This is a genomic window from Octadecabacter sp. SW4 (assembly GCF_008065155.1).
Classification (GTDB): domain Bacteria; phylum Pseudomonadota; class Alphaproteobacteria; order Rhodobacterales; family Rhodobacteraceae; genus SW4.
Genome location: NZ_CP042819.1, coordinates 2,768,526 through 2,825,689, shown reverse-complemented (window position 1 = coordinate 2,825,689; position 57,164 = coordinate 2,768,526). Strand labels below are relative to the sequence as shown.

Genomic DNA, 57,164 nt, shown 5'->3' with positions numbered 1-57,164 from the left:
TGTAAAGTGCGGCGGGAATGTTGCGCACACGAAACACAAAGCTGGTCATCATCACATGTTTGCCGCGCTTTTTGTAATCGGGTTCGCGTGACATGATCAGGAAACGGGTGGTGTTACGATCGTGATCTTCGATGTTGCGCGCCAGAATCTTGAGCCCGTAAATATCGGCGGCCAGTTCCGAGGCCAGCGCCGCAACCGTGCGGTCATCGCCTGATGCCACGTCACGCGCTGCACGGGCATTATCGGAACTGACCTGACCGCGGATGCCGTGTTCGCGCAAATAGCCCGCGCACTGTGGTAGAATCACCACATGCCCAAGGGCCGTCTTGATATCATCAACCCGCGCATCGGGCAGGCCCAGCAGGTTGATATGCACCCGCACGAAGGCTTCGTCGACGATATGCAACCCGCTTTCGGGCAAAAGCGAATGCACATCGGCCACGCGTCCGTAGGTCGAGTTTTCGACAGCGATCATCCCGAGGTCCGCTTCACCTTTGCGCACGGCCTCGATGGCGTCATCAAAAGTGGCGCAGGGCAGGGGGTCATAATTGGGTCGGGCTTCGGCGCAGGCCTGATGGCCATAGGCACCCAGTTCCCCCTGAAAGGCGATTTTTGCGGTCATTTTGGTGTCCTTCCCCCCTTGGACTCGAAAAATGGGCATTTCGTCGCGGTGCTACACCTTGCAAGATGGGCATGGAAGCGGATACACGTCTGCCAACCTTTGATCGAAACGGAACGCGACATGTTCGACACAATGACGACGACGAAAATTGTAGGTGCTTTGTGCGGCACTCTTTTGGTATTCCTGTTGGCCGGCTGGGCTTCAGAAACGATTTACAAAACCAGCAGCGGCAGTGAACACAACAAGACCCAAGCCTATGAGATCGCAGTCGAAGGCGAGGAGGGCACTGAAGTGGTTGTTGATGAAGGCCCGGCCTTTGCAGAGGTCTACGCGACGGCTGATGTCAGCGCAGGCGAAGGGCTGTGGCGCACCTGCCGCGCCTGTCACGCGCTTGAGGCTGGCGAAAATGGCACCGGTCCCTATCTTATCGGTGTTGTCGGCCGTGACGTGGGCGCCGCCGAGGGCTATGGCTATTCCGGCGCGCTGACAGCGGTCGCCGATGTGTGGACACCGGAAAACCTGAACCTCTTTCTGGAAAACCCCAAGGGTTACGCCCCCGGCACCGCGATGAGCTATAACGGGATGCGCAAGATCGAAGACCGCGCGAACCTGATTGCCTATCTTGATAGCCTTGATGACTAAATCGGCTGCCACTGCCGTAGGTTCGGGCCGCTCCTTCCGGGGGCGGCCTTTTTCGTTGTGAAAGGCTTTGATCACTCGCTGATCACGCAATCTCAACTTGAATGTTGGCGGCCTGCACCTTTAGCGTTGTTTCACTGCTTAGGCCCAAAGGAGAATTTGATGCATCGTCCCGCCCAACGCCTGCCTCGCACCCGTGTTGCATTTCCTGCCAAGGACCGCACGCGTCTTTGGTTTACAGGCACGGCAATCATGATTGGCGGGGTGCTTTGGGCGCATCAGGCGCTGGCTGACAGTCACGAGACCATCATTACCAGCCACGGATTCTCCAACTTTGGCGAGCTGGCCTATCCCGCGGATTTCACGCAGCTGGACTATGTGAACCCAGACGCGCCCAAGGGCGGTGAAATTGCGATTTGGGCGCAGGGCACCTTTGACAGCATGAACCCCTTTGCGACCCAGCGCGGAACGCCGGGCCGCCTGTCAAGCATCCCTTATGAAAGGGTCATGACCCCAACGGCAGACGAGGTTGGATCGGCCTATTGCCTGCTGTGCGAAACCATCGAATATCCTGAAAGCCAGGATTGGGTCATCTTCAACATGCGCCGTGATGTGATTTTTTCGGACGGGACGCCGATGACGGCTCAGGACATGGTCTTCAGCCACGAACTGTTGCGCGACGAGGGCACGCCGTCTTACGGATCATATGTGAAACAGGTGATTGCCTCGGTCGAGGCGCTGGATGACTACACAGTCAAGTTTGTGTTCGCCGAAGGTATCCCGCGCAAGGGACTGATTTCGCTGGTGGGCAGCACGCCGGTGTGGAGCGAGGCCTGGTACGAGGAAACCGGTGCCAAGCTGGATGAAAGCCGCTTTGAAATCTCGCCCGGCACTGGCCCCTATATGCTGGACAGCTATGATGCGGGCCGCCGGATCGTCTATCGCCGCAATCCCGATTATTGGGGCGCGGACCATCCGCTGAGTGTTGGTCACTACAATTTCGACACGATCCGGGTGGAATACTTTGCCGATACCACGACTGCGTTCGAGGCGTTCAAATCGGGTGAATACACCTTTCGGCAGGAAAACAGCAGCCTGACCTGGGCAACGGGTTATGATTTTCCCGCGCTGACCAATGAATGGGTCGTGCAGGATGTTGTGCCGGTCGGCACCGTGCCGAATGCGACGGGGTTCTTGCTGAACCTGCGTAATCCCAAATTCGATGATGTCCGCGTCCGCGAGGCACTGGGCCTGATGTATAACTTCACCTGGACCAATGACACGCTGCAATATGGCCTGTTCCAGCAACGCGAGAGTTTCTGGCAAGGCAGCGCGCTGGCCGCGACCGGCGTGCCCGAGGGCCGCGAGCTTGAACTGCTGCAAACCGTGGCCGACTTGATTGATCCATCCTTGCTGACCGATCCGGCCGTCACGCCGCACACCTCTGGCGAACGCCAGCTTGATCGCGGCAATCTGCGTGCGGCCCTTGCCCTGATGGAGGACGCCGGCTGGGTTGCCGGCGATGATGGGATGCTGCGTAATGCGGCCGGAGAGGCATTCACGCTTGAGTTCCTGAGTGTCAGCCCATCGTTTGACCGGATCATCATGCCCTACATCGATAATCTGAAACGTCTTGGCGTGGATGCTGTCTATAACCGCGTGGACCCCGCGCAATACCAACTGCGCAGCCAGACCTTTGATTACGAGATGATCTATGACGGCTATACCTCGGGCCTCGAGGAAGGCAGCGGCCTTGGACAGAAATATGGCTCCGAAGATGTGGATGATGTGTTCAACCCAGCGGGCTTTTCGCATCCGGCCGTGGATGCATTGATCGACTTTGTTGAAGGGGCGGAATCCTATGATGAAATGGCCGCGGGGGTGCGGGCGATTGACCGGATCATGCGGGCCGAAAGGTTTATCACGCCCGCGTGGTATCTGGGCAACCGCTGGCTGGCCTATTACGACATGTTTGAACGCCCCGAAGAATTGCCACCCTATGCCATAGGCGAACTGGATTTCTGGTGGTATAACGCCGAAAAGGCCGATGAACTGCGCGCCGTGGGCGCGCTGCGATAACAAGGCCGGACAACGGGCAGGTATATGGGCGCTTACATCCTTCGACGGCTGTTGCTGATCATTCCCACATTGCTGGGAATCATGATCATCAACTTCACACTGGTGCAATTCGTGCCGGGCGGCCCGATCGAGCAAATCATTGCGCGTATGGAAGGCGGCGGCGACGTTTTTGAAGGGATCGCGGGCGGCGGCGGTGACGTCGATTTTGGCACCGAAGCCAATAGCGAATACGCGGGTGCACGCGGCTTGTCGCCCGAGTTCATTGCCGATCTGGAACGCCAGTTCGGGTTCGACAAACCCCCGCTCGAACGCTTTTTCAACATGATGTGGGACTATATGCGCTTTGATTTCGGAGAAAGCTATTTCCGATCCATCAGCGTGTTCGACCTTGTTGTGGAAAAGATGCCCGTGTCGATCACGCTGGGCCTTTGGTCAACGCTGATCGCATATATCATCTCGATCCCGCTGGGGATCAAAAAGGCGGTGCGTGATGGGTCGCGCTTTGACACATGGACAAGCGGGGCGATCATCGTTGGCTACGCGATCCCGGGATTTCTTTTTGCAATCATTCTGTTGGTCTTGTTCGCGGGGGGTAACTGTTTCCGGTTCCCGTTCGGAATATCCGAGGTCATTCGCGATAATGCCCGCTGGTTTTACGATCTGAACCCGACCTGCAAGCAGACATTCCCGCTGCGTGGTTTGACCAGCGATAATTTTGACCAACTTAGCTGGTTCGGCAAGGTCAAGGATTACCTGTGGCACATCGCCCTGCCGGTTGCCGCCAGCACGATCAGCGCATTCGCGACCCTGACCTTGCTGACGAAAAACAGCTTTCTGGACGAGATCAAAAAGCAATACGTGATGACGGCCAAGGCCAAGGGGCTGACGGAACGCCGCGTGCTATATGGCCATGTGTTTCGCAACGCGATGCTGATCGTGATTTCCGGCTTTCCGGCGCTGTTCATCGGGGTGTTCTTTGGTGGGTCACTGATCATCGAAACAATCTTTTCGCTTGATGGGCTGGGCCGATTGGGCTTTGAGGCCGCGATTGCCCGCGATTATCCGGTGATCTTTGGCACGCTGTTCACCTTTTCGCTGATCGGACTGATCGTCGGTATCCTGACTGACCTGACCTATGTGTTCGTTGACCCGCGCATTGACTTCGAGAGGCGGGGCTGATGGCGCTGTCACCACTGAACCAACGCCGCTGGCGCAATTTCAGGCGTAACCGTCGCGCGGTCTGGTCGCTTTGGATATTCCTGTTCCTGTTCGGTCTGAGCCTGATGGCCGAATTTCTGGCCAACGACAAACCGATCATGGTCAGCTATCGCGGCGAAATCCGCATGCCGGTGTTTACCTTCTATTCGGAACGCGACTATGGCGGCGATTTTCCGACGGCGGCGAATTACGGCGATGTCGAGGTGCAGTGCCTGATCATCAGCGGCGGGCTTGACGATTGCTTTGACGACCCCGAGGGCGTGATCGACGCCGCCGATACCGGCAATCTGGTGAATGACGGGTTTGCCAAGGGCTGGATCCTGTGGCCGCCAGTGCCTTATTCCTATGACACCATTGTCGATGTGCCCGGCGTGGCCCCGTCACCGCCCGATCAAAACAACTGGCTTGGCACGGATGACACCAAGCGCGATGTGGTCGCGCGGGTGATCTACGGCTTCCGCCTGTCGATCGTGTTCACGATCATCGTCACGACGTTCGCATCCCTGATCGGAATCGCGGCAGGGGCCATTCAAGGGTATTTCGGCGGCTGGACCGATCTGATTTTCCAGCGCGTGATTGAAATCTGGGGCGGCACGCCGTCTCTTTATGTCATTATCATTCTGTTCGCGATCCTGGGGCGCAGTTTCTGGCTCCTTGTGGTGTTGACAGTGCTGTTCGGCTGGCCCGCGCTGGTGGGTGTGGTGCGGGCAGAATTCCTGCGCGCGCGCAATTTCGAGTATGTGCGCGCCGCCAAGGCGCTGGGCGTATCGGACCGCAAGATCATGTTCCGTCATATGCTGCCCAACGCGATGGTGGCGACGGTGACGATGCTGCCCTTCATCATCACCGGCACGATTGCCACGCTTGCCAGCCTTGATTTTCTGGGCTTCGGATTGCCGTCATCCGCGCCATCCCTGGGCGAAATGACCCTGCAAGCCAAACAGAACCTGCAAGCGCCGTGGCTGGCCTTTACGGCCTTCACCACATTCGCGGTCATGTTGTCGTTGCTGGTGTTCATCTTCGAGGGCGTGCGCGATGCCTTTGATCCGCGAAAGACCTTCTCATGAAGACTGTGTTGGACGTGCAGAACCTGAGCGTTGATTTCCGCCAGGACGGCGAGGTGACCCATGCTGTGCGCGGCGTGTCGTTCAAGGTCGGCAAGGGTGAAACCGTCGCGCTGGTGGGTGAAAGCGGGTCGGGCAAGTCGGTTACGGCCTTGTCCACAGTGCAATTGCTGGGCGATAGTGCCACCGTCAACGGATCGATCATTTACAACGGCACGCAGATGATTGGCGCGCCCGAGGCCGATTTGCGCCGCGTGCGCGGCAATGACATCAGCTTTATCTTTCAGGAACCGATGACCAGCCTGAACCCGCTGCACACACTGGAAAAGCAGTTGGCGGAAAGCATCGAATTGCATCAGGGGTTGCGTGGCGGTGCCGTGCGCCAGCGGATCATTGATTTGCTGACAAAGGTCGGTATCCGCGATCCGGAAACGCGTCTTGGGGCCTATCCGCACCAGCTTTCGGGCGGGCAGCGCCAACGGGTCATGATCGCGATGGCTTTGGCCAACGGGCCCGAATTGCTGATCGCTGACGAACCCACAACGGCGCTCGATGTGACCATTCAGGCGCAAATCCTTGATCTCTTGGCTGACCTCAAGGATCGCGAAAGGATGAGCCTGCTGTTCATCACGCACGACCTGACCATCGTGCGCAAGATCGCGGATCGTGTCTGTGTGATGAAAGACGGCGAAATCGTCGAGCAAGGCATCACCGAGGAGGTGTTTGCCAATCCGCGCCACCCCTACACGCGGATGCTGCTGGCCGCGGAATCCACCGGTCTGCCCCTGCCAGTGCCCGCAGGGGCCGAGGTGGTCGCGCAGACCGAAAACCTCAAGATATGGTTCCCGATCCATAAGGGCCTGCTGAAGCGCACCGCGGGCTATGTGAAGGCCGTGAATGACGCGACCCTTACCGTGCGTGCGGGTGAAACCGTCGGAATCGTGGGCGAAAGCGGGTCAGGCAAGACCACGCTTGCGTTGGCGATGATGCGATTGATCCGCTCCGAGGGGCGGATCGTGTTTTTGGGCAAAGACATCCAGGGTTATCGTGATGGCCAGATGCGCCCGCTGCGGTCGGGCATGCAGATTGTGTTCCAGGATCCTTATGGCAGCCTGAGCCCGCGCATGACAATCGAACAGATCATCGCCGAGGGGCTGGGCGTGCACGGGGTCGATCCGGGCCGTGACAAACGCGAAATGGTCGCGGACATCATGCGCGAAGTGGGGTTGGACCCCGCCTTGATGGACCGTTACCCGCACGAGTTTTCCGGGGGACAACGCCAGCGGATCGCCATTGCCCGCGCGATGATCCTGCGTCCGCGGCTGCTGGTTCTGGACGAACCCACCAGCGCGCTGGACATGACCGTGCAGGTGCAGATTGTGGACCTGCTGCGCGATCTTCAGGCGCGGCACGGGCTGGCCTATCTGTTTATCAGTCACGACCTCAAGGTTGTGCGCGCCTTGTCCCACAAGGTCATGGTCATGAAGCAGGGCGACGTGGTCGAGGCAGGCGATGCCGCCGCGATCTTTGATGCGCCGCAAACCGACTATACCCGCGCCCTGATGAAGGCCGCCTTTGAAGGCGAAGTCGCCTAGGGGGCGATTGTCACGCTGGCGGGGGACAGCCCCGCAATGTCAACCACACAGGTCTGCCCCTTGGGTATCGGCCCCACGCCTGCGGGCGTTCCCGTCATGATCACATCACCCGCTTGCAGGGTCACAAGGCCGGACAGACAGGCGATGACATCGGCCACGGGCCAGATCATATCGGCAGTGCTGGCATCCTGTCGCAGCGCACCATTGACGGTGCAGGTGATGCGGGCGTTTTCCAAATGGCCGACCTCGGCGACGGGGTGAATATCGCCAAGGATCGCCGAATTGTCGAACCCTTTGCCCATATCCCACGGGCGGCGGGCCGCCTTGGCCGCAGCTTGTAGATCACGGCGGGTCAGGTCGTTTCCGGTTGCATAGCCCCACACGTATGAAAGCGCCGCATCAGGCGGGATATCGGCCCCTTCGCGCCCGATCAAGACGCACAACTCGGCCTCGTGATGCAAGTCCCGGGTCGCGGGCGGATAGGGGATTGTGCGGCCCGACCGCACGACAGCACTGGCGGGTTTCATGAAAAAGAAGGGCGGATCGGACGGGTCGTTGCCCATTTCGCTTGCGTGGTCCCCATAGTTGCGCCCGACACAAAAGATGCGGTGCAATTCAACGTATGAGCCAGCGGTGCTGGTCGGATGCGCCATGACAGTGGGTGCGCGCAGTTCGAGAATCGCCATCGTTTTTCCTTTCGCTCACCGTGCCAATAGGGAAGCGGAGGGCATGAAAGGCAAGCCGCTTAGGAGGCCGGGCCGATCATAAAGCAGGTGGTGCCACGCGCCTGAAGGCGACGACAGGCCAGATCGGCGGTTTCACGGGTCAGCCCCATGAAGTTTGCGTCAAACCCGCGCGGCGATTGGTTCACGCGGCGCAACGACCCGTCAAGCGTGCTCATCTCGTTCAGGGCGACACGCAGCAGGACGCTTTCGGCCTGATAACGTGAATTGTAGCGTCCGACATTGATGCCCCAAAGACGCCCGCCCGATGTGGAAATGCGTGTGATGACTTCGGGCTGGGTCGGCGCGGCAGCTGCGGGGGCGGCTGGCGGATCGGCCGAGGCCATTACAAGATCAGAGGGGCGCGCTGGCGGCGCGATTGTGGTCTCGGGGGCGGTCGTCTCGGCGATTTCTTCAGCCTGCGCTTCGATGACGCCGGCCACGGCATCCTGAATGACGTCGGCATTGGCCAAAAGCAGTTCCTGCGCGGGCTCGGCCGCGGGGAGGCGGCGGGCGTTGGGACGTAGACTGCGCGTTACCAGCCCGTTGACGCGGATCGTGCGCCCGGCAGAGCCCGGCGCTGCGGGTTGTGGTGCCGCGGATGCAATCGCGCCGTAGCTTGGCGCGCTTGGTGCGGCAAGTGGTGCACGTGATGGCGCGCGGGCAAAGCCCATATCCAACAGTTCCGCCACCCGCGCATTGCGCGCAGCGGTTGATGAACCACCAAACATCGTGGCGATAATGCGTTCATTGCCCCGTTCCGCCGAGGCGACGAGGTTGAAGCCCGCCGCGCGGGTATACCCAGTCTTGATCCCGTCTGCGCCGCGATAGGCGTCAAGAAAGCGACGATTTGTGTGGCTGACGGTAGCAATGCCTGCGTCGGCGGTGCGGCGTGAAAACAGGTTATAATACTGCGGAAAATCATAGATGACGTGGCGGCCAAGGATCGTCATGTCGCGCGCGGTTGACAGGTGTCCGGCTTCGGTCAGCCCATGAGCGTTGCGAAACGTTGTGCGGGTCATGCCCATCGCCGCTGCGGCGCGGTTCATGCGACGGGCGAATGCGGCCTCGCTCCCCTCGAGCGCGATCCCGATTGCGGTGGCGGCATCATTGGCGGATTTCACGGCCGCGGCACGGATCAGGTAACGCAGGCGGATCGTCTGCCCCGCGCGTAGGCCCAGTTTGGAAGGCGGTTCATTGGCGGCAAGCGGGGTAATGGTGACTTCGGTATCAAGGCTGATCTCGCCGTTCTCGATGGCTTGGAACGCGAGATAAAGAGTCATCATTTTTGTCAATGACGCGGGATGCAGCCGGGTATCGGCGTTTCGTGAATGCAGCACCTCTCCGGTGCGGGCATCCATGACCATCGCCGCGTAGGGCGCGGCGCGGCTGGCCAAGGGGGCCAAAGCCGCCATCACCATGACAAACATAAGTAATATCCCGGTCAAAACCGGGTGTCCCAAACGTCGTTTCACGACACTGCCTCGTTCTACTGCCTCGTGGTGCCAATTTTTTGCGGCACCTTTGATTTGTAAATACCCTAGCACGAGATCGCGTTTCAGAAAATACCCTATTTTCAAAGACTTTGGCAGCGCCCTTAAACCGCCTATGGCACATCTTGGGGCAGGCTGGATTGGGCCCGCAAGATGGGCGAATGTGGCGGAATTGGGGCAGGCCGTCCGAATTGATTTTTGCGTAGCATATTCGCGGTGAAGCCGGCCGTATCACCCTTCCGTTACCTCCCCGAAAACGGCCCCTTTTCATGTGGGGGATCACGGTTATATAAAGCCCAGCGATGATTGATCTCGGGAACCCCATGCGCGCTGACGTTTTGAAGATGGCCAAGAACGATGATGACGGTGATGGCGACATCGGCGTCAAACTTGAAACGCGTCAAAAGACCAAACGTCCCCCGATGTATAAGGTCATGATCCTGAACGACGACTATACGCCGATGGAATTCGTCGTGCATGTGCTTGAACGGTTCTTTGGCATGTCGCACGCGCAGTCGTTTGAATTGATGCTCACGGTTCATAAAAAGGGGCTGGCCGTGGTGGGCGTCTATAGCCACGAGATCGCCGAGACGAAGGTTGCGCTGGTGATGGATTTTGCCGCGCGCCATGAACATCCGCTGCAATGCACGATGGAAAAGGAATAGGCCCGCGGGCCGTTTCGCATGTCTGTCTCCCGCCTGAATACAGCCCTTGAAGGCGGTTTGATCCTGCCTGATGAAGGCCAGATTGCCGTGCTGCGCCCGCCTGCCGGCTATGACCTTGGGGAGTTGCCGCGCGATCGCGTGCAGGTGTCACAAGGGTTTCGCCCCGATCTTGATTATTGGACCGCGGCGGGGCTTCCTGTTTCGGCTGACCTGCCTGCCGGGGCCGCAGCGACTATCATCGTTGTGCCACGTGCCAAGGCGCTGGCCCGCGACATGGTTGCACGTGCCTGTGCGCTGTCGCCGGGCGGGTTGATTGTCGTGGACGGGAACAAGACTGACGGCGTCGATAGCCTGTTCAAGGAGGCGCGCAAACGGCTTGGCGATGTGGCCAGCGTCACCAAGGCGCATGGCCGCTGTTTCTGGTTCCCTGCCAGTGATGCATTCGCCGATTGGGCGGCCCCCGCGCCCGCGCGTGGCGCACATGGGTTTGTCACCACGGCGGGCGTTTTCTCGGATGGGACGGTCGATCGCGGATCAGCACTTTTGGTCGAAAACCTGCCACCAAAGATGAAAGGGCGCGTTTGTGATCTTGGGGCGGGCTGGGGCTATCTTTCGGCGCAGGTGCTGGACCGTGCGGGTATCACCGCGCTTGAGCTGATCGAGGCCGAAGTGCTTGCGTTGGAGTGTGCCCGCCAAAATGTGAAAGACCCGCGCGCGGTGTTTCATTGGGCCGATGCCACCACGTTCCGGCCCGCCACGCCGTTTGATCATGTGATCTGCAATCCGCCGTTTCACGCGGGCCGCGCGGCGGACCCTGCGCTGGGCAAAGCGTTTATTGCGGCGGCTGCAGACATGCTGACCCCGCGCGGCGATTTGTGGTTGGTCGCCAACCGGCAACTGCCCTATGAAGCGCCCCTGCGTGCTGCATTTCGCGAGGTCGTGCAGATCGCGCAGGATGGCGCGTTCAAGGTTTTTCATGCCTCTCGCCCCGCGCGATAAAATCAACTAGCGTTTCCTTTCGGGAATCAGGAGAACCTCATGCCATTTTCCATCGCCGGCAAGACAGCCATCGTCACAGGTGCGGCAAATGGTGTCGGGCTTGCCATCGGGCGGCATTTTCTGGCCGAAGGTGCGAATGTCATCTTTGCCGATATGGACGAAGACACCTTGGTCAAGGAAGTGGGCGAGGGTGAGGACGGCAGTGCATTTCGGATTTTCGCAGGCGATCTGCGCGAAAAGCTGACGATTGCGAACCTGCTTTCGGCGACGATTGATGCCTTTGAACGGGTTGATATTCTGGTCAATGCCTCGCGGCAGATGGTCGTCGGGGATGCGCTTGATCCCGACGAAGACGGGGTGGATATGCTGTTGCAGCAAAATCTGATGACATCCTTGCGCCTTAGTCAGGCGATTGCCAAGCGGATGATCAAACAGGCCGAGGACCAAGATGAAGGCCCGGCCGGATCAATCATCAACCTGTCGTCAATTGCGGCGCGGCGCACCCATCCGAAATTGCTGGCTTATTCAGTCAGCACGGCGGCGCTTGATCAGATGACTCGCTCGCTTGCGGTGGCGCTTGCGCCTGAACGGATCCGCGTGAATGCGGTTGCCTTTGGATCAGTGATGAGCGGCAGCCTGAAGGACTGTCTGCGCGACAACGACAGCTTTCGCGATGATATCATCGGCCACACACCCCTGCAGCGGATCGCCGGCCCGGGTGAAGTGTCGGATGCGGTGCAATATCTGGCCTCGGATGCGTCAAGTTTTGTCACCGGACAGATTGTGACGGTGGATGGCGGGCGCACGCTGATTGACCCGGTTGTCGCGCCCGCGCACTAGCTATTCGGGATATTGCGCGATGCACTGCCGCGTGGCCGTCTGGGCGCGGCGTTGTTCAAGCGCCAGACGGTCTTGCAGGGACTCCAGCTTGGCCTGTTCGGCGTTCAGATCAATCGCGACAGGGACATTCCGGGTAAAGGTCTCGGTTTCCTCACAGGGGAAGCGAAAGGTCGATCCGTCAGCATTTGTGCCCTCGCACGACCGGCGCAAGACGCGAACTTCTTGTTGTTCGGCAAGGGCATAGCCGCGGGTCAGGTTGCCTTGGGTTTGTGTGATCAGGCTGTTGATCACGCGAACTTCGCTGTTGGCCTGATTGACACATCGTTCGCGCGGCGTTGCACAAGCCGTGAGGGCAAGAAGGGGCAAAAGCATTACTGAAGCGCGCATGGGCTGGTCCTTGTTCGACTGTGGTCGTTCACGATAAGGGATGATATCCGCAGGTGTTATGCAATAGCAGGGGGCAAAGGCCATGGTTGAAGAGGCAATGGAATCGCAAAAGGCGCAGGCCGCTGAATGGTTCAAGACCCTGCGCGACGAGATTGTCGCGGCGTTTGAAACCCTTGAGGACAGCCAGACGACTGGCCCGTTCGCCGGTGCGCCCGCCGGCCGCTTTGATGTCAGTGAAACGAGCCGCGCAAGTGACGATGGCAGCGACGCCGGCGGCGGCCTGATGAGCGTGATGCGCGGGGGGCGTGTGTTCGAAAAGGTCGGGGTCAATATTTCAACTGTGTATGGCACCCTGGGGCCGCGCGCGCAGACCGCAATGGCGGCGCGCAAAGGGTTGGATGGCATGGCTGACGATCCGCGCTTTTGGGCTTCGGGTATTTCGCTTGTGGCGCATATGCAGAACCCGCACACGCCTGCGGTGCATATGAATACGCGAATGTTCTGGACACCGCATGCATGGTGGTTTGGCGGCGGGTCCGACCTGAACCCCTGCATCGAATATGGCGAGGACACGGCGCATTTCCACGCCGTGCAAAAGGCGCATCTCGACCCGCATGGGGACGGGCATTATCCGCGCTTGAAAGCGTGGGCGGACGAGTATTTCTATATCCCCCACCGAGGTCGTGCGCGTGGGGTTGGCGGGATATTCATGGATGATTACTGCACCGGCGATTGGGCCGCGGATTTCGCCCTGACCCAGGATATTGGCCGCGCGTTCCTGCCCGCGTTTGTCCCCCTGGTGGAGCGCCGCCGTGATAAGAAATGGAGCGCGGCCGACAAGGATGCGCAGCTGATCCACCGCGGGCTTTATGCGGAATACAACCTTGTCTATGACCGCGGCACCAAGTTTGGCCTTGAGACGGGCCATGACGCCAACGCGGTGCTGATGAGCCTGCCGCCGATGGCCAAATGGGTTTGATTGGTTAACACCCGACTGCGCCATCCGGCGAATCATGGGTTAATGCCAGTTTTTGCTGGGGTTTGCCCCGTATGGAAAGCGTCTGGAAAGCGTATGGAAACCGTATGGGTCCGGTATGGTAATGGGCGTGGTTAACGCACCGCGCTCTGGGTCATGTTAACGCTTGTTAAGGGTTGGTTTGCAAATGCAGCGAAGGTTGGGTTTGAGCCCGAAGTGACGCCTGCCAAGAGATGCTGGACCGCCCGGAATCAAGGCGAAGCCGCCGGGCGATCGTCGGCCCGTCCCCACGGGTCGGCGATTTTGCTAACCGCACATCATGCCGATCCGAAAGATGTGCTTGGCCGCCATAAAGCGCCAATGCGGCAGTGTCTTATCGCCAACCTACGGGCCGCCGACCGCCCGACTTATTGACCTTTGGCGACGGCTGCTTCGTCCCGCAAAGCGGACGCTGATACTCTCCGCCCCGATGCGGAGATCTACCCACCCCGAACGGTGTCGATCATCAACTGCACGTTTTCGGGATCGGCGTCGGGGGTGATGCCGTGGCCAAGGTTGAAGATATGTGGCCCGTTTGAAAACGCATCGACGATACGGCGGGTTTCGCGGATCAGGTCATCGCCGCCCGTCACCATATGCGCAGATTTCAGGTTGCCCTGCACGCAGCCATCGGGTTGCACGTTGGCGGCGGCCCATGCGGCGCTGACCCCGTCATCAAGCGCGATGCAGTCCGCGCCGATGGCCGCGTGCAGCCCAGCATAGTGTTCGCCTGCCCCGCGCGGAAAAGCGATTACGGGGGTGTCGGGGTGGCGCGCCTTGAGGGCGGCGGTGATGCGTGCGGCGGGTTTCACCGCGTAGGTGGTGAAGTCTTCGCCTTGTAGCGATCCGGCCCAGCTATCGAATAGTTTGACGACTTCGGCGCCGGCTTTGATCTGTTCGGACAGGTAATCGATGGTGCCGACTGTGATCAGGTCAAGCAGGGCGTCGAACACGGCCTTGTTTTCCGCCTTGAGCGCGTGGGCTGGTCCTTGGTCGGGTGTGCCCTGACCTGCGATCATGTAGGTTGCCACCGTCCACGGCGCCCCCGCAAAGCCGATCAGCGTGGTTTCTTGGGGCAGTTCACGTGACAGGATTTTCACGGTTTCATAGATCGGCGACAGGGTGTCGTGAATCGCGGTGGCGGGTTTCAGGGCGCGCAGATCATCGGCAGAGGTGACCGTGGACAGGCGTGGCCCTTCGCCCGTGACGAACCACAGATCCGCCCCCAGCGCCTGCGGCAACAGCAGGATATCGGCGAACAGGATTGCCGCATCAAAGCCGTAGCGGCGAATGGGTTGCAGCGTGACCTCGGCGGCCAGATCGGGGTTGTAGCACAGCGACAGGAAATCGCCCGCTTGCGCGCGGGTTGCCTTATACTCCGGCAAATAGCGCCCTGCCTGCCGCATCATCCAGATTGGCGGGGTGGGCAGGGTTTCACCCGCGAGGGCGCGAAGGAGGGTTTTTTGCGGTGCCATGAGTGCCTCTTGTGGTTTGGATGGTGGTCCCAAGTGACGCGGGGATTGTCAATGCGGTTGTCAGCCACATTGCGCGCGCCTAGAAGGCCATATGACCAATGAATTGCCCAACCCCTCTGCCCCGCTTTGCATCGGCACCCGCGGATCACCGCTTGCTCTTGCGCAGGCCCATGAGACGCGCGCCCGTTTGATGGCAGCCTTTGATTTGCCCGATACCGCGTTCAAGATTGTCGTGATCAAGACCACGGGCGATGATCGCACCCTGATTGATGCGGATCGTCCGTTGAAAGAGATCGGCAACAAGGGGTTGTTCACCAAGGAAATTGAAGAGGCGATGCTGGACGGCTCTATCGATATTGCCGTGCATTCGATGAAGGACATGCCGGTAGAGCAGCCTGAGGGGCTGTTGCTGGATACCTATTTGCCCCGCGAAGACGTGCGCGATGCCTTTGTGTCGGTTGATTTTGCCGCGCTGGCAGATCTGCCCGAGGGTGCGGTTGTCGGCACATCGAGTTTGCGCCGCCGTGCCCAGTTGCTGGCCCGCCGTCCTGATCTGACCGTTGTTGAGTTTCGCGGCAATGTGCAGACCCGGTTGCGTAAGCTGCATGATGGTGTGGCGGCGGCGACGTTTCTGGCAATGGCCGGGTTGAACCGGCTTGGCATGGACGATGTGCCGTGCAGCGCGATTGGTGTTGAGGATATGTTGCCCGCCGTGGCGCAGGGCGCGATCGGGATTGAGCGACGCGCGGATGATCGACGCGCGCGCGACATGCTGGCGGCGATCCACGATGCGCAGACCGGGCAACGGCTGGCAGCTGAACGCGCGTTTCTGGCGGCGCTGGACGGGTCATGCGAGACGCCGATTGGCGCTTTGGCCGAGCTGAACGGCGACAAGCTGCGCCTGCGCGGCGAGATTTTACGCCCTGACGGGACGGCCTGCTATCGCGATGCGGCCGAGGGTGTGATCGCCGAGGGCCCAGAGATCGGTCGCGCGATGGCGGCACGGTTGCTGGCGCAGGCAGGGCCGGATTTCTTTAGCGTTTAGGCAGCACCTTGCCGGGGTTGAGGATGCCCTTGGGATCAAGCGCGGATTTGATCGCGCGCATCACGTCAAGGGCGACGGGGTCTTTGCGCCGCGCCATTGATGACAGTTTCGAGGTGCCGATACCGTGTTCGGCAGAAAAGCTGCCGCGCAGGTCCTGCACCAGGTCTTCGACGGCTTCCATCATCGCATCGTGCAGGGCCGGATCGGATGAGGTGGGATACATCGAAAAGTGGATATTGCCATCGCCGAGGTGGGCGACGGACAGCTCTGCGGCGTCTGGATCAAGGGCTTTGAGGCGCGGTGCGATCAGGTCGAAAAATGTGGCGACCTTGTCCAGTGGCAGGGCGATGTCGGTATCTACAAAGGGTTTCACACCGTGGGAGATTTCTGCGGCGGCTTCGCGGCGCGCCCACATTTCCGCGCGTTGCGTTTCGTTTTGCGCGATCACGGCATCGAGCAGCGTGCCGTTCTCGAGCATCGCGGCAAGGGTGTCTTCCAGCAGGGCGACGACGGGAACGCGCCCGTCATCGGCGGCGGTCGCATCGCGCGGGGACGTGGCGGCGATTTCGATCAGGATGTTGACGTCATGGGGTACATCAAAGGGTTCGCGCGCGCCTGCGATCCGGTCCACATGCCCCTGGATATAGCTGCGGGGCATGTATTCAAACGCTTCGACGGCACCGCCGGTGATGTCTTGCATGGCGTTCAAAAGGGTCAGTGCATCGGCAATTGACGGCACGGCGACCATCGCGGTGGCATAGGCGCGCGGTTTGGGGCGCAGTTTCATCACGGCGGCGGTGATCACGCCCAGTGTCCCTTCGGCCCCGATCAGCAGGTTGCGCAGGTCATAGCCGGAATTGTCTTTGTGCAGCTCGCTCATCAGATCCATGATGCGGCCATCGGCCAGCACCACCTCGACGCCAAGACACAGATCGCGGGTATTGCCATAGCGCAGGACATTGGACCCACCCGCGTTGGTCGAGAGAACGCCGCCGATCATCGCCGACCCGCGCGCGCCAAAGCTGAGCGGAAAGATCAGATCGTGGGTCGCGGCGGCCTCGTGCAGGGTGGACAGGATCACGCCGGACTCGACCACGGCGATGCGGGCATCGGGGCGAATGTCGCGGATCGCGTTCATCCGGTCCAGAGAGAGCATCAATGCCCCCTTGGCCTGTGTGCCGCCCACAAGGCCGGTGTTGCCCGACACAGGCGTCACGGGCGTGCCGCTGGCATGGGCGATCTGCATTACGGCGGCGACCTGGGTTGTATTTGCCGGGCGCAAAACCGCAATCGGATCAAGGTGATAGGCGCCCATCCAGTCGGATTGCCATTTGGCGGTGGCCTCGCCTGTCAGCACATTGTCAGGGCCAATAGCGGCGCGGAGTTGGGTGAGGATATCCATGGGTGGACGGTAATGTGCTTGTTCATCCGGAATCAAGCCGAAGGCGCCCGATGATCGACGGCCCGTCGATCATCCAACCCGTTCTGAATGCATCCGGCATAGCGACCGGGCGCGGCCCGCATTTCGCTGCGCGAATTGCTATACCGCACAGATTCAAAAATCCTTGATATTGTGAATGGTGGTGGCGTGGGGGAGACTTGAACTCCCGCACTCAGGGTGGCTTGCGTAGCAAACGCCCGTAAGTCGGGCTATCGGCGAAAAGCGGCATCGAAATTTGCGGAACGGTGAAGAGTGGTGGCGTGGGGGAGACTTGAACTCCCGCACTCAGGGTGGCTTGCGTAGCAAACGCCCGTAAGTCGGGCTATCGGCGAAAAGCGGCATCGAAATTTGCGGAACGGTGAAGAGTGGTGGCGTGGGGGAGACTTGAACTCCCGCACTCAGGGTGGCTTGCGTAGCAAACGCCCGTAAGTCGGGCTATCGGCGAAAAGCGGCATCGAAATTTGCGGAACGGTGAAGAGTGGTGGCGTGGGGGAGACTTGAACTCCCGACCTATCGATTATGAGTCGATCGCTCTAACCAACTGAGCTACCGCGCCTAACCACTGGGGTGCTTTAGATACTGGTTCCGTCTCTGTCAAACAGGTTTTGGTGGAACGATCAGCTTGCGCGGCCTTTCAACGTGGCAATGCGCGGGCTAGGCTTTGGTTTGACCTGCGAGGGGGCGATTTTGATGCAAAAGAACATCCTGTTCGTGATGTATGACCAGTTGCGGTTTGATTATCTGTCCTGCGCGGGCCACCCGCATTTGCATACCCCGAATTTCGACCGAGTCGCGGCCAAGGGTGTGCGGTTTACCCGCGCCTATGTGCAGTCACCCGTCTGTGGGGCATCGCGGATGTCAACCTATACGGGGCGCTACGTGTCCAGCCACGGGGCGCAATGGAACGGCTTTCCCCTGCGGATCGGCGAGATGACGATGGGCGATCATTTGCGCGCGCTGGGCATGGAGTGTTGGCTGATCGGCAAGACCCATATGAAGGTCGATGCGGAGGGTATGGCGCGCCTTGGGTTGTCACCCGATTCCGTGATCGGTGCCCGGCAGGCCGAGTGCGGCTTTGATGTCTGGTGCCGCGATGATGGGTTGTGGGCCTGGGGGCCGGACGGGTTTTATGACACCAAACGCAGCCCCTATAACGCCTATCTGAAATCGCGCGGCTATGACGGGGAAAACCCTTGGGCTGATTATGCCAATGCAGGCGTCGAGGGCGATGAGATGGCGACGGGTTGGATTGCCGCGAATGCGCGCAAGCCCGCCAATATCCGCGAAGAAGACAGTGAAACCCCGTGGCTGACGCGGCAGGCGATGGCGTTTCTGGATCAGGCCAAGGGGCCGTGGTGCGCGCATGTGAGCTATATCAAACCGCATTGGCCCTATATCGTGCCTGCGCCCTATCATGCGATGTTCGGGCCGCAACATGTGCTGCCCGCCGTGCGCGATGCGGGCGAACTGGAGGACCCCAATCCGGTCTACGCCGCCTTTGCCGAAAGTGATTTTGCCAAGCTATATCAAAAGGATGAGGCGCGCGAGGCCGTGATTCCCGCCTATATGGGGCTGATCAAACAATGCGACGATCAGCTTGGGGCGTTACTGGATCACCTTGCGGCGACAGGGCGCGACAAGGATACAGTTGTCGTGCTGACGTCGGATCATGGGGATTATCTGGGCGATCATTGGCTGGGTGAAAAGGACATGTTTCATGATTCGTCGGTGAAGGTTCCGCTGATTATCTATGACCCAAGTGAATGCACAGGCGGCACGACCTGCGATGCCCTGGTGGAATCGATTGATCTGGCCGCGACCTTTGTGGAAATGGCTGGCGGCACGGTGCCTGACCACATCATCGAGGGGCGGTCATTGGTGCCGTTCCTGCGCGGTGAAACGCCTGACTGGCGCGACTATGCGGTCAGCGAATACGATTATTCCTGTCAGCCGATGCGTGCCAAGCTGGGCGTCAGCCCCCGCGATGCACGCATGTTCATGGTGGTCGATCAGCGTTGGAAATTCATCCATGCCGAAGGGGGTTTCCCGCCGATGCTGTTTGATCTGGCACATGATCCGCAGGAATTGCGCGACGTCGGGCGCAGCGGCTTGCACGATGATGTGTTGGCGTTGATGTATGACCGGCTTGGTGTCTGGGGGCGGCGCATGTCGCAGCGTGTGACCATGTCGGACGGCGATATCATGGCGCGGCAGGGCGGGTCCGAAGGGGTTGGCGTTTTGCACTGGCTTTGGGACGGGAGCGAGGTGTCCGAAGACGCATTGGCGCGCTATCGTGGCCCTGTCCGCCAGCGCCATGTGGATGACTAGGGGGCCGAAAAGCGCCAGCTTGTGATCTGTTCATAGGTCTGAGCGGGGCGCAGGCCGATACTGGGAAAACCCGATCTGTTGGGGGCGTCGGGCCAGTTTTGTGCCTCGAACGCCAACCCTTCATAGGGCGAACGGTTTGGCCGGTTTGTTGTCGCGGCGTCAAACACCTGAATGCCCGGCTGGTTGGTCGCGATCGTCATGGCAACTCCGGATTGGCCGGTGAGGGTAAGCACATCGCGCGGGGTGGTCGGCGCGTCAGAGAGACAGAAATTTGTATCGAAATCAGGGTTTTGCGGGTGAATTTCGCGTTCTGTGCGGAAATCATATGGGGTGCCGGTGACATCGCGGACCTCGCCCGTGGGGAAATTGGCATCATCGGTCGGCGTGTAACGATCCGCAGCGATCCAAAGGCGGTGGCCCGCCCAGGTATCGCGCCCGTCAAGGTTCCAGTAGCTGTGGTTGGCGAAATTGATCAACGTTTGTTTGTCGGTGGTAGCCGTCACCGTCATGGACAGGGTCGTTCCGCTGAGATGGTAGTGAACATGCGCCACGCGGTTACCGGGAAAGCCGCCCTCGCCATTCGGCAATTTGACGGATAATTTGCATGAATTTTGATATATTTCATCAATTTCCCACACTTTTAGCTGGGTTCCCGCCGCGCCGGAATGAAGCGTATGCCGGCCCTGATAGTTCGGCTCGAACCGGTGGGTTTTGCCGTCAATCACGGCCCGCGCGTTGGTCAGACGGTTGACCACCGGCCCCATCAACCCGCCGTAATGATGCATCGCGCCCATGTAATCGGACAGGTCAGCGCTGTTCAGGGTCAGCCCGTATGGCACGCCTGCCAGCCGCACGTCCTGCAGCACCGCGCCCCATGTCAGGATCGTCGCTTGCAGGGTTTCGCTGGCGATCGTGATCGCGTGGACATCGCGGCCGTCAGCCGTCGTGCCAAAGGGCGTCACGGCAGCGGTTCCCAATGCACCCCGGCGGCTGGAATTTTCGTGCCATTCCATTTTTGCGCCTTGGGGGCATAGTTGAAGACAAACCGATGGGTGTCGGTGTCGCGGATGCGCAATCCATCGGGCAGGGCGTGGGTTTCAAGATCGAGCGCATCACAATGGTAGCCGATGATCCGGTCAAAGGTGTCGTCATCGGGCCACCCTGCCAGGTAGCGCAGATTGTCACCACCCATGATCGCTGGCTGCCCCGATTTCGTGAGCAAATGCGCCGTTTCATTGCCCTCAAGATGTTCAAACCAGTGCAGGAAGCAACCGCCACCTTCCAGTTTGATCTGATCATCCGGCGGCATGCTTTCGGTCAGGACCACGGATACATCCAGCCCGTCAATGCGCGGCCCGAGCGGTGTCGGGATGCTGAGGTTTTCAGTCTTGGTATCGGTGCGCGGGCCGATCAGCGCGATCCCATCAAAGGCGGCCAAAGCGGCGCGCAACGGGTCGGACAGGTGCATGATCCCGGGGGCGAGGACAAACTTGTAGGGCGACAGATCTGCGCAGTCGGGCGGCAGGATGTCGATGTTCAGACCCGCACGGCGCAGGGCGCGATAGGCGGCAAAGGCAAGGCGGAACATGTCGAAATCGGCGCCCTGTGGCTGGGCCTCCCAGGCCCATGCGCTTTGGTAGTCAAAGACCAGCGCGACCCGTGCCTTGGCTGTGCCGACGTCGGGTAAGTTATTGATTTCCTTTGCGACTTGCTGTGCTTCGCCCAATGCGGGGGCGGCGGCGCTATCGGGGCGCAACAGGCCAGCATGCATCTGTTCCTGGGCAAAGGGGGCCTGGCGCCAGCGGAAATAACAGACGGTTTCGGCCCCATGAGCGAAAGCCTCCCAGGCCCAAAGGCGGGCCATGCCGGGAAGGGGTGCCGGATTGTAGGGTGCCCAGTTCACGGGGCCGGGTTGCTGTTCCATGATCCACCAGCGACCGCGCCCCACCGCACGGTAAAGGTCATGGTGAAATGCCTGATTGTCGGGGTCGCCCTGGCGCAGGAATTTCAGCTTGTGTTCAGGGGTGCATTCCACCCGATCCGAGAGGAAGCCCAGCGGGTAACTGTCCCATGATGCCACATCAAGATCGGCCCCGACCTTCCAGTGATCGAAGGAGGTTTCGCGGCCCATGTAATTGTGAATGATCGGTGCGTTGGAACATTTACGGATCTCGTCGACCTGCGCCCGGTTGAAGGCCACGACCTGATCACTGGCGTAACGCGCGAAATCAAGAACGTGCGGATGGTTTTGTTCGGTCACGGTCAGGTTGGGCAGGTCAATCTGGGACCAGTCATCGTAATCCATCGACCAGAAGACGTTGCCCCATGCACGATTCAGGGCACCGGGGCTTTGATATTTCTGCGCCAGCCAGTCGCGAAAGCCAGTGCGCGCCGTGTCTGAATAGCTGCGTGTAGTGTTGTGACATGCGTATTCATTATCGATTTGCCATGCTGCGATGTGTTTATTTGATCCATAGCGTTCGGCCATCAGCCGCGCGATGCGGCGTGATTCTGCGCGGTAGCCAAGGTGGCTAAAGCAATAGTGACGGCGCGACCCGAACCTGCGGGGCCGCCCCTGCGCGTCAACGGGCAACATGTCGGGGTGCTTGTCGAGCATCCAGCGCGGTGGCGTGGCGGTGGGGGTGCCAAGGATGATTTTCAGCCCCGCGCCACCCAGCGTCTCAATCGCGCGATCAAGCCAGTCCCAGTGCAATTCGCCGGGACTCGGTTCCATGCGTTGCCAGGCAAATTCGCCGATCCGCACCCATGACAGCCCGGCGTCGACCATGCGCGCCGCGTCCTGCGCCCAGATCTCTTCGGGCCAGTGTTCGGGGTAGTAGCAGACGCCGAGTGTGCGTTTCATATCGGTCCCTTACAGAATGACTTGGTGTTCGGGTTGGCCGGTGTGGGTAACCTGCGTGGCAAAGGTTTTCCCGTCGTGCGCGTTTGGATTGGGCAGGCCGATGGCGGCGGATGTGCAGAACAGGGTTTGCAGGTTTTCGCCGCCAAAAGCCGGGCAGGATGTTTGTGACGCGCCAAAACCGACCGCTTCGATGAAGGCACCGTTCGGGTCGTAGCAGGCCACGCGGTTGGCCCCCCATTGCGCGTTCCAGAGGTTGCCGGCGGCATCGACAACCGCGCCGTCGGGCCGCCAGTCGGTGCCTGTCAGATCAAGCCACAAAGCCGGGTCGCCCTTGGGCCAACCCTGGCTATCAAGCGCGACGCGCATAATTTGTTGCGTCGGCGTGTCGGTGAAATAGGCATGTCCGCCATCGGGGCTGAAACAGATCGCATTGCTGATGGTGATCGGGCTGTAAAGTGCCCGCAATTGCCCGCGGTAATAGCGATAGATCGCCCCTGCGCCGTCTTCGCCGTTGATCCCCATCGTCCCGATCCAGAAGCCGCCGTAAGGGTCGGCGCGCCCGTCATTCGACCGGGTCAGCGGATTGTCGGCTTCGAGCGGGCAAAGCGTTTCGGCCTTGCCTGTGATCAGGTCAAAGTGGTGAAGCGCAGAGGCCGAGGCCAGCACAATGCTGCCTGTGTCGACCCATCCGGCGGCCGAGACATATTCATCAAATCCCCATGACTGGGTTTTCGTATGAAGGGCCTTGCCCAGAATATCGAACCATAACAATTCGTGGCGCGTGGGGTGCCAGAGCGGCCCTTCACCAAGCTGGCAGATGCGATCATCAAAAATCATGGGCGCGCCGCGTCATAGGCCGCGACGATATTGTCTGCGCGGGCGCTGATGTCGGCAAGCGTCATGCCGGGTTTATAGAGGGCCGATCCGATGCCAAAGCCGTCGGCGCTGGCGGCGAACCAATCGCCAAAATTGTCCGGTCCCGCGCCGCCGACCGCGTAAACCTGGGTGCCTGCGGGCAGCACCGCACGGATGGCGCGCAAACCTTCGACGCCAAGCAGGGAGCCGGGAAAGATTTTCAACCCGTCCGCGCCATTCTTGAGCGCGGCGAAACATTCGGTCGGGGTCAGCACACCGGGCCAGCTTTGCATACCGGCGGTCTTGGTGGCGACAATCACGCGCGGGTCGCAGTTGGGCGACACGACAAGCCTGCCCCCGGCCTGTGCAACGCGGCCAACGTCATCGGTGGACAGGACCGTGCCTGCGCCGATCAGGGCATCCTTTGCATGGGCGTCGGCCATTGCCTTGATGCTGTCGAACGGGGCAGGTGAATTGAGCGGCACTTCGATTTTGGTGATGCCCGCGTCGATCAGGGCCGCAGCGGCAGCGGCGGCCTCGGGCGGGGTGATGCCGCGCAGGATGGCGATGATATTGCGGGTCATGAGATGCCTTTCATGCGGCGGTATGCGGCGGTGAGGCCCGCAAGGGTCGCGCGATCGCCATCGGCCTGGATGACCGGCACGCCCTGGGCTGACAGCGCGGCGGTATAGATTTTGACAAGCGGGCCCGCGCCAACGACCGCCACGGATTGCCCCAGCCAATAGGGCCGTGCCGCCGCAAGTTCGGCGCCGATCAATAGGCCCGACAGCCGCGCACGCGCGCTGCCCGGATCCTGCCCGTTGACCAGATCATTGGCCCGCAGGTTGAACAGACGCGCCGCAAGGGATTCGGGCTTGGCGATTGCGTCACTGACGCCCGTTTCAAAGGCCTTGTCATCCCAGCCCGGGCCAATCGAATGGCGCAGGACCGAACGGTCCGCGAGAAGCGCAAACATTTCGCCCGTCATGCAGGTTTGGAAACTGACAACTTCGCCCGCGCTGAGGTGCGCCCATTTCGTATGCGTGCCGGGCAGGCAAATCACCCCATCCCAACCGGGGTTCAGAGACAGGAACCCCATGATCTGCGTTTCCTCGCCGCGCATGACATCGGCGGGGTGCTGTTGCTTGAGGCCCGAGATGATCCGCACATCCATCCTGTCTGACGGGGCATTGGCCAGACCATCGCCCAGGGGCGGGCAGGGTGTTGTGGCATAGGGCACTTCGACCCAGCCCTGTCGGCTTCCGACCATCCCGCAGGCGATCATCGGGCCGGTGCAGCCCCAGCCGCCAACCAGATCATGCAGTGTGTCTTCAAAGGCATCGCGCGCCAGGGCACCCATCCCGCGATCGGATAGGGCGGTTTGCAGCACTGTGCCGCTGCTGGTCATCGCCCAGGCCCGCAGGTGGGTCGTCCCCCAGTCGATTGCAATCCAGTCCGGTGTTGTCACGATGTCTCCTTGTTGGCGACATTGATAGGCAGGCGCGCGGGTCTTCGCAATGCGCTGCACGGCGGGCGACACCCACGTTATCGTTTCCCGTAATACATCCCGACAACATGTTCGGCCTGCGCAAAGAACAGCCAGCGCGACACCGCAACGCCGATCAGGTGGGACAGGACCGCAAGTGCCGCCCAGATAGGCCCGAAAGGAAGCATCAGCAACAGGATCGGCAGGCCGACCATGAGGATCAGCGCGATCAGCCGCAGAATGCTGGCATGTTTGCGCCCGACCACATGCACCATTTCGCGCAGCAGGTAGTTGGTGCCCGTATGGGGAGGTTCAAAGGCGCGCACCTTGCCGATTGCCCCAAGCCCCGTGGCCGTTTCCATCGTCGTGCCGGATGTGCGCAACTGCCCGTCCCCGACGATCCAATAAAGGATCTGCACCGTGCCCGCGATCGCCAGCAAGGGCAGGGCGATTTTCGGTTGACCCGCCAGCAAGGCACCGCCCGTCAGGGACAGCGTGCCAAAGAGCAGCGGCGTTGACCAGTGATGCCACCGCGGCACGGTTTTCAACTGGCCATAGATCATCGACGTGGTCAGCACCGTGCCGATCGACAACAGCGCGCCCAGCCATCCCAGCGCCGTGATTGCCGTGCCCCAGAACACCAGCCCCGCGCCAAAGGCGGCCATTACCAGCAGCGCGATTACGCTGATCCATGCCTCGCGCGAGAGCCAGCTTGTGCGCCACTGGGTGAAGGCCTTGAGTGCGCGTTCGGGGTGGCCAAGGTGGAATGTCGATGCCAGCAGGCCGCCCACGGCCAGCAGGTAGGCGATCGTGAAAAAGACAAAGGCGTTGAGGCCGGTCGCCGCAGGATAGCCAAGGCCAAGCCAGAACAGCAGGCCAAAGCCAAGGCCGCTGAGCGTGGTAAAAATGATCACAGACGGGGCGGGATGCATTACTTTGTCCCTCCGGGCATGGATGACAGCGTCTTATCAAGCCAGCCAAGGAACCCTTTTGGTTCCTGTGCGACGGGGTCAAGCAAAGGCGCAAGGATATCAATGGGCGCATCCTTGGGCCGCGGCGGCAGATATTTGTTGACCGGTTTCGTGCCCAGTTCCGGCATCAGGTCCATCCCGCCGCGTTCAGCGGTCAGGATGCTGACATGGCTTTCGGGATCGGCAAAATCGCCAAAGTGGCGTGCGCCTGCGGGGCAGGTGCGCACGCAGGCCGGTTCGCGGTCTTCCTCGGGCAGGTTTTCGTTATAGATGCGATCAACGCAAAGGGTGCATTTCTTCATCACGCCCGCCGCTGCATCCATTTCGCGCGCGCCATATGGGCAGGCCCAGGCGCATAGCCCGCAGCCGATACAGTCACTTTCATTGACCAGCACGATCCCGTCCTCGACCCGCTTGTAGCTGGCGCCTGTGGGGCAGACCGTCACGCAGGGCGCGTCATCGCAGTGCAGGCAGGATTTCGGGAAATGGATGAGTTGCGCGGCACCGGCATCGGGCTGGACTTCGTAGCTGTGCACACGGTTCAGGAAGGTTCCGGTCGGGGCGGCGCCATAGGGGTCCTGATCCGACAGGGGCGCGCCGTAGTTTTCGGTGTTCCAGCCTTTGCACGAGATCACGCAAGCGTGGCAGCCGACGCAGGTATCAAGGTCGATCACGAGGCCGAGTTTGCGATCCGTAGAGGCGGGGAGCGTGGTCATGTTGTTCCCTTTTCGATGATGTGTGCGCCTGCGGCGGGCGGGCCCTCCGGGGGGAGTTGTATTGGCCAAGATGAAGCGGGGAGCAGGGAGACGGGTTCTTCGGCGTCGGCGTCCCATGTGGCGACGAACCAGATGAAAGAGCCGATCATCAGGGCGAGGAAGGCAAAGATGAGGAGGAGGGTGCGGGTCATTTAGCGGTCTCCGCACTTGTGCGTATCGCTATTGCCGCGGGGGCAGCAATGAGGCCGACACCCGAGCCAATGCCAAGCCATTTCTGCACCGTGGCGCCAAAGGTTGCGACCAGTTTGGCGGCAAAGGCCCCCATCGCCAACAAGATGGCCCCGTCGATGATCAAATAGGTCACCCCGAGGATCGCGACCTGTGGCAGCACCGGGCGGGTCGGGTCAATGAACTGGGGAAAGAGTGCCGCGAAGAAAACCACTGCGTAGGGGTTGGCGGCAGAGGTCATGAAACCGCGCTGGAAGAGGTGACCACGGGACGGGACCGGTTTCAACGTGCGTGGCGTTGTAGCGTCGCGGATCATGCGCAGGCCGATCCAGAGAAGATAGCCCACGCCCGCCCATTTGATTGCGGCAAAGGCATCGGCTGACAAAACGATCAGGCTGGTGAGACCGAAACCGGCGATGACGATCTGGATTGCATTTGCGCCAAGGTCGCCCGCCATGATTGGCAAAGCGCGTCGCAGGCCGTGTTGCATGGACCCGCCGATGAACAAGAGTTGGCTTGGTCCGGGCGGGTGGGCGAAAAACACCAGCACCGTTGCAAGGTAAATGAGAAAGGTATCCAGGGTCATTTTCCGACCTTCCAGGCCAGCGCGTCTGGCCCGCGTGGCACGGGCGCGTTTTGTGCCGGTGTGACGGGTTGGCTTTCGGCGGGCGCGGCGGATTTTTCGATTTTGACCCGCAGGTCGAACCATGCGGCCTGCCCGGTGATCGGGTCGGAATTGGCCCAGCGCATGCCGTCGTCCTTTTCGGGCAGAAGTTCGTGGATCAGGTGGTTGAGCAGGAACCCCTTGGTGGCTTCGGGCGCGTCTTGGTCCAGCGCCCATGCCCCCTTGCGCTTGCCGATCGCGTTCCATGTCCAGACGGTGTTTTCGTTGAGCGCGGCCATATGCGCGACCGGCACGGTGATTTCCCCCGTGGGTGAAGTGACGCGCGCCCAGTCGCCCTCTGCAAAGTCGTGCTGTTCCCAGATTTTCGTCGGCACATAGAGCGGGTTATGCCCGTGGAGTTGCCGCAGCCACGCGTTCTGGCTCCCCCATGAGTGATACATCGCCATTGGCCGTTGCGTCAGCGCGTGCACGTTGAATTCCGCCGGATCGCTGCTGGCGTCGCCCATTGGCGCATACCAGAACGGCAGCGGATCCATCAGCAGTTTCGTGCGTTCGCGCAGGTGTTTGGGCGGCTGGACCGGTCCATGCCCTTCGGCGGCCAGTTGGAACCGGCGCAAAGGTTCGACGTAAAGCTGAAAGATGTAGGGTTGTGGAGAATCGTAAAAACCCATCTGCACGGCCCAGTCCTGATAGGCCTTGGAGAAGGGTTTGTAGAAGGCGGCCTTTTCAGGGAGGTGTTCCATCCAGAAGCCACCGTTGTCGATATAGCTTTGCAATTGTCCTGCGTTGGCGTCGCCGCGTCCGTCTTGCAGCCCCTTGTCGCCCATTCGCCAGCCTGCCAGCGGGCCGATTCCGGGGCGGCGGATATGGTTGGTAATGTAGTCGGCGTAGTCGGCGTATTTCTGGCTGCCATCCTCGTTCACAAACCCCGGCAGATCCAGCCGCGCCCCAAGATCGCAGAGCGCCGATTGGAACCCTTTGACGTCACGGTCGGGTTCCAACACGGGCCAGCGGATCGCGTCGGCCACCGCATCGGCCTCGCAGATCGGGCGATCCAGCAGGCTGATGCAATCGTGGCGTTCAAGGTAGGTTGTATCGGGCAGGATCAGGTCGGCAAAGGCGACCATTTCTGATGAATAGGCATCGGAATAGATGATATGCGGGATTACGTAGTCGCCGTTTGCATCCTTGTCGCGCAGCATGTCCATGACGCCGGATGTGTTCATCGACGAATTCCACGACATATTCGCCATATACATGAACAGCGTGTCGATCTTGTAGGGATCGCCTGCGTGGGCGTTGCTGATCACCATATGCATCAACCCGTGTGCCGACATGGGATTTTCCCATGTAAAGGCCTTGTCGATCCGGCTGGCGGTGCCATCGGGTTGCAGGCAAAGGTCTTCGGGCCCTTGGGGGTAACCAAGGTGCGGGCCGTCGAGCGCCTGACCCGGTTTGAAACCGTGATGCGGTTTGGGGTGGGCCGTCGCCGGCTTTGGGTAGGGTGGTTTGAAACGCATGCCGCCGGGTGTTTCGACAGAGCCAAGGATGATTTGCAGCGAGTGCAGCGCGCGACAGGTCTGAAAGCCATTGGAATGTGCAGAAATCCCGCGCATGGCGTGGAAACTGACGGGGCGCCCCACCATTTTCGGGTGCACCTTGCCGCGGAAATCGGTCCATTCCTGATCCACTTCGATGGCCTCGTCAAAGGCGACGCGCGCCAGATCGGCGGCAATGGCGCGGATCCGGTCGGCGGGGATACCGGTACGCCCTGCGACCTTGTCGGGCGCATAGGTCGGGTCCATGAAACGGTCGATCATCTTGCGCAGGGCGGGCGCGTGGGTCACCCCGGCGTGCCGGTATGTGCCGTTCAGGTCGGGTTCAACCCCTGCGCCATCCCAGGGGGCCAGATGGCCTGTGCGCCTGTCGATGACCTGCGGGTTGCCGTCATCATCGCGCAGGAACAGGCCGAACTGGTCGGATTTCGGATCGCCGTTCAGCAGAACCGAGGCGTTGGTGAAACGCGCGAGGTAATCAAGATCAATCTTGCCTGCGCGGAACAGCTCGTAGATCAGCGCCATGATGAACAGCCCGTCGGTACCCGGCGTGATCCCGACCCAATCATCGGCCACGGCGTTATAGCCGGACCGGATCGGGTTGACGCCGATCATGCGCGCGCCGCGTGCCTTGATCTTGCCGATCCCCATCTTGATCGGGTTGCTGTCATGGTCTTCGGCGACGCCGAACAGCATGAACAGTTTTGTGCGCTCCCAGTCGGGCTGGCCGAATTCCCAGAACGCACCGCCCATCGTGTAGATGCCTGCGGCCGCCATGTTGACCGAACAAAATCCGCCGTGGGCCGCATAGTTGGGGGTGCCGAACCCCTGGGCCCAGAAGGATGTGAAGGATTGCGATTGATCGCGCCCGGTAAAGAACGCCAGTTTTTCGGGCGCGGTTTCGCGCAGGGGGCGCAGCCAGGCTTCGGCGATGTCATAGGCCTCGTCCCATTCGATTTCCTCGAACTTGCCCTCGCCGCGTTCGCCGACCCGTTTCAGGGGTTTGCGCAACCGTGAGGGAGCATTGTGCTGCATGATGCCAGCCGAGCCTTTGGCGCAAAGCACGCCCTGATTGACGGGGTGATCGCGGTTGCCTTCGATATAGGCGACCTTGCCGTCCTTCATATGCACGTTGATCCCGCAGCGGCAGGCGCACATGTAGCAGGTGGTCTTGCGGACCTCGTCGCTGACCTTTGGCGAGGTATCGAGTTCTGGCTGATCCTTTGGCACTGGTTCCGGCCCTCCCTGTTCGTAACGTATATCGATTATCTAATGTATGGCAATCGGCGCGCGCGCCTAACGGTCATTCACGGGGGCATAGGGCCGCATGTCCGGCCCGTTATAAAGCGTCAGCGGGCGGATCAGGATGTTGCTGCGCCGCTGATCAAGGCACTGGATCACCCAGCCGGGCATCCGCCCGATCGCGAAAATCGGCACGTAAAGGTCCATCGGGATTTCGTGCAATTGGTAGATCACGCCGGAATAGAAGTCGACGTTCACATTCAGGCCGTGGCGCGCATAGGGTTGCATCGCGTCGACCACGGCTTGCAGGATTTCATACCATTCGGGCGCGCCCATTTCGTCGCCCAGCTTGCGCACCCCGTCACGCATGTGGCGCGCGCGCGGGTCTTCGGCGCGGTAAACCCGGTGGCCGAAACCGGTGACGGCTTCACGGTTGGCGCGCTTGGCTTTGACATAGGCGGCGGCTTTGTCGGGGGTGCCGATCTCGCGCACCATTTTCATCACGTCCTCGGCGGCACCGCCGTGCGCAGGTCCGGCAAGGGTGGCCAATGCGGTCGTGATTGCGCCGTGGATATTTGCCTCGGTCCCGACGGTCACGCGGGCGCCAAAGCTGGAAGCGTTGCTGCCGTGTTCGGCGTGCAGGATGAAATCGACATCGGCAAGGCGGGCGGCATCCGTTGAAGGCTTTTCACCCTTCAGCATGTAGAGCCAGTTTGCGGCATGGGTCAGTGCGGGGTCGGGCGCGACGGGCGTGCGTCCGTTGCGGATGGCCTGATGGGCGGCGATGATCGTCGGCAGCTGTGCGGTGAGGCGCAGGCCGTTGCGCAGAAAGCCGTCTTCGGTCGCATCTTCGCTTTCGCGGTCAAGCGCGGCGAGGGCGGACACGCAGGTGCGCAACACGTCCATCGGGTGGCCGTCCTTGATCGTGTCGATCAGGGTGTGAAGTGCGGGCGCAATGGCGCGGTTGGCACGCAGGGTTGCGTCGAAATCGGCCAGTTCGGTTGCGGTGGGCAATTCGCCGTGGATCAGCAGATAGGCGGTTTCCTCGAACGTGGAATGCTGGGCAAGATCGTGGATGGAATAGCCTCGATAGCTCAACTCGCCCTTGGCCCCGTCGATATGGCTGACGCTTGATCGCTCGAAATAGACGCCCTTGAGGCCACGGTTGATCTTGACGGTGTCTGTCATATGAAGGCTCCTGAGCGGAAAGTGGAGGGCGCGATGGGCATCTTGGACAATCTGAAAGACGCCGCAAAGGCCAAACAGGCGCGCGTGGTTTTTCCAGAAAGCGATGATACGCGCGTTGCCGCCGCGATGGCGCGGCTGGCGGATGAAGGGTTATGCGTGCCGCTGCCCTTGGGCGATGTTACTGAGGCGCAGGTTGCCGTCTTGGTCAACGGGCGGGGCATCAAGGAGGCATTGGCGCGGCGGATGCTGGGCAAGCCGTTGATCCGCGCGGCCGCGATGGTCGCGGCGGGCGAGGCAGATGTGATGGTCGCCGGAGCTGATGCGCCCACGCGCCGCGTGATCGAGGCGGCGGGGCTGGCGATTGGGCTGGCCGAGGGCGTGACACTGCCATCGTCGTTTTTCCTGATGGTGTTTCCTGATGGCCGGGCGATGATCTGGGCCGATTGCGCGGTCAATGTCGCGCCCGATGCTGACGGGCTGGCGGCGATTGCCAATGCGTCGGCGGCGACCGGCCGCGCGTTGCTTGGGTCGGCAAAGGTGGCGCTGTTGTCATATTCAAGCGGGTCCAGCGGCGCGGGTGACAGCGTGGATGCGGTGCGCGCGGCGGCCGAGGTTACGGGTTTCAGCGGACCATTGCAGGCCGACGCCGCCCTGAACGCGGCGATTGCCGCGACCAAGGGCGTGACGGGCGGTGACGCGAATGTGCTGGTTTTTCCTTCGCTGGACGCGGGCAATATTGCATACAAGCTGGCCCAGGAGTTGGCGGGGGCGCAGGCGCTGGGGCCGATCTTGCAGGGTTTTGCGCGCCCCGTCTGCGATCTGTCGCGCGGGGCAAGCATCGACGATATCGTCGCGGCGACAGCCGTCACGGTGGCGCTGGCATAGGTCATCGCAGGCTGGTCGCGTCGATGGCGATCTGGCGTTCTTCGTCGGCTGGGATGATATGCGCGGGCAGGTCGCCCAGCCATGCCAACCGCGCCATGATCCGGTCACGTATGGGCGCCGAATTTTCGCCGATCCCGCCGGTAAAGGCGATCGCGTCGACGCCTTCCAGTGCGGCGATCAACCCGCCCGTCTGATGCACGACAGAATAGACGAAATGATCAACCGCGAATTGCGCCGCGTCTGACGGGTCGGCCAGCAGGGTGCGCATGTCGGCGCTCGTGCCCGAGAGGCCCAACAACCCGCTTTGCTTGTTCAGCAGGTGGGTAGCGGCATCGAATCCTTCTTCCTGTGCAATCCGCAAGACGGCCATACCATCAATGTCACCGGTGCGGGTGGCCATCGTCGGCCCCGACAGCGGCGAATAGCCCATCGAGGTGGCCAGCGATTTGCCATCCCTGATCGCGCAAAGGCTGACCCCCGCGCCAAGATGCAGTGCCAGCAGGCGGCGCGGCAGAGCATCGCCAAACTGGCGCACCATCCCGGCATAGGACAACCCGTGAAAGCCGTAGCGCCGAATGCCCTTCTCGCGCTGGGCGATGGGCAGGGCATAGGTGGTCGCCAGATCCGGCTGGCAGGCGTGAAAGGCCGTGTCGAAGCTCGCAAATTGCGGCACGTGTGGCAGTTGCGCGGTGACGGCGGCGATCCCCGCGAGGGCGGGCGGATTATGCAATGGCGCAAGCGGGATCATCGCTTTGATCTGGGTGATTGTTTCGTCGGTGATGCGGCACGGCGCGGTCAGGCGGCGCCCGCCGTGCACAACACGGTGGGCCGCGGCGGTGATCTGATCAAGCCGGATGCCGCGTGCCACCAGACCATCCAGCAAGTGGTCAAGCGCGTCGGCGTGATCGGCGCAGGTTACATCTGTCTTGTCACCGCCCAGCGTCATACGCCCCGCTTGGCCAACGCCTGCGATATTGCCCTCGATCACAAGATCCAGTGCTGCATCAAACACCGCGATCTTGATCGAGGACGATCCGGTATTCAGCACCAGCATCATGCGCGCCCACCTGCAGCGATGACGCCAAGCGCGGCCGAGGCGATGCGGGCGGGGGCCTGCTGGCTGCGCGAGGTCAGCAGGATCGGCACCCTGGCCCCCAGAACGATCCCGCCCGCGCAGCAGCCCATGCCAAGGACCATCAGTTTGAACAGCGCGTTGCCGGTGGTGATATTGGGTGTGACCATGATGTCGGCGTCGCCCGCGACGGGGCTGTCATAGCCTTTGACCTGTGCGGCCTGTCTGGACAGGATCAGGTCCATCGCGATGGGGCCGGCGACAATGGCCTGGGGCAGATGATCGCGTGCCCAGGCGGCGATGGCGGCGCTTTCCATCGTGTTCTGCACCGATGGGATCGGGTCTTCGGTCGGGGCGAGAAGGGCCGCCTTGGGCTGTGCGATGCCAAGGGTTTGGGCGAGGTCCACTGCCAGTGACAGGCAGGCCTGACGGGTTTCCACACTGGGATCAACATTGAGCGCGCCATCCGTCAGCAGCAGCGGGCGATCCGAATGCGGTGTCGTGATATGGAACACATGGCCGCAGCGGGTATTTTTGTCACGCAGCCCCGCCTTGGAGGGCAAAAGCCCCTTGAGGAAGGTCGAGGTATGAACCTGACCTTTCATGATCGCTTCGGCCTGTCCGGTTCGGGCGAGTTCCGCAGCTTTCACAGCGGCCTCGGCCTGTGGTGCGTGGATCAGGCGCAACTGGCTGATGTCGTAGTCCAGCTTTTCGGCAGCGGTTCTGATTTTGGTCTCGTCGCCGATTAGGATGGGTTCGGCGAGGCCCACCTCGGCGGCTTCGCGGATGCCGATCAGGGGGTTTTCGGCCCCAGCATTCACCAGTGCGACACGCGGCACAGGCAGGCTGCGCGCCTGATCAAGCAATCGTTGCGGGCAATGTGGCAGGGTGGCGGACAGAAAGGGATAGGGGTCGGGCATCGCGCGTCCTTGTTGTTTGTTTCGCCCTATTCCATCACAGGCAGACGGATGCGACCAGTGGCCCGGTCGCGGCCTCCGGCGGGCGTTATCTTGAACAGAAGAAGCCCGCCGGAGAGATTTTTGGTCACTGGGCGCGCATATCGTCCCTGGAAATTCCCGCAACCGAGACAGGCTTTTTCATCGCGTCGCGGCGGAACGGTTCGCCAAGTTCCTGATTGATCATCGCTTCGATCAGGGTGGTCTTGCCGTGTTTCATCTGGTCCTCGATTGCCTTGTTCAACGCGGCGGTCAATTCGTCCATCGTGCGCGCGACAACCCCCTGCAATCCGCAGGCCTGTGCAATGCCCGCGTAGGACACGGATGTATCCAGTTCGGTGCCGACGAAATTGTCATCGAACCAGAGCGTCGAGTTGCGCTTTTCCGCACCCCATTGGTAGTTGCGGAACACGATCTGCGTGATCGCGGGCCATTCGCCGCGCCCGATAGCGGTCAGTTCGTTGACCGCGATACCGAAAGCACCGTCCCCGGCAAAACCGACGACAGGCACGTTCGGCTGGCCGATTTTCGCGCCAACGATCGCGGGGAGGCCGTAACCGCAGGGGCCGAAAAGCCCGGGGGCGAGGTATTTGCGCCCCTCGTCAAAGTCGGGGTAGGCGTTGCCGATCGCGCAGTTGTTGCCAATGTCGGAGCTGATGATTGCCTCGCGCGGGAGTGCGCTTTGGATCGCGCGCCAGGCCATCCGGGGGCTCATCCAGTCGGGTTTGTCGGCGCGGGCGCGTTCGTTCCATGTGGTGCCGGGATCATCGTCTTCGTGGTCCATGCTGGAAAGCTGTTGTGCCCATGCGGATTTGGCTTTGGCGATGGCTGCCTTGCGCTCGGCGCGCCCGCTGTCGCCTGCGTCATCTGCAAGTTGGCTCAGGATACCGCGCGCCACTTTGGCGGCGTCGCCGACAATGCCGACCGTCACTTTTTTCGTCAGGCCGATCCGGTCGGGATTGATATCGACCTGAATGATTTTCGCATCTGTCGGCCAGTAATCCATCCCGTATCCCGGCAGCGTCGAGAACGGGTTGAGGCGGGTGCCAAGGCAGACGACGACGTCTGCGCCCTTGATCAACTCCATCCCTGCCTTGGACCCGTTGTAGCCCAGGGGACCGGCAAACAGCGGGTGGCTGCCCGGAAAGGCGTCATTGTGCTGGTAGCCAACGCAGACCGGTGCATCCAGCCGTTCGGCCAGCGCCATCGACGCCGCTATCCCGCCCTGCGACAGCACGACACCGGCGCCGTTCAGGATGACGGGGTTTTTCGCGCCCGAGATCAGGTCGGCGGCGGCCTTGATCGAGTTTTCGCCGCCCGGAGAGGTTTCAAATTCAACCGGATCGGGGATTTCAACATCGACCACTTGCGTCCAGAAATCACGCGGGATGTTTAGCTGCGCAGGGCCGGACAGGCGTTTGGCCTTGGCGATCACGCGGGTCAGGACTTCGGCGACGCGGGTCGGGTCGCGCACTTCTTCCTGATAGGCGACCATGTCTTCAAACAGTTTCATCTGTTCGACTTCCTGGAAGCCGCCCTGGCCAATGGTTTTATTGGCCGCTTGCGGCGTGACCAGCAGCAGGGGCGTGTGGTTCCAATAGGCGGTTTTCACGGCGGTCACGAAATTGGTGATGCCGGGGCCGTTCTGCGCGATCATCATCGACATCTTGCCGGTGGCGCGGGTGTAGCCGTCAGACATCATGCCTGCCGAACCTTCGTGGGCGCAATCCCAGAACTGGATGCCGGCCTGCGGGAACAGATCAGAGATCGGCATCATGGCCGACCCGATGATTCCAAAGGCGTGTTCGATACCGTGTTTCTGGAGCGTTTTAACAAAGGCTTCTTCGGTGGTCATTTTCATCTGGAGGATCCTTGGTTGGGATGTCGCGCGAGGTTATGAATTGAGCCGCTGATTCAGTAGGGCCAGTTGATTGGGTCAGGTATGGCCAGTTGTCGCTGTGATGGCAGTGGCGATCCGGGCAATCCCGTCGGGAATGCGGGTGCTGGGGATCGACGAATAGGCGAGCCGGTAATAGTTTTTGGGCGGGTCATTGGCGGCAAAGAAGGGTTGGCCCGGTTCGATCAGGACGCCGCTGCCTGCAAGGGTCGCGGCAAGTTTGGTCGTGTCAACCTGATCAGGCGCGCGCATCCAAAAGGACGAGCCGCCGAAACTGCCCGCGCCAGCAACTGTCAGCCCGTGATCGGCGATGGCGTTATCCATGACGCGGCGGCGGTCGAAATAGGCCTTGCCCATGCGCCGGATCAGCGCGTCGTAGTGGCCCCGCGACAGGAAATAGGTGGTCGTGCGCTGAATATGTCCGGGCGGGTGACGCAACACGCTGGCGCGCAGGGCGCGGGCTTCGCGGATAAAGGGCGCGGGACCGACAAGGTAGCCAAGCCGCAAGCCTGGAAACAGCGATTTCGAGAATGAGCCGACGTAGATCACCCGCCCGTTCCGATCGAGGGATTTCAAGGCAGGCGAGGGGGCCTTGAGGAAGGACATCTCAAATTCGTAGTCATCCTCGACGATCAGAAAATTGTCGCGCTCGGCCCGGTCAAGCAGGGATTGGCGGCGCAGCATCGGCATGGTGGATGTGGTCGGGCATTGGTGGCTGGGTGTGGTGAAAACAACGTCGGTATCGGGCGGCAATGCATCCGGCGGCAGTCCATCGCGATCGACGGGCAGGGCCGTCAGATGGCAGCGCGAATGGGTCAGGATGGCGCGCAACGCGGGGTAGCAGGGGTCTTCGACGACGGCGCGGCGGCGGCTGGTCAGCAATACCTGCGCGGTTAACCATAGTGCGTTCTGCGCGCCAAGCGTCAGCAGGATTTCATCGGGCTTGGCCAGTATGCCGCGCCGCGGCAGGGTTTGGCGGGCGATGAATTCGATCAGCTTGGGATCGTCCTGATCGTTATAATCGGTGGTCAGCGCGTCAAAATCCTTTTTGCCCAAAGCCTCGAGTGCGCAAAGCCGCCAATTGGCGCTGTCAAACAGGGTTGGGTCCGCCTGCCCATAAATGAAAGGATAGCGAAAACTGGCCCAATCGCGGGGTTTGGAATGGGGTTCGCTGCCGGTAAAGCGTTGGCCGATCGCGCGGGTCCAGTCGACGCTGCCAACCCCGGCGGCCTGCGCGGGAAAGCTGGGCGGTTCGGGCGCATTGTCGGACACGAAATAGCCCGAGCGCCCGCGCGCGGCGATGTAATCGTCGGCCAGCAGGTCGGTATAGGCAAGCGTCACGGTGATTCGGCTGATCCCTAGGTGCTGCGCCAGCTTGCGCGAACTGGGCAGTTTTTCGCCACGGCGGAACCGGCCGGACAAAATCCCTTCGGCGACCATTGTCTGAATCTGGCTTTGCAGCGTGCCCTGCGCCTGCGGGTCCAGAAAGAAGGTTTCTTCGGAAATCGCCATCGTGCCGATCTGGATATAAATTGCGGTTCAATCTGGATGTAAAGGAATCCGCTGCCTAAGGCTAGCGTTCTGCAATCTTAATCCTTTACCGGAGGTCGCCGTCATGGCTCTCGACGCTAAAAACAACTCTCTCGAGGAGTTCTGGATGCCCTTCACGGACAACCGTGGCTTCAAGAAGGATCCCCGCTTAATCACTGAAGCAAAAGGCGTTTACATGACGAACCACAAGGGTGGCACGGTCATTGACGGGTCATCGGGTCTGTTTTGTTCGCCTGCGGGTCATTGCCATCCGAAAATCATCGAATCGGTCCACAAGGCGATGCAGGATCTGACCTTCGCGTCGCCCTTTGGCACGGGGCACCCGCTGTCTTTTGCCCTGGCCGAAGAAATTGCGCGGATGACGCCCGAGGGGATCAACAAGATTTTCTTTGTCAATTCGGGGTCTGAAGCGGTGGATACCGCGTTGAAAATCGTCATGGCCTACAACACGGCCTGCGGCAAGAATGCGCGCCATTTTATCAGTCGCGAAAAAGCCTATCATGGCGTCAACATCGGCGGTGTCGCCCTGAGCGGGCTGGTGAATAACCGGCGCGCGTTTTCGGTGACGATGCCCGGTGTCGTCCACATGCGTCACACATGGACTGACGAGGAAATGAAAACGCCCGGTTGCCGGACCACGGGCGCGGATCGTGCCGAAGATTTGCAGCGGATCGTCGACAATTTCGGCGCGGAAACAATCGCGGCCGTGTTCGTCGAACCGGTTGCAGGATCGTGCGGCACGCTGCCCCCGCCCAAGGGATACCTTAAGCGGTTGCGCGAATTGTGTGACAAGCACGGCTTGTTGCTGGTATTTGACGAGGTGATCACGGGCTTTGGCCGTGTGGGTGGCACATTTGCCGCCGACGCCTTTGATGTGACGCCGGATATCATGACGATGGCCAAGGCGCTGACCAACGGGTCGATGCCGATGGGTGCGGTCGCCGTGCGCGACGATATCTATGAAACCGTGACCGATAAGGCGGCGATGGGCGGGATCGAACTGTTCCACGGCTATACCTATTCCGGCCACCCTGCCGCCTGTGCTGCCGGACTGGCGAGCATGGCGATCTACCGCGAAGAACAGCTGTTTGAGCGCGCCAATGACATGGCTCCCTATTTTGAAAAGGCGGTGATGGAGCTGGCCGAACTTGATCTGGTCAAGGACATCCGCACCATTGGCATGATGGCCGGTGTCGAGCTTTATCCGGGAGACAAACCGGGGCTGCGCGGGGTTGCCGCCCAGACCGATCTGTTCTGGAACGGGTGTCACATCAAATTCACCGGCGACAATGCGATTCTTGCGCCGATGTTCATCAGCGAGGAGAAGCACATCGACGAGATTGTCGATAAACTTCGCAAGACGATCGAGGCCATTCCGGCCTAGGTGTCGGGCCCATCCGGATCATACCGGATGGGCCTTTTGCTATTCCGGGGTTGGACAACGGCACGAAACGTGCTTCGTTTAACGTCGGACCGCTCTGGTATCGGGGCAAAACCAACGATTGAGGCAGGGTAAACCTGCCCGGCGTAATCCGGCCCGCAAGGGTCACCAACATGGGAGACGATAAATGAAACTCACTTCTAAACTGATGGGTGCGGCTGCTGGCCTTGCACTTCTTGGCGGCGCACAGGCTGCGCTGGCCGAAGCCCACCTGAGCGAAATCACCGTCGGGTATTTCCTTGAGTGGCCGATGCCGTTCCAATACGCCAAGGTCAACGGCATGTATGACGAAGCGATGGGCGTGACCATCAACTGGGTCAGCTTTGACACTGGCACGGCAATGTCCGCGGCGATGGCATCCGGCGATGTTCAGCTTTCTGTCAGTCAGGGTATCCCGCCCTTCGTGGTCGCAACATCCGCGGGTCAGGACATTCAGGTGCTTGATGTGGCTGTGTCTTATGCCGACAACGATAACTGTGTTGTCGCCGAAAGCCGCGAGATTGACGCTTCGACTGCCGCTGATCTGGCCGGATCAAAGGTTGCTGTGCCGCTTGGCACCGCCGCGCACTATGGTTTCCTGCGTCAGATGGACTATTTCGGCGTCGACCTGGGTAGCCTTGAAGTTGTTGACATGGCCCCCGCTGACGGTGCTGCCGCGCTGGCACAGGGTCAGGTTGATATGGCCTGTGGTTGGGGCGGCGCGCTGCGCCGTATGCTAGAGCACGGCAACGTGCTGCTGAGCGGTGATGAAAAGACCGAACTGGGTATTCTTGTGTTTGACGCGACAACCGCGCCGGCTGATTTTGCCGCCGAAGAACCCGAACTGGTCGCCAAGTTCCTGGCTGTCACTGCCCAAGCCAACGCTATGTGGAACGCCGGTGGCGCAGACGCCGAAGCGATGCTGCCGGTCATCGCGCAGGACGCGGGTATGGATGAAGGTGCCACCGCTGAAACGATGGCAACGTTCGTCTTCCCAAGTGTTGAGGACCAACTGAGCGCGGCCTGGTTGGGTGGCAATGCTGCCAACTTCATGAAGGGCGTGGCAGATGTGTTTGTGGCCTCTGGCTCCATCGATTCGGCGCTGGATAGCTACGAAGGTGCTGTGAACGCGGGCCCACTGGCCGCTGCCGCAGATATGTAAGACCAGATTGGCGGCGCGGGAGAGCCTGCGCCGCCGTTCCCATTCAGGCGTTTTCGGCAAAACCACCCGTGCGGTGGCCTTTCCGAAAACACTTTGGGGCAGGGTATGAGCGGACTACACATCAAGAACATATCAATGCGCTTTGACTTGCCGAACGGCAGTTCGGTGCAAGCGCTCAAGGACGTGACCCTTGATATCAAACAGGGCGAGCTGATGAGCGTGCTTGGCCCCTCGGGCTGTGGCAAGACGACATTGCTGAATATCGTCGCGGGTTTTCTGGCTCCGACCGAGGGGCAGATCGAATTGAATGGCCATGTGGTGCAGGGGCCGGATGCGGAACGCGGTATGGTGTTTCAGCAGGGCGCGCTGTTTGAATGGATGTCGGTGCGCGAGAATGTCAGTTTTGGCCCGCGCATGGCCGGAAAGCGTCCGCGCGATTACATTGAAAATGTTGACCACCTGCTGGATGTGGTGGGCCTGCAAGAATTCAAGGAAAAAGCGATTTACGAATTGTCCGGCGGGATGCAGCAGCGCGTGGCGCTGGCGCGCTGTCTGGCCAACGATCCTGACGTGATCCTGATGGATGAACCATTGGGCGCGCTTGATGCGCTGACCCGTGAAAAGATGCAGGGGCTGGTGCTGAAGCTGTGGAAAGAGACGGGCAAGACGATCATCCTGATCACCCACTCGGTCGAGGAAGCCTTGCTGTTGGGCGAGCGCCTGTTGGTCATGGCCCCGCGCCCGGGCCGGATTCACAAGGAATATCGCCTGCCGTTTGCCGACATGGGTGTGGATGCCGACCTGCGCGAGATCAAGAAACACCCCGATTATAACAAGACCCGCGAAGAAATTCTGGCGATGATCTGGGATATGGAAGAAGAAATCATGGGTCGCACGGAGGCAGGAGCATGACGTTATTACTTGATCTATGGACCGAGCTTGTTCTTGTGCTGCAAACGCTTGCCTATGCCGTGCCCTATATCGCTGCCTACGTCGGGATTGTGCTGCTGACGGCGGTGATCTGGACTGCGATCAAGCGGTTCCTGACCCCCAAACACGATTATAGCTCGCTGAAGACCGTGACGTTTGGCGATGAAAGTGCTGTGTCCTCGAACACGGTCGCATCGGTCGTGTCTGTCCTGTTCATATTCGTGATGTGGGGGTCATTTACCGGATCGAACTGGATCCCGTCTTTTCTGCATGTCCCCGGTGCCTATACCGGCACGGGCAGCTTTACCTATACCGCCGAGGATGACAGCGGCCAGACGGCGCAAGCCACCGTCGACGTGGTGGTTTTCCCATTGGGCGAAGACACGGATGCGCCTGAAACCACTGGCGAGAATGACAGTGTCGCCATTCAAGCCTACCGCAGTGAACTGGTCCGTTGGGATGCCAATGATGCGCTGACCCGTGACGATGGGGCGGTGATCACCGCCATCAACGGCGAACCGATTGCGCAGGGCAGCCCTGTTGATGTGGGCTTTGCCCAGGTCAGCCTGACAAGCCGTGGAACGCTGAACATCGCCCCCGACAAGGGCTGGCAGATGGAGCCGATCTGGCTGCCCCCGCCCGAGGATGTCTGGGCAAGGATCAAGGAAATCTCGACCGATGGTTTCCGCAATTCGACGCTGGCCGAACACTTGGGGTATTCACTGTTTCGCGTGATCATCGGCTTTATTCTAGGCGCGTTGGTCGGCATTCCGCTGGGCTATGCGATGGGGCTGTCGAACTGGTTTCGTGGCTGGTTTGACCCGATCGTGGAATTCATGCGGCCGGTGCCGCCCTTGGCCCTGATTCCGCTGGTGATCCTGTGGGCGGGGATTGGCGAGGTCGGCAAGATCATCCTGCTGTTCCTCGCGGCCCTTTGGATCATGGCGATTGCCGCGCGGTCCGGCGTGTCGGGCGTGCGCATCACCAAAGTTCACGCCGCCTATAGTCTGGGCGCATCAAAATGGCAGATCATGCGCCATGTGATCATCCCCAACTCTTTGCCGGAAATCTTTACCGGCGCGCGGGTGGCGATGGGGGTGTGCTGGGGCACGGTTGTGGCCGCTGAACTGGTCGCCGCCGAAAAAGGTGCGGGTATGATGATCATGACCGCCTCGAAATTCCAGATCACGTCGATCGTGATCGCGGGTATCATCCTGATCGGGATCATCGGGTTCAGCATCGATATGCTGATGCGCTGGGCCGAACGGTTGTTGGTGCCTTGGAAGGGCAAGGGCTAGGATCGCCAAAAGCTGTTTTCAGAAAAACGAACAAACCGGGGCAGGGGTGTGAAAACCACTGCCCCTTTTGCATGGGCGGCCCTAGGTTTGGCGCAAACAACGGGGGCAACATGGCAACGTATCTCAAGAAAGCAGACCGCACGGCACAAACCGATCAGCAGGACGTGCGCGCGGCTGTGCGCAAACTTCTGGCCGAGATTGAAACAGGTGGCGAGGAGGCCGCCCGCGCGATGGCCCAGCGGTTTGATGGGTGGACAGGTGCGCCGGTTCTGACGCGCGATGATCTGGAGGCCGCGATTGCGCAAGTGCCGCAACAGACCCGCGACGATATCCGCTTTGCCCGTGACAACATCCAGCGTTTCGCCGAGGCCCAGCGCGAAACGATCCACGACATGGAGGTCGAGATTTTGCCGGGTCTGTTGGCGGGGCAGCGCCAGATTCCCGTCAGCGCGGCGGGCTGTTACGTGCCGGGCGGGCGCTATGCCCATATCGCCAGCGCGATGATGACCGTGACCACCGCCAAAGTCGCGGGTGTCGGCCATATCGCCGCCTGTTCGCCGCCCCGTCCCGATACCGGGATACCGGCGGAAATTCTGTATGCGATGGACGCCTGCGGTGCCGATGCGATTCTGAACATGGGCGGTGTGCAGGCCGTGGCGGCGATGGCGCTGGGCCTGTTCGGTCTGCCCAAGGCCGATATTCTGGTCGGCCCCGGAAACCAGTTCGTTGCCGAGGCCAAGCGCATTTTGTTTGGTTCTGTCGGGATCGACATGGTCGCGGGGCCAACCGATTTGTTGATTCTTGCCGATGGGCTGGCCGACCCAGCCCTGGTGGCCTGCGATTTGGTCGGGCAGGCCGAGCATGGCTATAATTCACCGGTCTGGCTGGTCACCGACAGTGCCGATCTGGCCGCTGATGTGATGGCGCGCGTGCCTGCGTTGATTGATGCTTTGCCGCAAGTCAACGCCGAGAACGCCCGCGCCGCATGGGCCGATTACGCCGAGGTTGTTCTGTGCGACACCCCCGAGGAAATGGCGCAGGTCTCTGATAGATACGCGCCCGAACACCTGCATGTGCAATGCGCCGATCTGGATTGGTGGCTGGCGCGGCTTTCGGCGTATGGGTCACTTTTTCTGGGCGAGGAAACGACGGTAGCCTTTGGTGACAAGGCGTCCGGCCCCAACCACGTTTTGCCGACCAGCGGTGCCGCGCGCTATACCGGCGGGCTGTCGGTGGGCAAGTTTTTCAAGACGGTTACCTGGCAGCGATCCAGCCGTGACGCCGCCCGCCCCGTGGCCGAAGCGACCGCGCGGATCTCGCGACTTGAAGGGATGGAAGGCCATGCGCGCACGGCCGATATTCGTCTTGAGAAATATTTTCCAGACGAGGTGTTCGATTTAGGGCGCTGACCCCTTGACCTTCCCGTGACTAGAACGTTTAAGTGCACGTTGAACTTACGGCAAGGAGTCCCGAAATGGGCATGCAGACGACATTGAATTTTGAAATTGACGGGATGACCTGCGGCAGTTGCGTGGGGCGCGCCGAAAAGGCGATTGCCGCTGTGCAGGGCGTATCCCGCGCTGAAGTGAACCTTGCCAACTCGAGCGCGCGTGTCACGATTGATGGTGATGAAACGGCCCGCGCGGTCAGCGGAGCCTTGCTTGAGGCGGGATATCCGGCGGTGCCGCGCAAGCAGCGCTTGCAGATTGAGGGCATGACCTGTGCCTCTTGTCTTGCCAAGGTCGAGGCCGCGTTGAACGGGGTGTCGGGCGTTGTCACGGCCAGCGTGAACCTGGCGAGCGGGGTCGCGAGTGTCACGACGCTGACCGATAATCCTGCCGGGTTGATTGCCGCCGTGCGCGGTGTTGGATATGACGCCACCCCGATCAATGATGGCGCACAGCCCGTTGACCGCCATGCGCAAGACGCGCGTCGCATTGGCTGGAATGTGCTTTTTGCAGCGGTGCTGACTTTTCCGGTCGCTGTTGTTGAAATGGGTGGCCATGTGTTTCCCATCATCCATACTTGGGTAAACAGCAATATTGGCATGCAGGAAAGTTGGCTGATCCAGTTTGTGCTGGCGACGATTGTGCTGGCCATTCCCGGGCGCAGTTTCTTTACCAAGGGTGTCCCTGCCTTGTTGCGCGGTGCGCCAGATATGAACGCGCTGGTGGTTCTGGGCACAGGTGCGGCCTGGCTGTTTTCGACTGTCGCCGTGTTTCGACCGCAGTGGCTGCCCGAAGGCACGGTTGTCGTTTATTACGAAGCGGCGGCGGTGATTATCACGCTGATCCTGCTGGGTCGCTGGCTTGAGGCGCGCGCCAAGGGACGCACTGGTGCGGCCATTCGCAAACTGGTCGGATTGCGCCCTGCGACAGCACGTATTGAACGCGACGGTGAGGTGGTCGAGATCGCGGTGGACGACGTGCAATATGGCGATATTCTGGTGATCCGCCCTGGTGAGCGGATCGCCGTCGATGGTATCCTGCGCGAAGGCGAAAGCTGGGTCGACGAAAGCATGATCACCGGCGAACCGCTGCCCGTTGAAAAGACCAAGGGCACGACGCTTGTCGGTGGCACGGTCAACGGCAACGGTGCGTTGCGGATGCGGGCCACGGCGGTGGGCGCGGACACGATGCTGGCGCGGATCATTTCGATGGTCGAAGAAGCCCAGGGCGCACGGCTTCCGGTGCAGGACCTGGTGAACTGGATCACGTCGTGGTTCGTGCCTGTGGTGATGGTCATCGCCACCGTCACTGTCGGGGTATGGTTTTTGTTCGGCCCTGCTCCTGCCTTGCCATTTGCGTTGGTTGCGGGCGTGTCGGTGCTGATCATCGCTTGCCCCTGCGCGATGGGGCTGGCCACGCCTACGTCGATTATGGTCGGCACGGGACGGGCGGCGGAATTGGGCGTATTGTTCCGTCAGGGTGATGCTTTGCAGGCGCTGCAGGGCGTCGAAGTCGTGGCCTTTGACAAGACAGGCACCCTCACCGAGGGGCGGCCCGTTTTGACGGATATCATGGCGCTGAACGGTGACGAGGATGGGCTTTTGGCACAGGTTGCGGCCGTGGAGGCACTGTCGGAACACCCCTTGGGGCGTGCGGTGGTGCAAGCGGCCAAGGACAAGGGTCTGACCCTGCCGGTGGTCAAGGATTTCACCGCGATCACGGGGTTCGGCTTGAGCGCGCAGATCAACGGGCGCACCGTGCTGGTTGGCGCCGCACGCCTGCTGACGCGCGAAGGTGTCGATGCGGCGCCCCTGTCCGAGATGACCGACAGGTTGGCGCGACAAGGCAAGACCCCGATGCTGGTCGCGGTTGATGGGCAGGCGGTAGGCGTCATGGCCGTGGCCGACAAGGCCAAGCCGAATGCCAAAGCCACTGTTGCGGCTCTGCATGCGCAGGGGCTGCGTGTTGCGATGATCACCGGCGATATGGCGGCCACAGCGCAGCATATCGCGGATGAGTTGGGCATTGATCAGGTCGTCGCCGAGGTGCTGCCCGAGGGTAAAGTCGATGCCGTGAAGGCCCTGCAAGGCGGCGGAACCAAAGTCGCCTTTGTCGGGGACGGGATCAATGATGCGCCCGCGCTGGCGACCGCGGATGTGGGCGTGGCGATTGGCACCGGCACGGATGTGGCCGTTGAAAGTGCGGATGTGGTGCTGATGGCGGGCGATCCGTCCGGCGTGGGCAATGCGATTGCCATCAGCCGAGCGACGCTGCGCAATATCAAACAGAACCTTGTCTGGGCGTTCAGCTATAACGTGCTGTTGATCCCCGTTGCGGCGGGCATCCTGTTCCCGCTTTGGGGCGTGATGCTTTCCCCACAACTGGCTGCGGGGGCGATGGCGCTGTCAAGCGTTCTGGTGCTGGGGAACGCGCTGCGGCTGCGTTGGGTGCAACCATGAATATCGGTGAAGTCAGCAACCGCACCGGCCTGCCCGCCAAGACGATCCGCTACTACGAGGATATCGGGTTGGTCACGCCACAGCGCGCCGCAAATGGTTATCGCGAATTTCGCAATAGTGATGCGCACAAACTGGCGTTTCTGGGCAATGCGCGGGGCTTGGGGTTTTCAATCGAGGATTGCCGCGCCTTGTTGACCCTTTGGGAAGACCGCAGCCGCGCCAGTGGCGATGTGCGCCAGATTGCCAAGGATCATCTGGCCGAGATTGACCTCAAGATCACGGGCTTGCAGGCGATGCGCGCGACCCTTTCGGATTTGGTGACGGCCTGCGCAGGCGACGACAGACCCGACTGTCCGATCCTTAAGGGGCTTGAAGGTTAAAGCCGCGCCGTCAGCCGGTGCAGCATGGTCACGCACTGATCAAGTTGGTCCAACGCGATGAATTCATCGGGTTTATGCGCCTGCGCGATTGACCCCGGCCCGCAGACGACCACATCCATCCCGAGGGTCTGAAACAGCCCCGCTTCGGTGCCAAAGGGTACGGTGTCAGCCCCGTTCGCGCCGGTCAGTTCCATCACCAGATCGCGCGCGGCGTTCGCGATCATCGGCTCCAGCCCCACAACTTCGCCCCAGGTTTCGGTGCGGATCGTGGCGCTGGGGTCGATGGCTTGCATCGCTGGCAGCAGGTGGTTGGCGCAATACTCATGCAGATCGCGTTTCACCAGTTCGGCGTCGCCAGGTTGCACGGGGCGCATTTCCCAATCCACATGCGCCTTGCCCGGGATCACGTTATGGGCCACGCCGCCATGTAGTCCGCCGGTGTTGATCGTTGTCCACGCTGGGTCAAAGCGGCTGTCGGCCGGGGCGCGGGCGCGCAGACGGTCCTTGAGGTCAAGCAGGCGGGCAACATAGCGCGCGGCGTATTCCACGGCGTTCACGCCCAGATCGGGGGATGATCCGTGCCCTTCAAGCCCGGTGAAATGGGTGGTGTATTCAAAGCAGCCTTTGTGCCCTTCGATCACGCGCATTTCGGTGGGTTCGCCGATGATGGCCAGCGCCGGACGCAGCCCCTTTTCGCGCAGGTTTTCCACCAGGGCACCGCCGCCGATGCAGCCGGTTTCTTCGTCATAGGTAAAGGCGAAATGCAGCGGGCGGGTGGTGACCGCGGCCGCGAATGTGGGGGCCATCGCAACGCAGGCGGCGATAAACCCTTTCATGTCACAGGTGCCACGCCCGAACACTGCGCCGTCCCGTTCATCCATCACGAACGGGTCGCTGGACCAGTCCTGATCGGCGACAGGCACCACATCTGTGTGGCCCGAAAGGATGATCCCGCCGTCCCCTTCGGGGCCAAGGGTGGCGAACAGGTTGGCCTTTTTGCCGGTCGGATCACGCTGGATGTCGATGCGCGCGCCCGCGTCCGCCAAAAGGGTCGCAAGGTGGTCGATCATTGCCAGATTACTGTCCACGGATACCGTAGGAAAGCCGATCAGATCGCGCAGGATTTCAGTGGTTTTTTGCAGGTCGCTCATCTGGTGTCCTTGGCATTGGCGGCGGGCATGATCATACTTGTGCCAACGGGAGTTTACGATGCCACACGCACTTGTCACCGAAGAAATGATTGCCGCCTACCAGCGCGACGGGGTTGTGCTGGTCAGGGGGCTGTTTGCCGATCACGTGGAAACGATCCGCGCTGGCATTGACCGCAATATGGCTGACCCCGGCCCTTATGCCGCCGAGAACCTGAAAGAGGGCGAGGCGGGGCGCTTTTTTGATGATTACTGCAATTGGACGCGCATCCCTGAGTTCGCGGAGGTAATCCGGCAGTCTCCGGCTGCGGAAGTGGCTGCCGATCTGATGGCATCGCAGGCCGTGCAGGTGTTTCACGATCACGTGCTGGTCAAGGAACCGGGCACAAGCAAGCCAACCCCCTGGCATCAGGACGGGCCGTATTACTTTGTCGATGGCGTGCAGAACGTCAGCTTTTGGTCGCCCGTCGATCCGGTGACGGATGCATCCCTGCGCTGTGTTGCAGGATCGCATTTGTGGCCAAAGCCGGTGTTGCCAACGCGCTGGCTGTCCGAGACGAATTTCTACCCCGACGATGATGCCTATATGCCAGTGCCGGACCCTGACGGCGAGGGTATGGATATCCGGGAGTGGCCCATGGAACCGGGCGATGCAGTGGCCTTTAACTATGGCATTTTGCACGGCGCGCGCGGCAATGAAGCGGCGGCGCGCAGGCGAGCGTTTTCGCTGCGTTTGTTGGGCGATGATGCGCGTTATGTGCAGCGCCCCGGCCCCACGTCACCGCCGTTTCCGGGGCACGGCATGTCCGTTGGGCAAAAGCTGCGCGAAGACTGGTTTCCAACTGTGTTTCGGCGTCCATCATGACCCGGAAGGTCATCGTTGTGGGCGCGGGGATCGTCGGCGCGTCGATCGCCCTGCATCTGGCCGAGGGTGGCGCGGATGTGACCGTGCTTGAGGCAGTCGCACCGGCCAGCGGGGCCAGTGGTAAATCGTTTGGATGGATCAACGCGAATTTCGCCGAAACGCCCGCCTATTTCCGCCTGCGCCGCGCAGCGATTGATGCCTTTCACGATGTGGCTGACCGGATCGGGGCCCAGGCACCCGTTCGTTGGCACGGCAGCCTGTGGTGGGAAGACAGCGGCGCGGATTTCGATGCGCATTTCGCTGAATTGCAGGCGTTTGGATACGAGGCCGAATTGGTTGATGCGTCCGGGTTTCGTGCGCTGGAACCCAATGTCGCCGACCCGCCTGCGCAGTGCATCCGCACCAGTGTCGAAGGCGCAGCAGACGGCGAGGGCATGACGCGCGCCCTGCTTGCGGCCGCCGCAGGATGGGGGGCAAGCGTGGTTGCCGGGTGCGAGGTTACGGGGATTGTGACGCATGGCGATCATGTCACCGGCGTGACGACGAGTTTTGGTGATGTGACAGCCGATGATGTGGTGGTTGCCACGGGGGTTGCCAGCGGTGATCTGCTGGCAAAGGTCAGCGTGCGCCTGCCGATGGACAACAAGACCGGCGTGATCGTGCATACCGCGCCCTTGGCCCCGATCCTGCGCCACGTGATCATGTCGCCCGATATCCATTTCCGGCAGGAAAACGATGGCCGTATCATCATGGGCGAGGTGTTCAGCGGTGGCGGGCTTGACGAGGACTTGGGCGAAAGCCCGGCCGATTTCGCCGCCAAGATGCTGGAAAGGCTGCGCGCGCGTCTGCCATCGGTGCCTGACCTGAAGGTCGCGTCGATCATGACCGGCCAGCGCCCGGTGCCGGTTGACGGCTTTCCGGTGATCGGGGCAGCGCGCGGGGTTCGGGGGCTTTATATGGCGGCGATGCACAGCGGCATCACGTTGGGGCCGCTGGTTGGCAAACTGGCCGCGCAGGACATTCTGCACGGCCAGCGCGATGAACTGCTGGCCCCTTTTGGACCAGACCGGTTTAACTGAACGCCGCGGTCAGCGCGATATCGACCATATCGCCAAAACTGCGCTCGCGTTGATCTGCCGGCAAGGCTTCGTGGGTGATCAGGTGGTCGCTGACAGTCAGCACGGCCAGGGCGCGGCGCTTGTGCCGGGCCGCAAGGATATACAGTTCAGCCGCTTCCATTTCGACGCCCAAAATGCCGTGGCGCTGCATTTGTTCGGTCAGATCGGGGCGTTCGTCATAGAACACGTCCGATGAATAGATCCCACCCACATGGGTCTTGACCTTGAGCGCCCCGGCGGCGTGATAGGCCTTGTGCAGCAGATCGAAGTCGGCGGTCGGCGCAAAGTTCAGGTCTTTGAATATCCCGCGCGAGGGGGTCGAAAGCGTTGATGCCGTTGTCGCAAGGATCACGTCGCGCACGCCCACATGGTCCTGCATCCCGCCGCATGATCCGATGCGGATCAGCGTCTGCGCGTTGTATTCGGTGATCAGTTCGTTGGCATAGATCGACAGCGAAGGCATCCCCATGCCAGACCCCTGGATGGTTACGCGGTTGCCTTTCCATGTGCCGGTGAATCCCAGCATGCCGCGCACTTCGTTCACGCAGACGGCGTTCTCCAGAAAGGCCTCGGCGGCCCATTTGGCACGATACGGATCGCCCGGCATCAGGACGGTTTCGGCGATGTCGCCCGGCTTTGCTCCGATGTGGATTGTCATGTGGCGAACCCCTGATTTTGTGACTATCCTGAATGGGTATCTTGAGATGTGAGAGAAACCAATGGCTGATTTCATGCGCGCCCTGCGCCTTGCGACCTGTATCGCGGTGCTGCCTTTTGCAGTGACGGCGCGGCCGGGTGTCGATCCTTCATGGGAAGAAATTGATTTCGTCATGGGGGTTCTCGAAGACCTGCAGCCGGTGTCATTTCGCAAAGAGCGTGAATACTGCGGCTATATCGGGCGCTACCCCGATGGCAGCCTTGGCGCGACCGAACCAGAGGCGGGCACCCAAGCCAGCTGTCTGCCGGTCTGGCCCAGCGACATGGTCGTGATCGCGTCTTTTCACACACATGGCACTTTTGATACCGGCTACTTCAACGAGGTGCCAAGTGATGTGGATATGCAGGGCGACCGCGCACTGGGGATCAACGGTTGGGTGGCCACGCCGGGCGGGCGGTTGTGGTTTGTCGATTCCAAGGACAATCAAACGCGGATGGTTTGCGGGATTGGTTGCCTTCCACGTGCGACGCTATTTTACAAAGGTATCAACGGCACTATTGAAAAGGCATATACCTATGACGAGTTGCTTGAGAAACTTGGCGAATAAGCGGCTGTTGATCGTGCCGATTCTGGGTTTTGCTGCGCATGGTGTCGCAGCGCAGGACGGGATTGAACAGGCCTTTGCGCAGGAGCTGCTGGCCGGGGTTCAGATGCGCTCGATCACCGAAAACGCAGAATATTGCGGCTATATCGGATTTGACGGGGCGGGCGAATTGGTGGCCTCGCCGCCGACACGCGGGGACGCGGAAAGTTGCCTTGCGGATGACCCCGCCAATATTGATGTCATTACCGCGTCGTATCACACGCATGGTGCCTATTCGCCCAATTATTACAACGAAGTGCCCAGCACCGATGATATCGAGGGTGATGAGGAAGAAGGAATCGACGGCTACGTTGCAACGCCCGGCGGGCGGCTGTGGTATCTCGATACGGGTGATATGGTGATCTCGCAAATCTGCGGGCTGGGGTGCCTGCCCGCAGATGTAAATTTTGTCCCGGGCGATATGGGCAAGATCGCACCCAGCTATCGCTATGAGGATCTTGTTACCTTGTTGGAATAGCGTGCTTAAATCGCCATATCGTCGGCGGACATTCCGGCGGCAATTGCCGATTTATACCAATCGGGCTGGCGGCCCTTGCCTGTCCAGGTTTGGTCCTTGTTTGCGGGGTTGGCGTATTTCGGCGCGGATTTCATGCCGCCCTTTTTTGTCTTCTTTGCAGTCGGAGTGCTGCCAGTCACCTGTGCCAGGGAAAATCCGTGTGCGCGTGCAGCTTTTTCAGCGGCGGCGCGGGCGGCTTTCAATTCCTGCTTTTCGACTTGGCCGATTGCCTTGTCGACATCGCCCGCCAGTTTTTCAAGTTCTTTGCGGTTCATTTTTGTAAGGTCGATTTTCATGATATTGTCCAATACATCGTTATTGGACGCGTCATAACGGGTGAATTCGACTTTGACGATTCAATTCCTTCTGGCCTGACCAAAAGCGCAATTCACCGCCGAATTGATCTATTGCGCGGCCACTTCGGTGGGATCGGCCAGGGTGACGATATCATCCATGATGCTATTCAATTCGAAATCCTTTGGCGTATAGACCCGCGCGACACCCATTACCCGCAATTGCGCAGCGTCGTCTTCGGGAATGATCCCGCCAGCGACGATCGGAATATGGCCAAGACCGGCTGCGTCCAACTGCGCGATGACCTCGCCGATCAGCGGGATATGCGAACCCGACAGGATGGACAGACCGATCACATGGGCGTCGTCCTTTTGTGCGGCTGCGACAATTTCAGCGGGGGTCAGGCGGATGCCTTCGTAGGATATATCCATGCCACAATCGCGGGCACGTGCTGCGATTTGTTCGGCCCCGTTGGAATGCCCGTCAAGGCCGGGTTTCCCGACGAGAAATTTCAGGCGCCGCCCAAGGCGCTGGCTGACGGCTGCAACGCGGTCACGGATATCGTCCAGCCCTTCGGTGCGGTTGGACGGGTTGTGGCTTACGCCGGTTGGTCCGCGATACTGGCCATGCACGGCGCGGATCACATCGGCCCATTCGCCGGTCGTGACACCAGCCCTGGCGCAGGCAATCGAGGGGGGCATGACGTTGTCGCCAGCCTTGGCCGTGGCGCGCAGATCGGCAAGGGCGGTACGCACCGCGGCATCGTCGCGCGTGGCCTTCCACGCGGTAAGGCGGGCCAGTTGATCGGCCTCGGCGTTCTTGTCGGCGACCATGATCGCATCGTCGCCAGCAGTCAGTGGCGAGGGTTCGCCAGCCGTCCATTTGTTGACGCCAACAACCGTTGTTTCGCCCGATTCAATGGCGGCGATACGCGCGGCGTTGCTTTCGACAAGACGGGATTTCATGTAGTCAATCGCGCCCACGGCCCCGCCCATCGCATCGATCTGCGCCAGTTCAGCGCGCGCGCCATCCTTGAGGGTATCGACCTTGGCGGTGACGACGGGGCTGCCATCAAACAGATCGCCGAATTCCAGCAGGTCGGTTTCATAGGCGAGGATTTGTTGCATCCGCAGCGACCATTGTTGATCCCAGGGGCGGGGCAGCCCAAGGGCCTCGTTCCATGCGGGCAATTGCACGGCGCGGGCGCGGGCGTTTTTCGACAAGGTCACCGCCAGCGTTTCCAGCAAGATACGATAGACGTTGTTTTCCGGCTGCTGTTCGGTGAGGCCAAGCGAGTTGACCTGCACACCGTAGCGGAAGCGGCGGAATTTGGGGTCTTGGACACCATAGCGGGTCAGGCAGATTTCATCCCACAGTTCGACAAAGGCGCGCATCTTGCACAGCTCTGTCACGAAGCGGATACCTGCGTTGACGAAAAAGCTGATCCGTCCGACCATTTCGGGGAAATCATCCGGCGCGACCTTGCCCTTGAGGTCGTCCAGAACGGCAGTAGCCGTGGCCAGCGCAAAGGCCAGTTCCTGTTCCGGTGTCGCGCCCGCTTCTTGCAGGTGGTAGCTGCAAACGTTCATCGGGTTCCATTTGGGCAGGTGTTGGCGGGTATAGGCCGCCACGTCGGTGATCATCTGCAAGGACGGTTCTGGCGGGCAAATATAGGTGCCGCGCGACAGGTATTCCTTGATGATATCGTTCTGCACGGTGCCTTGCAGGGCGGCGGTATCGGCGCCCTGTTCTTCGGCCACCGCGATATAGAGCGAGAGCAGCCAAGGGGCGGTGGCGTTGATCGTCATTGAAGTGTTCATCTGATCAAGCGGAATGTCAGCAAAAAGCGCGCGCATGTCACCCAGGTGGCAGACCGGCACGCCAACTTTGCCAACCTCGCCCCTGGCAAGTTCGTGATCGCTGTCGTAACCGGTTTGCGTCGGCAAATCGAAGGCCACCGACAGGCCGGTTTGCCCTTTGGCAAGGTTACCACGATAAAGCGCGTTGGAGGCTGCTGCCGTCGAATGGCCCGCATAGGTGCGGAACAGCCAGGGGCGATCTTTCTGCGGGTGCGACATCGGGCGGCCTCTTGAATCAGGTTCGGTAATTTTATTTCTCAAAGTCATGGATAATCGACACTTTATGACCTTGTCAATTCGCTGCATTGCGGCATGGGTGGATTTACGGCAGCGCAGAACACTGTAAGGTCATGCCATGACGCAAACCGTGCAACTGCCGTTATGGCTCTTGATCCTGATCGTGCTGTTTGCAGCGGTGACGTTTGCGTCGCATTTCCTGTTCCCATCCGTGCGCTGGTTTTTCCGACGCCGTGCCGAACGCGTCATCGCCAAGGTCAATGCGCGCCTGCCCCGCCCGATTGAACCCTTCAAGCTGGCGCGCCGTTACGACATGATCCAGCGGTTGATCTATGACGCCGAGGTCGTGCTGGAAATCGGTGAATACGCCCGCAAGGAAGGCATCCCCGAAAATGTGGCCTTTGAAAAGGCGCGCAGCTATGCCCGTGAAATCGTACCGTCATTTTCCGCCACGGCCTATTTTACCTTTGGCACGCGACTGACGCGCTGGTTGTCGCGGTCGCTTTATCGTATCCGGTTAGGCGTGTTTGACCGCGCACAGCTTGAGGGGATGAACCCTGATGCGGCGATCATCTTTGTCATGAATCATCGCAGCAATATGGATTACATGCTGGTTACCTATCTGGTGTCGCGGGCGTCGGCCCTGTCCTATGCGGTGGGCGAATGGGCGCGGGTCTGGCCGCTGTCGGCTGTCATTCGCATGATGGGTGCCTACTTCATCCGCCGCAAATCGCGCGGTGCGCTTTATCGCAAGGTGCTTGCGCGGTATGTGCAGATGGCAACGGCGGGCGGGGTGACGCAGGCCGTGTTCCCCGAAGGCGGGCTAAGTTTGACCGGTGCGGTGTCTGAACCGCGCCTTGGGTTGCTTAACTATATCGTGTCGGATTTCAAACCGGACGGGCGCGAGGTGATCTTTGTCCCCGTCGCCTTGAACTATGATCGGGTGCTTGAGGATCGTTTCCTGATTGCCGCCGACAAATCGGGTGTGCGCCGGTTCCGTCCGCCCTTGTCCACGGTTTGTCGCGCGGTGCTGTCGCATCTCTGGCAGCGGATCACGGGCCGGTTCGACAAATTTGGCACGGCGTCGGTCAGTTTCGGAGAGCCCTTGGCGCTGGCCGATTTCATGCAAGACCGCGAGGGCGACCAGACCGAGGCCGTGGGCCACGAGTTGATGGCGCGTATTCGCCGCGCGATGCCGGTGTTGCCTGTGCCGCTGGTGGCGCGGGTCTTGCTGGCTGGCGTGACGGATGCTGACGATTTACGTGCCAGGGTGCAGGCCGATCTGGCCGCGCTTGCCAGCACCGATGCGCCCTTGCCAAGGCGCGGGTTGGATAAGGTGATCGCGGATGGGCTGGCGCGGTTGCGTCAACGCGGCCTTATCGGCGACGATTTGCAGGTTCCCGCTGAATCGCATGATGTTCTGGAATATTACGCCGCATCGATCGCGGCGCATTTTGATGCACCCGCAGCAAAAATACCCGAAATTTCTGCATCGGCAAAGTAATAAAATTACAAAAAGTGGCCATTTGGGATTGCAATCTTGCGAAGTGACTTGCTAAGCATAGGTGAACGCAACGATTCTGCGGTGCAGCGCGCATCGCCTGAATACAGGACCCGAAACCGATGGAGACCAAGATGGCCCTTGATCAGACCGCTGAAGTCGCAACCTATTCCGCGCCCGAAAAAGACCTGTATGAAGTCGGTGAAATGCCGCCAATGGGTTATGTTCCCGCGCAGATGTATGCATGGACGATCCGCCGTGAACGCCACGGTGAACCTGATCAGGCGTTTCAGGTCGAAGTGGTCGATGTGAAACAACCCGACAGCCACGAAGTTCTTGTTCTCGTGATGGCTGCAGGTGTGAATTACAATGGCGTTTGGGCCGGTCTTGGCATCCCGATCAGCCCCTTTGATGTGCACAAGGCCGATTACCACATCGCCGGGTCCGACGCGGCCGGCATTGTCTGGGCCGTGGGTGACAAGGTCAAACGCTGGAAGGTTGGCGATGAGGTGGTCATTCACTGCAATCAGGACGATGGCGACGACGAGGAATGCAACGGTGGCGATCCGATGTTTTCCGAAAGCCAGCGGATTTGGGGCTATGAAACGCCGGATGGGTCGTTTGCGCAGTTCACATGTGTGCAAGCGCAGCAATTGATGCACCGTCCCAAGCACCTGACATGGGAAGAAAGCGCGTGTTATACGCTGACCCTCGCCACGGCCTACCGGATGCTGTTTGGCCATGAACCGCATGACCTCAAGCCTGGCCAGAACGTGCTGGTCTGGGGCGCGTCCGGTGGTTTGGGATCATATGCGATCCAGTTGATCAACACGGCAGGGGCCAATGCGATTGGTGTCATTTCCGAGGAGGACAAGCGCGAGTTTGTCATGGGACTTGGCGCCAAGGGTGTGATCAATCGCAAGGATTTCAACTGTTGGGGCCAACTGCCGACCGTGAACACGCCGCAATACAATGACTGGCTGAAAGAGGCGCGCAAGTTCGGCAAGGCGATCTGGGAAATCACCGGCAAGGGCAACAACGTCGATATGGTGTTCGAACACCCCGGCGAGGCCACGTTCCCCGTGTCTACGCTGGTCTGCAAAAAGGGTGGCATGGTCGTGATCTGTGCCGGCACCTCGGGATTCAACTGCACGTTTGATGTGCGTTACATGTGGATGCATCAGAAACGTCTTCAGGGCAGCCACTTTGCCCATCTCAAGCAGGCCGCATCGGCAAACCGCCTGATGATCGAGCGCCGCCTTGATCCCTGCATGTCCGAGGTGTTTGGCTGGGATGACATCCCCGCCGCCCACACCAAGATGCGCAAGAACGAACATAAACCCGGTAATATGGCCGTGCTGGTCCAGTCTCCGAAAACCGGTTTGCGCACGCTTGAAGACGCGGTGGACGCCGGTCCGCGCTAGGCGCACCTGTCGATTCGGTAAAACTAAGGGTGCGACCTGCATGGGGGTCGCGCCCTTTTTTGTTTCAAAAGGTTGGCGCGTCATC

Annotated in this window: 50 protein-coding genes and 1 tRNA gene (1 of these 51 only partly in view); 25 read left to right on the top strand and 26 right to left on the bottom strand. The window is 60.7% G+C overall.

Going from position 1 to position 57,164, the window contains the following annotated elements; translation table 11 throughout:
* Positions 1-622, bottom strand: the 5' portion of a protein-coding gene (locus FTO60_RS13960) for a prephenate dehydratase (RefSeq protein ID WP_148056533.1). It extends 230 nt beyond the left edge of the window; the window shows 622 of its 852 coding nt (coding positions 1-622); it begins with the start codon at positions 620-622; its stop codon lies beyond the left edge, outside the window.
* 120 nt (positions 623-742) lie between these two features.
* Between FTO60_RS13960 and FTO60_RS13955 the strand changes: the two genes are divergently transcribed.
* From FTO60_RS13955 to FTO60_RS13935, 5 genes are all read left to right on the top strand, one after another.
* On the top strand, positions 743-1,264 hold the full coding sequence (locus FTO60_RS13955) for a cytochrome c family protein (protein WP_148056532.1): 522 nt from the start codon (positions 743-745) through the stop codon (positions 1,262-1,264).
* A gap of 159 nt (positions 1,265-1,423) precedes the next feature.
* A complete protein-coding gene (locus tag FTO60_RS13950) occupies positions 1,424-3,340 on the top strand; it encodes an extracellular solute-binding protein (RefSeq protein ID WP_148056531.1) in 1,917 nt (638 codons plus the stop codon).
* 24 nt (positions 3,341-3,364) lie between these two features.
* The gene (locus FTO60_RS13945) at positions 3,365-4,519 is read left to right on the top strand and encodes a microcin C ABC transporter permease YejB (RefSeq protein ID WP_148056530.1); all 1,155 of its coding nucleotides are present in this window, start codon (positions 3,365-3,367) and stop codon (positions 4,517-4,519) included.
* Positions 4,519-5,625 carry an ABC transporter permease gene (locus tag FTO60_RS13940; protein WP_148056529.1) on the top strand — a complete coding sequence of 369 codons (1,107 nt, stop codon included), beginning with the start codon at positions 4,519-4,521 and terminating at the stop codon, positions 5,623-5,625. Before FTO60_RS13945 ends, FTO60_RS13940 begins: the two co-directional genes overlap by 1 nt.
* Positions 5,622-7,217 (top strand): ABC transporter ATP-binding protein, encoded by a 1,596-nt coding sequence (locus tag FTO60_RS13935; protein ID WP_148056528.1) that lies wholly within the window; start codon positions 5,622-5,624, stop codon positions 7,215-7,217. The genes FTO60_RS13940 and FTO60_RS13935 overlap by 4 nt, the downstream gene beginning before the upstream one ends.
* On the opposite strand, the gene FTO60_RS13930 is transcribed toward FTO60_RS13935, so the two are convergent.
* Complete coding sequence (locus tag FTO60_RS13930; protein WP_148056527.1) at positions 7,214-7,903, bottom strand: fumarylacetoacetate hydrolase family protein; 690 nt, start codon at positions 7,901-7,903, stop codon at positions 7,214-7,216. The genes FTO60_RS13935 and FTO60_RS13930 overlap by 4 nt on opposite strands.
* A gap of 59 nt (positions 7,904-7,962) precedes the next feature.
* Positions 7,963-9,369, bottom strand: coding sequence for a D-alanyl-D-alanine carboxypeptidase family protein (locus tag FTO60_RS13925; RefSeq protein WP_148056526.1), 1,407 nt, complete (start codon positions 9,367-9,369; stop codon positions 7,963-7,965).
* A gap of 386 nt (positions 9,370-9,755) precedes the next feature.
* Here FTO60_RS13925 and clpS point away from each other — a divergent pair, with 386 nt between their 5' ends.
* The 3 genes from clpS to FTO60_RS13910 are packed head-to-tail and all read left to right on the top strand — an operon-like array spanning position 9,756 to position 11,936.
* Positions 9,756-10,097, top strand: a complete 342-nt coding sequence (gene clpS / locus FTO60_RS13920; protein WP_148056525.1) for an ATP-dependent Clp protease adapter ClpS — start codon at positions 9,756-9,758, stop codon at positions 10,095-10,097.
* An 18-nt stretch (positions 10,098-10,115) separates the two neighbouring features.
* A complete protein-coding gene (locus FTO60_RS13915; protein ID WP_148056524.1) occupies positions 10,116-11,096 on the top strand; it encodes a class I SAM-dependent methyltransferase in 981 nt (326 codons plus the stop codon).
* 39 nt (positions 11,097-11,135) lie between these two features.
* Positions 11,136-11,936: an SDR family NAD(P)-dependent oxidoreductase gene (locus tag FTO60_RS13910; RefSeq protein WP_148056523.1), complete on the top strand. Its 801-nt coding sequence runs from the start codon at positions 11,136-11,138 to the stop codon at positions 11,934-11,936.
* On the opposite strand, the gene FTO60_RS13905 is transcribed toward FTO60_RS13910, so the two are convergent.
* A complete protein-coding gene (locus FTO60_RS13905; protein WP_148056522.1) occupies positions 11,937-12,323 on the bottom strand; it encodes a hypothetical protein in 387 nt (128 codons plus the stop codon). It abuts the gene before it with no gap.
* 82 nt (positions 12,324-12,405) lie between these two features.
* Here FTO60_RS13905 and hemF point away from each other — a divergent pair, with 82 nt between their 5' ends.
* Positions 12,406-13,302 carry an oxygen-dependent coproporphyrinogen oxidase gene (gene hemF / locus FTO60_RS13900; protein WP_148056521.1) on the top strand — a complete coding sequence of 299 codons (897 nt, stop codon included), beginning with the start codon at positions 12,406-12,408 and terminating at the stop codon, positions 13,300-13,302.
* 476 nt (positions 13,303-13,778) lie between these two features.
* Here the strand turns inward: hemF and hemE are convergent, their stop codons facing one another.
* Entirely contained in the window at positions 13,779-14,813 is a 1,035-nt protein-coding gene (gene hemE / locus FTO60_RS13895; RefSeq protein ID WP_148056520.1) for a uroporphyrinogen decarboxylase, read from the bottom strand.
* A gap of 91 nt (positions 14,814-14,904) precedes the next feature.
* Here hemE and hemC point away from each other — a divergent pair, with 91 nt between their 5' ends.
* Positions 14,905-15,858, top strand: a complete 954-nt coding sequence (hemC, locus tag FTO60_RS13890) for a hydroxymethylbilane synthase (RefSeq protein ID WP_148056519.1) — start codon at positions 14,905-14,907, stop codon at positions 15,856-15,858.
* Here the strand turns inward: hemC and FTO60_RS13885 are convergent.
* A complete protein-coding gene (locus FTO60_RS13885) occupies positions 15,848-17,260 on the bottom strand; it encodes an FAD-binding oxidoreductase (protein ID WP_148056518.1) in 1,413 nt (470 codons plus the stop codon). The two genes, hemC and FTO60_RS13885, sit on opposite strands and share 11 nt — an antisense overlap.
* 518 nt (positions 17,261-17,778) lie before the next feature.
* Positions 17,779-17,855: transfer RNA gene (locus tag FTO60_RS13880), tRNA-Met, on the bottom strand.
* A gap of 134 nt (positions 17,856-17,989) precedes the next feature.
* On the opposite strand from FTO60_RS13880, the gene FTO60_RS13875 reads away from it, so the two are divergent.
* A complete protein-coding gene (locus FTO60_RS13875) occupies positions 17,990-19,627 on the top strand; it encodes a sulfatase-like hydrolase/transferase (protein ID WP_148056517.1) in 1,638 nt (545 codons plus the stop codon).
* On the opposite strand, the gene FTO60_RS13870 is transcribed toward FTO60_RS13875, so the two are convergent.
* From FTO60_RS13870 to FTO60_RS13820, 11 genes are all read right to left on the bottom strand, one after another.
* Positions 19,624-20,640, bottom strand: coding sequence for an aldose epimerase family protein (locus FTO60_RS13870; RefSeq protein ID WP_254696817.1), 1,017 nt, complete (start codon positions 20,638-20,640; stop codon positions 19,624-19,626). The two genes, FTO60_RS13875 and FTO60_RS13870, sit on opposite strands and share 4 nt — an antisense overlap.
* Positions 20,586-22,490: a beta-galactosidase gene (locus FTO60_RS13865; protein ID WP_148056516.1), complete on the bottom strand. Its 1,905-nt coding sequence runs from the start codon at positions 22,488-22,490 to the stop codon at positions 20,586-20,588. The genes FTO60_RS13870 and FTO60_RS13865 overlap by 55 nt, the downstream gene beginning before the upstream one ends.
* A gap of 9 nt (positions 22,491-22,499) precedes the next feature.
* The gene (locus tag FTO60_RS13860; RefSeq protein WP_148056515.1) at positions 22,500-23,327 is read right to left on the bottom strand and encodes an SMP-30/gluconolactonase/LRE family protein; all 828 of its coding nucleotides are present in this window, start codon (positions 23,325-23,327) and stop codon (positions 22,500-22,502) included.
* On the bottom strand, positions 23,324-23,929 hold the full coding sequence (locus FTO60_RS13855; protein WP_148056514.1) for a 2-dehydro-3-deoxy-6-phosphogalactonate aldolase: 606 nt from the start codon (positions 23,927-23,929) through the stop codon (positions 23,324-23,326). The genes FTO60_RS13860 and FTO60_RS13855 overlap by 4 nt, the downstream gene beginning before the upstream one ends.
* Positions 23,926-24,813 (bottom strand): 2-dehydro-3-deoxygalactonokinase, encoded by an 888-nt coding sequence (locus FTO60_RS13850; protein WP_148056513.1) that lies wholly within the window; start codon positions 24,811-24,813, stop codon positions 23,926-23,928. Before FTO60_RS13850 ends, FTO60_RS13855 begins: the two co-directional genes overlap by 4 nt.
* Positions 24,814-24,890: 77 nt before the next feature.
* Positions 24,891-25,763: a DmsC/YnfH family molybdoenzyme membrane anchor subunit gene (locus FTO60_RS13845; protein WP_148056512.1), complete on the bottom strand. Its 873-nt coding sequence runs from the start codon at positions 25,761-25,763 to the stop codon at positions 24,891-24,893.
* Positions 25,763-26,518, bottom strand: a complete 756-nt coding sequence (locus tag FTO60_RS13840) for a 4Fe-4S dicluster domain-containing protein (RefSeq protein WP_148056511.1) — start codon at positions 26,516-26,518, stop codon at positions 25,763-25,765. Before FTO60_RS13840 ends, FTO60_RS13845 begins: the two co-directional genes overlap by 1 nt.
* Positions 26,515-26,709, bottom strand: a complete 195-nt coding sequence (locus FTO60_RS13835) for a hypothetical protein (protein WP_148056510.1) — start codon at positions 26,707-26,709, stop codon at positions 26,515-26,517. The genes FTO60_RS13840 and FTO60_RS13835 overlap by 4 nt, the downstream gene beginning before the upstream one ends.
* Positions 26,706-27,332, bottom strand: a complete 627-nt coding sequence (locus FTO60_RS13830) for a LysE family translocator (protein ID WP_148056509.1) — start codon at positions 27,330-27,332, stop codon at positions 26,706-26,708. Before FTO60_RS13830 ends, FTO60_RS13835 begins: the two co-directional genes overlap by 4 nt.
* The gene (locus FTO60_RS13825) at positions 27,329-30,157 is read right to left on the bottom strand and encodes a molybdopterin oxidoreductase family protein (RefSeq protein ID WP_148056508.1); all 2,829 of its coding nucleotides are present in this window, start codon (positions 30,155-30,157) and stop codon (positions 27,329-27,331) included. Before FTO60_RS13825 ends, FTO60_RS13830 begins: the two co-directional genes overlap by 4 nt.
* 66 nt (positions 30,158-30,223) lie before the next feature.
* Positions 30,224-31,357 (bottom strand): citrate/2-methylcitrate synthase, encoded by a 1,134-nt coding sequence (locus tag FTO60_RS13820; protein WP_148056507.1) that lies wholly within the window; start codon positions 31,355-31,357, stop codon positions 30,224-30,226.
* On the opposite strand from FTO60_RS13820, the gene FTO60_RS13815 reads away from it, so the two are divergent.
* Entirely contained in the window at positions 31,358-32,242 is an 885-nt protein-coding gene (locus FTO60_RS13815) for a phosphate acyltransferase (RefSeq protein WP_254696816.1), read from the top strand. It abuts the gene before it with no gap.
* A 1-nt stretch (position 32,243) separates the two neighbouring features.
* On the opposite strand, the gene FTO60_RS13810 is transcribed toward FTO60_RS13815, so the two are convergent.
* The 4 genes from FTO60_RS13810 to FTO60_RS13795 all read right to left on the bottom strand — a co-directional run bounded on the left by FTO60_RS13810 (position 32,244) and on the right by FTO60_RS13795 (position 37,679).
* On the bottom strand, positions 32,244-33,299 hold the full coding sequence (locus FTO60_RS13810) for an acetate/propionate family kinase (protein ID WP_148056506.1): 1,056 nt from the start codon (positions 33,297-33,299) through the stop codon (positions 32,244-32,246).
* A complete protein-coding gene (locus tag FTO60_RS13805; protein WP_148056505.1) occupies positions 33,296-34,234 on the bottom strand; it encodes a phosphate acyltransferase in 939 nt (312 codons plus the stop codon). The genes FTO60_RS13810 and FTO60_RS13805 overlap by 4 nt, the downstream gene beginning before the upstream one ends.
* 124 nt (positions 34,235-34,358) lie before the next feature.
* Complete coding sequence (gene xsc, locus FTO60_RS13800) at positions 34,359-36,131, bottom strand: sulfoacetaldehyde acetyltransferase (protein ID WP_148056504.1); 1,773 nt, start codon at positions 36,129-36,131, stop codon at positions 34,359-34,361.
* A 75-nt stretch (positions 36,132-36,206) separates the two neighbouring features.
* Complete coding sequence (locus FTO60_RS13795; RefSeq protein WP_148056503.1) at positions 36,207-37,679, bottom strand: PLP-dependent aminotransferase family protein; 1,473 nt, start codon at positions 37,677-37,679, stop codon at positions 36,207-36,209.
* Between the two features lie 103 nt (positions 37,680-37,782).
* Between FTO60_RS13795 and FTO60_RS13790 the strand changes: the two genes are divergently transcribed.
* From FTO60_RS13790 to cueR, 7 genes are all read left to right on the top strand, one after another.
* Positions 37,783-39,102, top strand: coding sequence for an aminotransferase class III-fold pyridoxal phosphate-dependent enzyme (locus FTO60_RS13790; protein WP_148056502.1), 1,320 nt, complete (start codon positions 37,783-37,785; stop codon positions 39,100-39,102).
* 184 nt (positions 39,103-39,286) lie between these two features.
* The gene (locus tag FTO60_RS13785) at positions 39,287-40,300 is read left to right on the top strand and encodes an ABC transporter substrate-binding protein (RefSeq protein WP_148056501.1); all 1,014 of its coding nucleotides are present in this window, start codon (positions 39,287-39,289) and stop codon (positions 40,298-40,300) included.
* A gap of 105 nt (positions 40,301-40,405) precedes the next feature.
* Positions 40,406-41,212: an ABC transporter ATP-binding protein gene (locus FTO60_RS13780; protein ID WP_148056500.1), complete on the top strand. Its 807-nt coding sequence runs from the start codon at positions 40,406-40,408 to the stop codon at positions 41,210-41,212.
* A complete protein-coding gene (locus FTO60_RS13775; protein WP_148056499.1) occupies positions 41,209-42,528 on the top strand; it encodes an ABC transporter permease subunit in 1,320 nt (439 codons plus the stop codon). Before FTO60_RS13780 ends, FTO60_RS13775 begins: the two co-directional genes overlap by 4 nt.
* Before the next feature lie 110 nt (positions 42,529-42,638).
* On the top strand, positions 42,639-43,937 hold the full coding sequence (gene hisD, locus FTO60_RS13770; RefSeq protein WP_148056498.1) for a histidinol dehydrogenase: 1,299 nt from the start codon (positions 42,639-42,641) through the stop codon (positions 43,935-43,937).
* Between the two features lie 65 nt (positions 43,938-44,002).
* Positions 44,003-46,435, top strand: a complete 2,433-nt coding sequence (locus FTO60_RS13765) for a heavy metal translocating P-type ATPase (RefSeq protein WP_148056497.1) — start codon at positions 44,003-44,005, stop codon at positions 46,433-46,435.
* The gene (gene cueR, locus FTO60_RS13760; protein ID WP_148056496.1) at positions 46,432-46,815 is read left to right on the top strand and encodes a Cu(I)-responsive transcriptional regulator; all 384 of its coding nucleotides are present in this window, start codon (positions 46,432-46,434) and stop codon (positions 46,813-46,815) included. The genes FTO60_RS13765 and cueR overlap by 4 nt, the downstream gene beginning before the upstream one ends.
* Here the strand turns inward: cueR and argE are convergent.
* The gene (gene argE / locus FTO60_RS13755) at positions 46,812-47,966 is read right to left on the bottom strand and encodes an acetylornithine deacetylase (RefSeq protein WP_148056495.1); all 1,155 of its coding nucleotides are present in this window, start codon (positions 47,964-47,966) and stop codon (positions 46,812-46,814) included. The genes cueR and argE overlap by 4 nt on opposite strands.
* A 58-nt stretch (positions 47,967-48,024) precedes the next feature.
* Between argE and FTO60_RS13750 the strand changes: the two genes are divergently transcribed.
* Positions 48,025-48,828: a phytanoyl-CoA dioxygenase family protein gene (locus FTO60_RS13750; protein ID WP_148056494.1), complete on the top strand. Its 804-nt coding sequence runs from the start codon at positions 48,025-48,027 to the stop codon at positions 48,826-48,828.
* The gene (locus FTO60_RS13745; RefSeq protein ID WP_148056493.1) at positions 48,825-49,907 is read left to right on the top strand and encodes an FAD-binding oxidoreductase; all 1,083 of its coding nucleotides are present in this window, start codon (positions 48,825-48,827) and stop codon (positions 49,905-49,907) included. Before FTO60_RS13750 ends, FTO60_RS13745 begins: the two co-directional genes overlap by 4 nt.
* On the opposite strand, the gene deoD is transcribed toward FTO60_RS13745, so the two are convergent.
* Positions 49,900-50,604, bottom strand: coding sequence for a purine-nucleoside phosphorylase (gene deoD, locus FTO60_RS13740; protein WP_148056492.1), 705 nt, complete (start codon positions 50,602-50,604; stop codon positions 49,900-49,902). The two genes, FTO60_RS13745 and deoD, sit on opposite strands and share 8 nt — an antisense overlap.
* Positions 50,605-50,665: 61 nt before the next feature.
* On the opposite strand from deoD, the gene FTO60_RS13735 reads away from it, so the two are divergent.
* Together FTO60_RS13735 and FTO60_RS13730 are read left to right on the top strand one after the other, a co-directional pair.
* The gene (locus FTO60_RS13735) at positions 50,666-51,211 is read left to right on the top strand and encodes a DUF4329 domain-containing protein (RefSeq protein ID WP_148056491.1); all 546 of its coding nucleotides are present in this window, start codon (positions 50,666-50,668) and stop codon (positions 51,209-51,211) included.
* Between the two features lie 13 nt (positions 51,212-51,224).
* A complete protein-coding gene (locus tag FTO60_RS13730) occupies positions 51,225-51,725 on the top strand; it encodes a DUF4329 domain-containing protein (protein WP_254696954.1) in 501 nt (166 codons plus the stop codon).
* Positions 51,726-51,730: 5 nt separating this feature from the next.
* Here FTO60_RS13730 and FTO60_RS13725 read toward each other — a convergent pair whose 3' ends face one another.
* Positions 51,731-52,060: an H-NS family nucleoid-associated regulatory protein gene (locus FTO60_RS13725; protein ID WP_148056489.1), complete on the bottom strand. Its 330-nt coding sequence runs from the start codon at positions 52,058-52,060 to the stop codon at positions 51,731-51,733.
* Positions 52,061-52,168: 108 nt separating this feature from the next.
* On the bottom strand, positions 52,169-54,136 hold the full coding sequence (locus FTO60_RS13720) for a protein meaA (RefSeq protein ID WP_148056488.1): 1,968 nt from the start codon (positions 54,134-54,136) through the stop codon (positions 52,169-52,171).
* 136 nt (positions 54,137-54,272) lie between these two features.
* Between FTO60_RS13720 and FTO60_RS13715 the strand changes: the two genes are divergently transcribed.
* Positions 54,273-55,658, top strand: coding sequence for a 1-acyl-sn-glycerol-3-phosphate acyltransferase (locus tag FTO60_RS13715; protein ID WP_148056487.1), 1,386 nt, complete (start codon positions 54,273-54,275; stop codon positions 55,656-55,658).
* Positions 55,659-55,789: 131 nt separating this feature from the next.
* Positions 55,790-57,079, top strand: a complete 1,290-nt coding sequence (ccrA, locus tag FTO60_RS13710) for a crotonyl-CoA carboxylase/reductase (RefSeq protein WP_148057167.1) — start codon at positions 55,790-55,792, stop codon at positions 57,077-57,079.
* Positions 57,080-57,164: the final 85 nt, after the last annotated feature.

Coding starts and splice junctions, on each gene's coding strand:
- FTO60_RS13955 (WP_148056532.1), top strand. CDS start 743: ATGTTCGACACAATGACGACGACGAAAATTGTAGGTGCTTTGTGCGGC.
- FTO60_RS13950 (WP_148056531.1), top strand. CDS start 1,424: ATGCATCGTCCCGCCCAACGCCTGCCTCGCACCCGTGTTGCATTTCCT.
- FTO60_RS13945 (WP_148056530.1), top strand. CDS start 3,365: ATGGGCGCTTACATCCTTCGACGGCTGTTGCTGATCATTCCCACATTG.
- FTO60_RS13940 (WP_148056529.1), top strand. CDS start 4,519: ATGGCGCTGTCACCACTGAACCAACGCCGCTGGCGCAATTTCAGGCGT.
- FTO60_RS13935 (WP_148056528.1), top strand. CDS start 5,622: ATGAAGACTGTGTTGGACGTGCAGAACCTGAGCGTTGATTTCCGCCAG.
- FTO60_RS13930 (WP_148056527.1), bottom strand. CDS start 7,903: ATGGCGATTCTCGAACTGCGCGCACCCACTGTCATGGCGCATCCGACC.
- FTO60_RS13925 (WP_148056526.1), bottom strand. CDS start 9,369: ATGTTTGTCATGGTGATGGCGGCTTTGGCCCCCTTGGCCAGCCGCGCC.
- clpS (WP_148056525.1), top strand. CDS start 9,756: ATGCGCGCTGACGTTTTGAAGATGGCCAAGAACGATGATGACGGTGAT.
- FTO60_RS13915 (WP_148056524.1), top strand. CDS start 10,116: ATGTCTGTCTCCCGCCTGAATACAGCCCTTGAAGGCGGTTTGATCCTG.
- FTO60_RS13910 (WP_148056523.1), top strand. CDS start 11,136: ATGCCATTTTCCATCGCCGGCAAGACAGCCATCGTCACAGGTGCGGCA.
- FTO60_RS13905 (WP_148056522.1), bottom strand. CDS start 12,323: ATGCGCGCTTCAGTAATGCTTTTGCCCCTTCTTGCCCTCACGGCTTGT.
- hemF (WP_148056521.1), top strand. CDS start 12,406: ATGGTTGAAGAGGCAATGGAATCGCAAAAGGCGCAGGCCGCTGAATGG.
- hemE (WP_148056520.1), bottom strand. CDS start 14,813: ATGGCACCGCAAAAAACCCTCCTTCGCGCCCTCGCGGGTGAAACCCTG.
- hemC (WP_148056519.1), top strand. CDS start 14,905: ATGACCAATGAATTGCCCAACCCCTCTGCCCCGCTTTGCATCGGCACC.
- FTO60_RS13885 (WP_148056518.1), bottom strand. CDS start 17,260: ATGGATATCCTCACCCAACTCCGCGCCGCTATTGGCCCTGACAATGTG.
- FTO60_RS13875 (WP_148056517.1), top strand. CDS start 17,990: ATGCAAAAGAACATCCTGTTCGTGATGTATGACCAGTTGCGGTTTGAT.
- FTO60_RS13870 (WP_254696817.1), bottom strand. CDS start 20,640: ATGGAATGGCACGAAAATTCCAGCCGCCGGGGTGCATTGGGAACCGCT.
- FTO60_RS13865 (WP_148056516.1), bottom strand. CDS start 22,490: ATGAAACGCACACTCGGCGTCTGCTACTACCCCGAACACTGGCCCGAA.
- FTO60_RS13860 (WP_148056515.1), bottom strand. CDS start 23,327: ATGATTTTTGATGATCGCATCTGCCAGCTTGGTGAAGGGCCGCTCTGG.
- FTO60_RS13855 (WP_148056514.1), bottom strand. CDS start 23,929: ATGACCCGCAATATCATCGCCATCCTGCGCGGCATCACCCCGCCCGAG.
- FTO60_RS13845 (WP_148056512.1), bottom strand. CDS start 25,763: ATGCATCCCGCCCCGTCTGTGATCATTTTTACCACGCTCAGCGGCCTT.
- FTO60_RS13840 (WP_148056511.1), bottom strand. CDS start 26,518: ATGACCACGCTCCCCGCCTCTACGGATCGCAAACTCGGCCTCGTGATC.
- FTO60_RS13835 (WP_148056510.1), bottom strand. CDS start 26,709: ATGACCCGCACCCTCCTCCTCATCTTTGCCTTCCTCGCCCTGATGATC.
- FTO60_RS13830 (WP_148056509.1), bottom strand. CDS start 27,332: ATGACCCTGGATACCTTTCTCATTTACCTTGCAACGGTGCTGGTGTTT.
- FTO60_RS13820 (WP_148056507.1), bottom strand. CDS start 31,357: ATGACAGACACCGTCAAGATCAACCGTGGCCTCAAGGGCGTCTATTTC.
- FTO60_RS13815 (WP_254696816.1), top strand. CDS start 31,358: ATGAAGGCTCCTGAGCGGAAAGTGGAGGGCGCGATGGGCATCTTGGAC.
- FTO60_RS13810 (WP_148056506.1), bottom strand. CDS start 33,299: ATGATGCTGGTGCTGAATACCGGATCGTCCTCGATCAAGATCGCGGTG.
- FTO60_RS13805 (WP_148056505.1), bottom strand. CDS start 34,234: ATGCCCGACCCCTATCCCTTTCTGTCCGCCACCCTGCCACATTGCCCG.
- xsc (WP_148056504.1), bottom strand. CDS start 36,131: ATGAAAATGACCACCGAAGAAGCCTTTGTTAAAACGCTCCAGAAACAC.
- FTO60_RS13795 (WP_148056503.1), bottom strand. CDS start 37,679: ATGGCGATTTCCGAAGAAACCTTCTTTCTGGACCCGCAGGCGCAGGGC.
- FTO60_RS13790 (WP_148056502.1), top strand. CDS start 37,783: ATGGCTCTCGACGCTAAAAACAACTCTCTCGAGGAGTTCTGGATGCCC.
- FTO60_RS13785 (WP_148056501.1), top strand. CDS start 39,287: ATGAAACTCACTTCTAAACTGATGGGTGCGGCTGCTGGCCTTGCACTT.
- FTO60_RS13780 (WP_148056500.1), top strand. CDS start 40,406: ATGAGCGGACTACACATCAAGAACATATCAATGCGCTTTGACTTGCCG.
- FTO60_RS13775 (WP_148056499.1), top strand. CDS start 41,209: ATGACGTTATTACTTGATCTATGGACCGAGCTTGTTCTTGTGCTGCAA.
- hisD (WP_148056498.1), top strand. CDS start 42,639: ATGGCAACGTATCTCAAGAAAGCAGACCGCACGGCACAAACCGATCAG.
- FTO60_RS13765 (WP_148056497.1), top strand. CDS start 44,003: ATGGGCATGCAGACGACATTGAATTTTGAAATTGACGGGATGACCTGC.
- cueR (WP_148056496.1), top strand. CDS start 46,432: ATGAATATCGGTGAAGTCAGCAACCGCACCGGCCTGCCCGCCAAGACG.
- argE (WP_148056495.1), bottom strand. CDS start 47,966: ATGAGCGACCTGCAAAAAACCACTGAAATCCTGCGCGATCTGATCGGC.
- FTO60_RS13750 (WP_148056494.1), top strand. CDS start 48,025: ATGCCACACGCACTTGTCACCGAAGAAATGATTGCCGCCTACCAGCGC.
- FTO60_RS13745 (WP_148056493.1), top strand. CDS start 48,825: ATGACCCGGAAGGTCATCGTTGTGGGCGCGGGGATCGTCGGCGCGTCG.
- deoD (WP_148056492.1), bottom strand. CDS start 50,604: ATGACAATCCACATCGGAGCAAAGCCGGGCGACATCGCCGAAACCGTC.
- FTO60_RS13735 (WP_148056491.1), top strand. CDS start 50,666: ATGGCTGATTTCATGCGCGCCCTGCGCCTTGCGACCTGTATCGCGGTG.
- FTO60_RS13725 (WP_148056489.1), bottom strand. CDS start 52,060: ATGAAAATCGACCTTACAAAAATGAACCGCAAAGAACTTGAAAAACTG.
- FTO60_RS13720 (WP_148056488.1), bottom strand. CDS start 54,136: ATGTCGCACCCGCAGAAAGATCGCCCCTGGCTGTTCCGCACCTATGCG.
- FTO60_RS13715 (WP_148056487.1), top strand. CDS start 54,273: ATGACGCAAACCGTGCAACTGCCGTTATGGCTCTTGATCCTGATCGTG.
- ccrA (WP_148057167.1), top strand. CDS start 55,790: ATGGCCCTTGATCAGACCGCTGAAGTCGCAACCTATTCCGCGCCCGAA.